Origin of the sequence: Kribbella deserti (assembly GCF_042434725.1) — a bacterium.
GTDB lineage: Bacteria > Actinomycetota > Actinomycetes > Propionibacteriales > Kribbellaceae > Kribbella > Kribbella deserti.
Map to the genome: position 1 here is coordinate 227,596 of NZ_JBHLTC010000039.1, position 51,099 is coordinate 278,694.

At 66.6% G+C, this 51,099-nt stretch carries 49 protein-coding genes (1 of these 49 only partly in view); 16 read left to right on the forward strand and 33 right to left on the reverse strand.

Going from position 1 to position 51,099, the window contains the following annotated elements:
• The 3 genes in view from ACFFGN_RS30955 to ACFFGN_RS30965 are tightly spaced (at most 48 nt apart) and all read right to left on the reverse strand, a layout consistent with a single transcriptional unit that may run on beyond the window.
• Positions 1 to 774: the 5' portion of a cysteine desulfurase family protein gene (locus tag ACFFGN_RS30955; protein WP_380054959.1), read on the reverse strand. It extends 432 nt beyond the left edge of the window; only the first 774 of its 1,206 coding nucleotides appear in the window; the start codon lies at positions 772 to 774; its stop codon lies beyond the left edge, outside the window.
• A gap of 48 nt (positions 775 to 822) precedes the next feature.
• Positions 823 to 1,479, reverse strand: coding sequence for a nucleotidyltransferase domain-containing protein (locus ACFFGN_RS30960; RefSeq protein WP_380054962.1), 657 nt, complete (start codon positions 1,477 to 1,479; stop codon positions 823 to 825).
• A gap of 9 nt (positions 1,480 to 1,488) precedes the next feature.
• Entirely contained in the window at positions 1,489 to 2,349 is an 861-nt protein-coding gene (locus tag ACFFGN_RS30965; protein WP_380054965.1) for an alpha/beta fold hydrolase, read from the reverse strand.
• Between the two features lie 108 nt (positions 2,350 to 2,457).
• On the opposite strand from ACFFGN_RS30965, the gene ACFFGN_RS30970 reads away from it, so the two are divergent.
• Positions 2,458 to 3,408 (forward strand): LysR family transcriptional regulator, encoded by a 951-nt coding sequence (locus ACFFGN_RS30970; RefSeq protein ID WP_380054968.1) that lies wholly within the window; start codon positions 2,458 to 2,460, stop codon positions 3,406 to 3,408.
• A 76-nt stretch (positions 3,409 to 3,484) separates the two neighbouring features.
• Positions 3,485 to 4,168 (forward strand): alpha/beta hydrolase, encoded by a 684-nt coding sequence (locus tag ACFFGN_RS30975; protein ID WP_380054971.1) that lies wholly within the window; start codon positions 3,485 to 3,487, stop codon positions 4,166 to 4,168.
• A 56-nt stretch (positions 4,169 to 4,224) separates the two neighbouring features.
• On the opposite strand, the gene ACFFGN_RS30980 is transcribed toward ACFFGN_RS30975, so the two are convergent.
• The gene (locus tag ACFFGN_RS30980) at positions 4,225 to 5,172 is read right to left on the reverse strand and encodes an electron transfer flavoprotein subunit alpha/FixB family protein (RefSeq protein WP_380054974.1); all 948 of its coding nucleotides are present in this window, start codon (positions 5,170 to 5,172) and stop codon (positions 4,225 to 4,227) included.
• A 14-nt stretch (positions 5,173 to 5,186) separates the two neighbouring features.
• Positions 5,187 to 5,978, reverse strand: a complete 792-nt coding sequence (locus tag ACFFGN_RS30985; RefSeq protein ID WP_380054977.1) for an electron transfer flavoprotein subunit beta/FixA family protein — start codon at positions 5,976 to 5,978, stop codon at positions 5,187 to 5,189.
• A 326-nt stretch (positions 5,979 to 6,304) separates the two neighbouring features.
• On the opposite strand from ACFFGN_RS30985, the gene ACFFGN_RS30990 reads away from it, so the two are divergent.
• Genes ACFFGN_RS30990 through ACFFGN_RS31000 form a run of 3 tightly spaced genes read left to right on the forward strand, consistent with a single transcriptional unit; the run spans position 6,305 to position 6,876 of the window.
• Entirely contained in the window at positions 6,305 to 6,514 is a 210-nt protein-coding gene (locus tag ACFFGN_RS30990; protein WP_380054979.1) for a hypothetical protein, read from the forward strand.
• Positions 6,511 to 6,723 carry a hypothetical protein gene (locus ACFFGN_RS30995; protein ID WP_380054982.1) on the forward strand — a complete coding sequence of 71 codons (213 nt, stop codon included), beginning with the start codon at positions 6,511 to 6,513 and terminating at the stop codon, positions 6,721 to 6,723. The genes ACFFGN_RS30990 and ACFFGN_RS30995 overlap by 4 nt, the downstream gene beginning before the upstream one ends.
• A 27-nt stretch (positions 6,724 to 6,750) precedes the next feature.
• Positions 6,751 to 6,876 carry a hypothetical protein gene (locus ACFFGN_RS31000; RefSeq protein WP_380054985.1) on the forward strand — a complete coding sequence of 42 codons (126 nt, stop codon included), beginning with the start codon at positions 6,751 to 6,753 and terminating at the stop codon, positions 6,874 to 6,876.
• Positions 6,877 to 6,976: 100 nt separating this feature from the next.
• Here the strand turns inward: ACFFGN_RS31000 and ACFFGN_RS31005 are convergent, their stop codons facing one another.
• The 17 genes from ACFFGN_RS31005 to ACFFGN_RS31085 form a co-directional block, all read right to left on the reverse strand.
• Entirely contained in the window at positions 6,977 to 7,234 is a 258-nt protein-coding gene (locus ACFFGN_RS31005; RefSeq protein ID WP_380054987.1) for a hypothetical protein, read from the reverse strand.
• Positions 7,234 to 7,722 carry a hypothetical protein gene (locus ACFFGN_RS31010; protein ID WP_380054990.1) on the reverse strand — a complete coding sequence of 163 codons (489 nt, stop codon included), beginning with the start codon at positions 7,720 to 7,722 and terminating at the stop codon, positions 7,234 to 7,236. Before ACFFGN_RS31010 ends, ACFFGN_RS31005 begins: the two co-directional genes overlap by 1 nt.
• 10 nt (positions 7,723 to 7,732) lie before the next feature.
• Positions 7,733 to 10,522 (reverse strand): hypothetical protein, encoded by a 2,790-nt coding sequence (locus tag ACFFGN_RS31015; RefSeq protein WP_380054993.1) that lies wholly within the window; start codon positions 10,520 to 10,522, stop codon positions 7,733 to 7,735.
• Positions 10,519 to 11,790: a phage tail tape measure protein gene (locus ACFFGN_RS31020; RefSeq protein WP_380054995.1), complete on the reverse strand. Its 1,272-nt coding sequence runs from the start codon at positions 11,788 to 11,790 to the stop codon at positions 10,519 to 10,521. The genes ACFFGN_RS31015 and ACFFGN_RS31020 overlap by 4 nt, the downstream gene beginning before the upstream one ends.
• Positions 11,790 to 12,200, reverse strand: coding sequence for an HK97 gp10 family phage protein (locus ACFFGN_RS31025; RefSeq protein ID WP_380054997.1), 411 nt, complete (start codon positions 12,198 to 12,200; stop codon positions 11,790 to 11,792). Before ACFFGN_RS31025 ends, ACFFGN_RS31020 begins: the two co-directional genes overlap by 1 nt.
• A 141-nt stretch (positions 12,201 to 12,341) precedes the next feature.
• Positions 12,342 to 12,701: a hypothetical protein gene (locus ACFFGN_RS31030; protein WP_380054999.1), complete on the reverse strand. Its 360-nt coding sequence runs from the start codon at positions 12,699 to 12,701 to the stop codon at positions 12,342 to 12,344.
• A 2-nt stretch (positions 12,702 to 12,703) separates the two neighbouring features.
• Entirely contained in the window at positions 12,704 to 13,108 is a 405-nt protein-coding gene (locus tag ACFFGN_RS31035) for a hypothetical protein (protein WP_380055002.1), read from the reverse strand.
• Positions 13,108 to 13,533, reverse strand: a complete 426-nt coding sequence (locus tag ACFFGN_RS31040; RefSeq protein ID WP_380055005.1) for a hypothetical protein — start codon at positions 13,531 to 13,533, stop codon at positions 13,108 to 13,110. Before ACFFGN_RS31040 ends, ACFFGN_RS31035 begins: the two co-directional genes overlap by 1 nt.
• Positions 13,518 to 14,072: a head-tail connector protein gene (locus ACFFGN_RS31045; RefSeq protein ID WP_380055008.1), complete on the reverse strand. Its 555-nt coding sequence runs from the start codon at positions 14,070 to 14,072 to the stop codon at positions 13,518 to 13,520. Before ACFFGN_RS31045 ends, ACFFGN_RS31040 begins: the two co-directional genes overlap by 16 nt.
• Before the next feature lie 54 nt (positions 14,073 to 14,126).
• Positions 14,127 to 14,252, reverse strand: a complete 126-nt coding sequence (locus ACFFGN_RS31050; protein WP_380055011.1) for a hypothetical protein — start codon at positions 14,250 to 14,252, stop codon at positions 14,127 to 14,129.
• Between the two features lie 13 nt (positions 14,253 to 14,265).
• On the reverse strand, positions 14,266 to 15,447 hold the full coding sequence (locus ACFFGN_RS31055) for a phage major capsid protein (RefSeq protein WP_380055014.1): 1,182 nt from the start codon (positions 15,445 to 15,447) through the stop codon (positions 14,266 to 14,268).
• 7 nt (positions 15,448 to 15,454) lie between these two features.
• Positions 15,455 to 16,015 (reverse strand): HK97 family phage prohead protease, encoded by a 561-nt coding sequence (locus ACFFGN_RS31060; RefSeq protein ID WP_380055017.1) that lies wholly within the window; start codon positions 16,013 to 16,015, stop codon positions 15,455 to 15,457.
• Positions 16,012 to 17,211 carry a phage portal protein gene (locus tag ACFFGN_RS31065; RefSeq protein WP_380055020.1) on the reverse strand — a complete coding sequence of 400 codons (1,200 nt, stop codon included), beginning with the start codon at positions 17,209 to 17,211 and terminating at the stop codon, positions 16,012 to 16,014. Before ACFFGN_RS31065 ends, ACFFGN_RS31060 begins: the two co-directional genes overlap by 4 nt.
• Before the next feature lie 115 nt (positions 17,212 to 17,326).
• Positions 17,327 to 18,691, reverse strand: a complete 1,365-nt coding sequence (locus ACFFGN_RS31070; RefSeq protein WP_380055023.1) for a terminase large subunit domain-containing protein — start codon at positions 18,689 to 18,691, stop codon at positions 17,327 to 17,329.
• Between the two features lie 1,314 nt (positions 18,692 to 20,005).
• Entirely contained in the window at positions 20,006 to 20,233 is a 228-nt protein-coding gene (locus ACFFGN_RS31075) for a hypothetical protein (protein WP_380055026.1), read from the reverse strand.
• On the reverse strand, positions 20,230 to 20,463 hold the full coding sequence (locus ACFFGN_RS31080) for a hypothetical protein (protein WP_380055029.1): 234 nt from the start codon (positions 20,461 to 20,463) through the stop codon (positions 20,230 to 20,232). The genes ACFFGN_RS31075 and ACFFGN_RS31080 overlap by 4 nt, the downstream gene beginning before the upstream one ends.
• Positions 20,464 to 20,638: 175 nt before the next feature.
• Positions 20,639 to 21,541 (reverse strand): tyrosine-type recombinase/integrase, encoded by a 903-nt coding sequence (locus tag ACFFGN_RS31085; protein WP_380055032.1) that lies wholly within the window; start codon positions 21,539 to 21,541, stop codon positions 20,639 to 20,641.
• Between the two features lie 57 nt (positions 21,542 to 21,598).
• Here ACFFGN_RS31085 and ACFFGN_RS31090 point away from each other — a divergent pair, with 57 nt between their 5' ends.
• Positions 21,599 to 22,336 (forward strand): class I SAM-dependent methyltransferase, encoded by a 738-nt coding sequence (locus ACFFGN_RS31090; RefSeq protein WP_380055035.1) that lies wholly within the window; start codon positions 21,599 to 21,601, stop codon positions 22,334 to 22,336.
• Positions 22,337 to 22,356: 20 nt separating this feature from the next.
• Here the strand turns inward: ACFFGN_RS31090 and ACFFGN_RS31095 are convergent, their stop codons facing one another.
• The 9 genes from ACFFGN_RS31095 to ACFFGN_RS31135 form a co-directional block, all read right to left on the reverse strand.
• Entirely contained in the window at positions 22,357 to 23,259 is a 903-nt protein-coding gene (locus ACFFGN_RS31095) for a hypothetical protein (protein ID WP_380055037.1), read from the reverse strand.
• Positions 23,252 to 24,061, reverse strand: a complete 810-nt coding sequence (locus ACFFGN_RS31100; protein ID WP_380055039.1) for an acyltransferase — start codon at positions 24,059 to 24,061, stop codon at positions 23,252 to 23,254. Before ACFFGN_RS31100 ends, ACFFGN_RS31095 begins: the two co-directional genes overlap by 8 nt.
• Before the next feature lie 45 nt (positions 24,062 to 24,106).
• The gene (locus ACFFGN_RS31105; RefSeq protein ID WP_380055041.1) at positions 24,107 to 25,045 is read right to left on the reverse strand and encodes a class I SAM-dependent methyltransferase; all 939 of its coding nucleotides are present in this window, start codon (positions 25,043 to 25,045) and stop codon (positions 24,107 to 24,109) included.
• On the reverse strand, positions 25,045 to 25,824 hold the full coding sequence (locus tag ACFFGN_RS31110; protein ID WP_380055044.1) for an enoyl-CoA hydratase/isomerase family protein: 780 nt from the start codon (positions 25,822 to 25,824) through the stop codon (positions 25,045 to 25,047). The genes ACFFGN_RS31105 and ACFFGN_RS31110 overlap by 1 nt, the downstream gene beginning before the upstream one ends.
• Positions 25,825 to 25,918: 94 nt before the next feature.
• On the reverse strand, positions 25,919 to 26,926 hold the full coding sequence (locus ACFFGN_RS31115; RefSeq protein WP_380055047.1) for a Gfo/Idh/MocA family protein: 1,008 nt from the start codon (positions 26,924 to 26,926) through the stop codon (positions 25,919 to 25,921).
• Positions 26,923 to 27,927, reverse strand: a complete 1,005-nt coding sequence (locus ACFFGN_RS31120) for a Gfo/Idh/MocA family protein (RefSeq protein ID WP_380055049.1) — start codon at positions 27,925 to 27,927, stop codon at positions 26,923 to 26,925. Before ACFFGN_RS31120 ends, ACFFGN_RS31115 begins: the two co-directional genes overlap by 4 nt.
• Positions 27,928 to 27,942: 15 nt before the next feature.
• Positions 27,943 to 28,761, reverse strand: coding sequence for a carbohydrate ABC transporter permease (locus ACFFGN_RS31125; RefSeq protein ID WP_380055052.1), 819 nt, complete (start codon positions 28,759 to 28,761; stop codon positions 27,943 to 27,945).
• A complete protein-coding gene (locus tag ACFFGN_RS31130) occupies positions 28,754 to 29,626 on the reverse strand; it encodes a carbohydrate ABC transporter permease (protein WP_380055055.1) in 873 nt (290 codons plus the stop codon). The genes ACFFGN_RS31125 and ACFFGN_RS31130 overlap by 8 nt, the downstream gene beginning before the upstream one ends.
• Positions 29,623 to 30,894: an ABC transporter substrate-binding protein gene (locus ACFFGN_RS31135; protein WP_380055059.1), complete on the reverse strand. Its 1,272-nt coding sequence runs from the start codon at positions 30,892 to 30,894 to the stop codon at positions 29,623 to 29,625. Before ACFFGN_RS31135 ends, ACFFGN_RS31130 begins: the two co-directional genes overlap by 4 nt.
• A gap of 216 nt (positions 30,895 to 31,110) precedes the next feature.
• Here ACFFGN_RS31135 and glgX point away from each other — a divergent pair, with 216 nt between their 5' ends.
• From glgX to ACFFGN_RS31150, 3 genes are read left to right on the forward strand one after another with little or no spacing between them, the layout of a single operon-like run.
• Entirely contained in the window at positions 31,111 to 33,201 is a 2,091-nt protein-coding gene (gene glgX / locus ACFFGN_RS31140; protein ID WP_380055062.1) for a glycogen debranching protein GlgX, read from the forward strand.
• Positions 33,202 to 33,234: 33 nt separating this feature from the next.
• Complete coding sequence (locus ACFFGN_RS31145) at positions 33,235 to 34,062, forward strand: MerR family transcriptional regulator (protein ID WP_380055064.1); 828 nt, start codon at positions 33,235 to 33,237, stop codon at positions 34,060 to 34,062.
• A gap of 32 nt (positions 34,063 to 34,094) precedes the next feature.
• On the forward strand, positions 34,095 to 34,955 hold the full coding sequence (locus ACFFGN_RS31150) for a transglutaminase-like domain-containing protein (protein ID WP_380055067.1): 861 nt from the start codon (positions 34,095 to 34,097) through the stop codon (positions 34,953 to 34,955).
• 1,532 nt (positions 34,956 to 36,487) lie between these two features.
• Here the strand turns inward: ACFFGN_RS31150 and glgP are convergent.
• A complete protein-coding gene (glgP, locus tag ACFFGN_RS31155) occupies positions 36,488 to 39,073 on the reverse strand; it encodes an alpha-glucan family phosphorylase (RefSeq protein WP_380055070.1) in 2,586 nt (861 codons plus the stop codon).
• A gap of 170 nt (positions 39,074 to 39,243) precedes the next feature.
• On the opposite strand from glgP, the gene ACFFGN_RS31160 reads away from it, so the two are divergent.
• The 6 genes from ACFFGN_RS31160 (at position 39,244) to ACFFGN_RS31185 (ending at position 45,434) form a co-directional block, all read left to right on the forward strand.
• Positions 39,244 to 41,232, forward strand: coding sequence for an alpha-1,4-glucan--maltose-1-phosphate maltosyltransferase (locus ACFFGN_RS31160; protein WP_380055073.1), 1,989 nt, complete (start codon positions 39,244 to 39,246; stop codon positions 41,230 to 41,232).
• A gap of 283 nt (positions 41,233 to 41,515) precedes the next feature.
• The gene (locus ACFFGN_RS31165; protein WP_380055076.1) at positions 41,516 to 42,037 is read left to right on the forward strand and encodes a hypothetical protein; all 522 of its coding nucleotides are present in this window, start codon (positions 41,516 to 41,518) and stop codon (positions 42,035 to 42,037) included.
• A gap of 9 nt (positions 42,038 to 42,046) precedes the next feature.
• The gene (locus ACFFGN_RS31170) at positions 42,047 to 42,583 is read left to right on the forward strand and encodes a hypothetical protein (protein ID WP_380055078.1); all 537 of its coding nucleotides are present in this window, start codon (positions 42,047 to 42,049) and stop codon (positions 42,581 to 42,583) included.
• Between the two features lie 142 nt (positions 42,584 to 42,725).
• A complete protein-coding gene (locus ACFFGN_RS31175) occupies positions 42,726 to 43,637 on the forward strand; it encodes a hypothetical protein (RefSeq protein ID WP_380055081.1) in 912 nt (303 codons plus the stop codon).
• The gene (locus ACFFGN_RS31180; RefSeq protein WP_380055083.1) at positions 43,634 to 44,257 is read left to right on the forward strand and encodes an ATP-binding cassette domain-containing protein; all 624 of its coding nucleotides are present in this window, start codon (positions 43,634 to 43,636) and stop codon (positions 44,255 to 44,257) included. Before ACFFGN_RS31175 ends, ACFFGN_RS31180 begins: the two co-directional genes overlap by 4 nt.
• Positions 44,235 to 45,434: a hypothetical protein gene (locus ACFFGN_RS31185; RefSeq protein WP_380055086.1), complete on the forward strand. Its 1,200-nt coding sequence runs from the start codon at positions 44,235 to 44,237 to the stop codon at positions 45,432 to 45,434. The genes ACFFGN_RS31180 and ACFFGN_RS31185 overlap by 23 nt, the downstream gene beginning before the upstream one ends.
• 27 nt (positions 45,435 to 45,461) lie before the next feature.
• Here the strand turns inward: ACFFGN_RS31185 and ACFFGN_RS31190 are convergent, their stop codons facing one another.
• Positions 45,462 to 46,007 (reverse strand): winged helix-turn-helix domain-containing protein, encoded by a 546-nt coding sequence (locus tag ACFFGN_RS31190; protein ID WP_380055089.1) that lies wholly within the window; start codon positions 46,005 to 46,007, stop codon positions 45,462 to 45,464.
• Between the two features lie 330 nt (positions 46,008 to 46,337).
• Between ACFFGN_RS31190 and ACFFGN_RS31195 the strand changes: the two genes are divergently transcribed.
• The gene (locus ACFFGN_RS31195; RefSeq protein ID WP_380055092.1) at positions 46,338 to 50,708 is read left to right on the forward strand and encodes a S8 family serine peptidase; all 4,371 of its coding nucleotides are present in this window, start codon (positions 46,338 to 46,340) and stop codon (positions 50,706 to 50,708) included.
• Positions 50,709 to 51,099 lie beyond the last annotated feature (391 nt).

Here is a 51,099-nt window from a genome sequence, read left to right on the forward strand (position 1 = left end):
GAAGGCCGCCGCCGCGGGCGCGTCCAGCGTGCCGGAGCGGACGTCGCGCTCTTGGCCGCCGCCGTGCAGGATCGGCACCAGCTTCGTCTCCCGCCGAACCACCAGCGCGCCGATGCCGAACGGGCCACCCAGCTTGTGCGCGGACACGGTCATCGCGTCCACGCCGAGCTCGGCGAAGTCCACCGGCACCTGGCCGACGGCCTGGACCGCGTCGGTGTGCACCGGAATCCCGTGCGCCGCGGCGAGCGCCGCGACCTGCTGGACCGGCTGCAGCGTGCCGACCTCGTTGTTGGCGGCCATCACCGTGACGAACGAGACACTCGCGGGATCACAATCGATTGCCGCCTGCACCGCCTCGGGCCGGATCCGGCCCAGCTCGTCCACCGGCAGCCACTCGAGCTCGGCGCCCTCGTGCTCGGCCAGCCAGACCGCCGGATCGAGTACGGCGTGGTGCTCGATCCCGCTCAGCAGGATCCGCTTACGCCGGGGGTCCTCCGCGAGCCGGGCCCGCCACAGGCCCTTCAGCGCGAGGTTGTCGGCCTCGGTACCACCGGAGGTGAACACCACCTCGCTCGGCCGGGCGTTCAGCGCGGCCGCGATCGCCTCCCGCGCCTCCTCGATCGTCCGCCGGGCGGCGCGGCCCGAGCCGTGGGAAGAGGAGGGGTTGCCGGTACGGCCGAGCAACGAGGTCATCGCCTCGATGGCGGCCGGCAGCATCGGCGTCGTCGCGGCATGGTCGAGATAGACCGTGCGACGGGCGGCTGGGATGGTCATAACACCTTCAAGGGTAAGTCCGCCCGCCTGATTCCCCGAACCGGTACTTCAGCCCTGGACTATCCGCTCCAGCCACGCATGGCCGGGATGCAAGTGCTCGACCATCCGGCCGAGCCACTCCCGCTTGGCCTTGGGCAGCAGCGGCAGGGTGACGTCCAGGTCCCGCTCGTCCTTCGGCCGCCGTTGCTTGGCCTTGTAGGCCAGCGCCAGCTCCGGATTGAGGTAGCGGATGCCGTCCGGTGCGACCCAAGTCACCTCGTCGAGAGCAAAATCCATCGAGGGGTCCCGCCGGAACACCCACCGCCCGTCGCGATCCGGGTTGATGACGCAGTCGTACTTCCACGGTGCCAGCGCGTGCTCCCGCAACCAGATCTGGTCGGCCGAGTCCGGCAGCCCCGGCCGCTGCTCGGTGATGAGCTGCATTGCGCCGGCGCCGATCGACCAGACGTGGTACCGGTCCTTCACGTGCGCGTAGAAACGCCCGATGTCCTTGCGCCAGAACGACACGTCGAGATCCTCGTGCGGCCTGGGAACGCCCGTGAAGGCCTCGATCGCCCAGCCGCCCGCGATCCACCACTGGCCGTCGTACCCCGCAAGCAGTTCCTTGGCCTCCGCCCGGGTCGCCGGCAACACCGGCCCATACTGCCACTGGAACAGCATCTCCTCCGGATCCAGCCCCTCCGCATACCAATGCCTGGTCTCCACCAACCCAAGTTACCGAACGCCGGTGTGTTCGACGATCGCCCCGATGGCCAAGTCCCAGAGCTCCGGTGGCGGCTGTTGGTGTCCGGCACCCGGGAGTGGCACGAACCGTGCGCCGGCGATCCCGGCGGCGAGGGCTTGGCCATGCTCGATCGGGAACATCGGGTCGGTGGTGCCGTGCAGGACCAAGGTGGGCGCGGTGATCTGTTCGAGCCGGGCATCGGCCGGGGTGTCGTCGGCGAGCACGAAGTGGTTGCTGATCGAGCTGGCCATGTCGCGGGTGCGATTCACCTCGCGGACGGCGAGCTGCCGGTAGCGCGACTCGTCGAACCCGAGGCTGCCCGCATACGGCCGTTCGAGATCGACCCGATAGGCGACCACGGCGTCCCGGTCGTTCCAGTCGGGTTCGGGTTCGGGGTCGGTGAACGTGGCCATCACCTGCTGACTCGGCGGCGGCAGTTCACCTGCCTGGCCGGCGGCGACCACGGGGCTGGTGGAGGCGAGGCTCAGCGTGTGCACTCTCAAGGGGTACTCGATCGCGATGCGCTGTGCGATGCCGCCGCCCATCGACAACCCCACCAGGTGTGCGCGCTCCACCCCCACGGCATCCAGGATTCGCAGCGGGTCGGTGAGCAGATCGCGTCCGGTGTACGACGGCTGTCCGGGCTGTGAGCTGGACGAGCGGCCGGTGTCACGGTGGTCGTACCGGATGACGTGGCGACCGGCCTTGGCGAGCAGGACACAGAACTCGTCCTCCCACCAGACCATCGATTGGGCTCCGCCGGCGATCAACAACACCGTCTCATCGGCTGGGTCGCCGAATGTCTCGAAGCACAGGTCTACTCCGTCGGCGCTCAGGGTCTGCTCGGTCATGGCGGTTGCCTTTCTGGGGTGCTGAGAACACGACCCTAAAAGGGCGGGGATACAAAGAAAAGCGATCATCGTCGATGTTAGTGATCGCCTTTGTCTATCATTGTCTGCATGGGCGACACGGAACTGAGGCACCTCAGGACGCTGGTGGCGATTGCCGAGGAGGGCACCTTCGGCAAGGCCGCGAGCCGGCTTGGTTACACCCAGTCGAGCGTCAGCCAGCACATCGCCGTACTCGAGAAGGCTGTCGGAGGTCCGGTCTTCGATCGGCCTGGCGGCCCGAAGCCGGTGCGACTCACCCCACTGGGGGCGGTCGTGATCGAGCACGGCAGGGAACTGCTGTCGCATGCCGATGCACTGGACGACGCGGTGGACCGGTTCAAGGCCGGCGACGGACGAATCGACATCGGCACCCTGCCGAGCATCTCGAACGTCATCCTTCCCACGGTCGTACGTCGCCTCCAGGACGAGCATCCCAACTGCGAGATACGCCTCTCGGAAGAAGCACCCGGCCAAGAGCAGCTTGGCGAACTGGATCTGCTCTTCTACGACGCGCCGATCGGCGATGACGCGGAACACGTACTGCTGACGGACGACCCCTATCTGGTCGTGGCACGTCCGGGCGACCTGCCCGCTGGCAAGCTGCCCCTGGCGGCGTTGGACGGGAAAGGGGTCGTGGCCTGGCCGGCGGCCTACGGCCAGCCGCGACTCGAGGAAGCCCTCGCGGCAGCGGGAGCCCAGTTGCGAGTCGTGTTCCGAACGCCAGGTAACGACACAATCTTGTCGATGGTGCGAGCGGGCATGGGGTCGGCCGTTCTGCCCTGGCTGGCGATCCGCCATCTCGCCTGTCCCGAATGCGGTGACATTCACGGGTCGGACGGAGGTGCGGATCAACCACTGCGGGTGCATGAGCTCGACCCCTCGCCCAAACGCGAGATCTATCTGCATTGGCCCCGCGGACATACCGCCAGGTCGCCGCTCGCCGCACATGCCATCGAGATCGCGGTCGAGGCAGCTCGCGCGCTGGCACAACCGGCACCACATCGGAAAGCCAGCCACTGAATGATCGCCTGCAACGATCATTTTCATCTTAAAACATCGCTATACCCGATGCCAATCCGCAACTAGCGTACGAGCTATGAGTACCTTCGCGTTGATCCACGGCGCCGGCGTCGGTGGCGGCTGGTTCTGGCACCTGATAGAAGCCGAGCTCCGAGCCCTCGGACACACCACCATCGCTCCCACCCTGTGGACCGGTGACGATACAGACACCTTGTCCGACTACGCGGACGCCGTCGTCAACCTGATCGACACCTCCGATGAACTCTTCGTCGTTGCACATTCCTTCGGCGGATTCACCGCGCCCTTGGTCGCCGAACGCGTTCCGACCGCCGGATTGGTCTACGTCACGGCCATGGTCCCCCGGCCCGGCGAATCGCCGGCCGACTGGTGGGAAAACACCGGATTCCCGGAGGCGGTCCGAAGCCAGGCCGCCAAGGACGGCGGACTCACCGGCGCCTCCGACCCGTACGTCGGCTACTTCCACGACGTACCCAAGCAGCTGGCCGACCAAGTGGAGGGCAAGGAACCCAGCCCGCCCTCGAACACGGCCTACTACGAGCCCTGGCCGCTCGACGCGCATCCCGCCACACCGGCTCGATACATCGTCTGCACCGAGGACCGGCTATTCCCCGCCGCATTCCAGCGCCAGCTGGCCTACGACCGCCTCGGAGTCACTGCCGACGAGCTACGCAGCGGTCACTGCCCCGCTCTCAGCCGCCCCGCAGAGCTCGCGGCAATGCTCAACAGCTACACAAGTTGACGCAAAACTGCTGCCGCGCCCGACACATCCGGGCGCGGCAGCAGGAGGAACAGCGATCAGCTCTTGCGCTTGGTTACTTCTTCGGTGGCGGCCGGCAGGATCTTGTGCAGGTCGCCGACGACGCCGAAGTCGACCAGTTCGAAGATCGGGGCCTCTTCGTCCTTGTTGACGGCCACGATCGTCTTCGAGGTCTGCATACCCGCGCGGTGCTGGATGGCGCCCGAGATACCGGCAGCGACGTACAGCTGCGGGGAGACGGTCTTACCCGTCTGGCCGACCTGGTAGGCGTGCGGGTACCAGCCGGAGTCGACCGCGGCGCGGGAGGCGCCGACGGCCGCGCCGAGCGAGTCCGCGAAGGCCTCGACTCCGGCGAAGTCACCGCCGGTACCGCGGCCACCGGAGACGATGATCGCGGCTTCGGTCAGTTCCGGCCGGCCCGTCGCCGCGCGCGGCTGGGAGTCGGTGATCCGGGCGGTCTTGGCGGCGTCGGAGATCGAGACGTCGAACTCCTCCACCTCCGGCGAGGTCTCGGCGGCCTCGGGCGCGGCCGCGTTGGGCTTGACCGTGATGATCGGCGTGCCCTTGGTGACCTTGGCCTGCACCGAGTAGTTACCGGCGAACACCGACTGGGTGGTGACCGGGCCCTCCTGGACGTCGACCGCGTCGGTGATCAGGCCCGACTCGAGCTTGACCGCCAGGCGGGCGGCGATCTCCTTGCCCTCGGAGCTGGAGGAGATCAGGATCGCGGCCGGCTCGAGCTTGGCCGCGACCTGCTGCAGCGCCTCGGCCTTCGGCGCGACCAGGTACTGGCCGAGCTCGGGGTTGGTCAGCGCGATCACCTTGGTGGCGCCGTACTGGCCGAGCACCGGCAGCGCGTCCTGCACACCGTCGCCGATGAAGACCGCGACCGGCTCGCCGAGGCGGCGGGCGATCGTGAGCAGTTCGGCGGTCGTCTTGCGAACCGTGCCACCGACGTGGTCAACGAGAACGAGAATGTTCGACATGCTCTGGTCGCCCCTCAGAGGAACTTGTTGGTGGACAGGAACTCGACGAGCTGGGTCGCACCCGTGCCGTCGTCGGTGACGATGGTGCCGGCGGTACGCGGCGGGCGCGCGGTCACCTCCGTGACCTCGGACCACGCGGCGGAGGCGCCGACCTGCTCCGGCGCGACGCCCAGGTCGGCCAGCGACCAGGTCTGCACCGGCTTCTTCTTGGCGGCCATGATGCCCTTGAACGACGGGTAGCGCGGCTCGTTGGCCTGGTCGCTGACGCTCAGCACCAGCGGCAGCGTGCCCTCGATGGTGTCGCTCGCGGTGTCACCATCGCGGCGGATCCGCACGGTCTGACCGTCGACGGTGACCTCCGAACCCAGCGTCACCGCGGGCAGTCCGAGGCGCTCGGCGACCATCGCGGCGACAACACCCATCGTGCCGTCGGTGGAGGCCATACCGAACACGACCAGGTCGTGCTCCAGCTTCTCCAGCGCCTTGGCGATCACCAGCGAGGTGGCCAGCGCGTCGGAGCCGTGGATCGCGTCGTCGACGACGTGCACGCCGGCGTCCGCGCCCATCTGCAGGGCCTTCTTGACGGCGTCGGCCGCTTGCTCGGGACCAACCGTGAGCACGGTCACTGCGACACCATCAGCGTCACCGCCACTGTCCTTAATGGCGAGCGCGGCCTCGACCGCGTTCTCGTCCAGCTCGGACAGCAGGCCGTCGACACCGGCCCGGTCCACCGTGTTGTCCTCGGCGCGGAACCGGCGGTCCGCGGTGGCATCCGGCACGAACTTCGCGCAGACGACGATCTTCATAGCTTGTTGGACCCCTTCTGGTTTGCGGTCTCTCCCAGCCTGCCACGGATGTTACTCGCGAGGAACTTATGTTCGCTGCGAGTCCTGTCACACCGTTAGGCTCACCGGGTGACTGAGACGTTACCGCTGACCGGTGAAAGAACAGCGCCGGGGATCTGGCACGAGAACTACTGGTTCTTGACGGCCTAAGCGTTGTGCTCGTCCGCCTGTAGCGCTCGGCCTACCGGAGCGAATCGGCCCAGGTTATCAGGCCATTTTTAGGCGGTCCCGGAGGGTGTTCTCACCACCACCCCGGGACCTAGAACCGAACCCCTGGAGGTTCAGTCATGGGCATCATTCTGTCAGACCACGAGTTCTACGAACTCCCCGACGACAACTCGCTACTGCTCGAAACGACCAACCTGAGTGAGTTGGACCGGGGGGGCGTTGAGGCGTACGTCATTAGCCAGTACCAGGTGATCACGGTCGAGTTCGTCACCGACCCGCAGGCCGGTGAGTGGACCGTATTCAACGTCGAGCCGGGGACCCTGAAGTGATCTCCGCCAGTCCGGTCGAGCAGGTGCGCGAGATCCTGCGCCAGCCCTACAGCGACGGGTACATGGTGCGGGCGATCCGGGACCTGTTGAACGAACCGGTACGGCACACGCCGGGTGAGGTCGAAAGGAACGAACAGGGGTGGCCCGTGCTCCGTCCGGCCCCGCACTCCCATGACTACCAGGACGGTCCCTATGACCCTCGCGACTAGGCGCGCCACGGCAAGCAGGTGGTCCCGGTGAGCACCCATCTCCACATGGCAATCCTCATCGGCACCGGAGTTGGGTCGTTCGTGCTGGTCGCTTGTGTCAACCAGGTGTACGTATTCCTGTTGCGCTGGCGAGACAAGCGCACTCACCACTGAGGCCCCCACCGAGCAAGCAAAGAACCCCCCGGTCATCAGCCGGGGGGTTCTGCTGTGGTCAACCTGGACTTACCTGAATCTAGGTCCAGGTAATAGCCGCTCAGGCGCCGCGCTTGATGTCGGCATCCGCGTGCGCCTGGATGTGGTCGAGCAAGACCTTCTCGGTCCGCTCGCTACGGGACTCGATCCGTGCGAGCGAGTCCTTTACGGTCTGGGCGAAGCCGTTGCCCGTGGGCTTCGCGTACTCCTTGGCGGCCTTCGCTTCGTTCTTGCTGCGGCGGCTTTGCCAGGCGGTGTAGCCACCGAGCGCCAGGAAGGCGAGAGCCTGCCCGAGGGCCTGGAGGTCGTCGGCGTTCATCACGCCGCCTCATAGCTGAAGATGCCGGCGAGCCGGTCGCTGGTAGTCCAAGTGAACGGGGCGAGGTTGGTGACCCGTACGCCGGCTGCGTCAGCCGCGACCAGCGCGGACGTCGAGCCACTGGATTGCAGCACCCGTGAGTGGTTGAGGGTGGCGGATGCGTCGAAGCACTGCACGGTGCCGAAGGCGAACGGGAAGCCCTCAGCGGCGGCGACAGGGAGACCAACGAGCCACGAGCCGGTGCCGTACGTCGTCGTTGAGCCCATCACGAGCTGGAACCGGCCGATAACCAGCTTGCCCGCCCGCATGTACTTGCCGGTGATCGTGCCGTTGCCGATGGCCGGCGCGGTGCCGGTGCTCGTCCAAGTCGGGGCATACGACGTCCACGGGTCACCGATGGCCTTCAGGTTGTCCCGGAGCTGGATGTTCAGCAGGGCTGCTGTCGGGTCCTCACCGGCTAGCCAGGTGCGGGGGTCGGTCCAGCTCATGTCATCTCCCTCATAATGCGAGCCGTGCGCGTCGGGCGAGTCGTACGACGTCGCCGGCTGAGTGTGCTTTCACGACACCATTGACCGATCGGGTCACGGTGAACGACTGCGGGTTGCCGGTCCCGGTGACCGCGGTGAGGCTCATCTCTTCGCCGCCGATCATGATCGGGATCGGCATGTCTGCGGCGTCTGTGGTCCAGCCTTCGACGCCTTCGATGACGTTGCGCTCGACAGACAGGGCTGTCGCTGCGCTGGTGATGTCAGCCGCTAGGTGGTAGTCCTCGCCAGGGCTGAGGCGCGACGTACTGTCGTCCAGCTCCAGCACCTCATACGGGCTGTACGGGACACACACGGCCTGCCAGACATGCTCTACCGGACCGATGTCTTCCTTGTATCCGATCACCAGCAACGACAGGTCGTCGTACAGGTTGGCGGCTGAGGCGTTCGTGACCACGAGCCGGTCACCGACGCTGACCCGCAAGACAGCGGCCTGCTGCTCTTCGGACAGTACGACCATGTTCACGGTGACGGACGGGAACCGCGCCTCATCGATCGTCCCGAGCATCAGCAGCCATCCTGCTAGCTCGGGTAGGGCGTCGTCGCTCTCGACGTTCAGCGGGACTTCGTCCTTGTAGCGGCCGACGCCGCCCGGTGGTTCCAGGATCGACAGCGGACCAGACGACAGGGTCGCCTGATAGGACCCGCCATTGACGCGCTGAGCGAAGATATCGTTGCGGGTGCGCTGGTCGTCGTCCACCGGCTCCAGCGGTGGCGCGAGTTCGCCGGCGGCGTAGTCCAAGGTGACCCGCGGTGCCTGGTTATACAGGTCCTTGCGGGTGCGGTAGGCCAGTCCGAGCATGTCGCGTGGCTCGTACAACAAGCCCATGTCGAGCGCCGCGGCCTCTTCGATAATCGGCAGCAACGCACCTCCGGGCTGTCGGCCCATTGCGTAGGTGTCCGCCAGGTCCCCGTGGGACTGGAGGGTGATGCCGTTGTCGCTGCAAAGCCGTGAGATGCGCTCGCCTGCCGGCTCACCCAGGTACGACGTCACGGCGTACGCCAGATCGACCGCACTGGGGATCGCGGTCCATCCGGAAGGCCAGAAGGCCACGTGTCCCAGGGACAGGGGTGTGTCATCCACGCCATCGGGGATGTAGTTCACGGTGACGCGGGCGGCGTTGCGCAGGTCGTAGCTGGCGCGAGTCCCCGACAAGACGGAGCTGCCGTCCACGTAGACCGCGTAGTCAGTGCCGGTGCCGTTGTCGGTGAGTTGGATGCGGCAGTGATGGACGTTCCCGTCCGTCACCTCCGACAGAGCCGCTGAGTTGGCGAGCGTAACGGTGGTCGGGGAGGCCCCGAGCGTGTCGAGTTCGACAGTGAGTTCAACGTCGTCGTTCGCACCGTCAGCGCGGAAGCGCAGGCGCCACACGTCGTACTCACCGCCAGTGCGGAACGTCCAGAGGCCGACATTCAGCGGCCCCAGCACTTCGGCGCGCCACACGAAGTCGAGCGCCACCGACCCGCCTGCGGTCAGGTCGGGGGTGTGTGAATCTCCGTAGAAGAACCCGTCATTGCCGGGGTGGTCTCCAGTGTTGGTGATGCGCAGCACGTTGGACAGGTCGCTGTTGAGTTCGCCAGAGCCGAACTCTGCGGAGACCAGGTCCACACCCCGAAAGCGGTAGAACGGGTATGCGCCGTACACCGCGCCGGTAGCGGCCGACGATCCATCGGTCAAGGGCCAGTAGGTGTAGGGATTCAGCGAAAGAAGGTACTCAAGCAGTCCGGTCGAGTTCGGGTTGCGGCCCTGGTTCAGGCGCCGCACGATCCCGGAGGCTTCGAGCGGCATCCATGCGTCATTGCCCGACAGCTCCCACTTCGGCGGGAACGATGAGACCTCACCCGCGAATCGCGGGAACTGGTGGAGGGTGTTCGCGAGGGAGGCGTAGAACAGCGAAACCGTCCATGTATTGCCCTGCGCGTCAGTGAACGCTGACGCTCCGGCGGTCTGCGTGGTGAAGTCCGGGCTCGCTACTAGCGCGCCGTCAATGCCGTTGCGGATCTCGGCAGCGAAGGCTGCGCCGAACAGACTGAACAGCCCTGTCACGCCGGGCGTTGCCATACCGATATTGGTTGTCGCGGTGCTGTTGAAGATCGATGTGACGCCGATGTAGCTGACCGGGTTGCCGAGCATCTCCCATGGCCCGTCAATCGTGTCAGCGGTGTAGAACGTGGTGGTGTTAGCGCCTCCGTCGTCCACGTCGAGCGTGACCCTGACAGCCTTGCGGCCGGTGAGCGGACCGGGGATTGCGACGGTACTCAGGGCATCGAATTCGTCGGTGCCGTTCTCTGTCCACACGAAGTGCAGCCGGCCCAGTTCGGTCGTCTGCAAGTACCACGACATGTTGCCCGCTGCGCCCCACTTGCTGGCCAGCGCGATACCGTGCCACGACGACGGCGCGTCTACCGAGACGTCAACGCGGATGTCGATATCGCCGACGACGGACAGTCCAGCGGAATCGGGCGTAGAGGCGTACCCAAGGCCAGTCATCTTCAGTGCGACCGAACTGATCCCAGCTCGGATGCCGGTGTTGCGCCCGATCTTCCCGTAGTACGGCGACAGTGGGTTGCGCGGACTGTACTGGCCATCACGGTTGTTGAGGGTCAGGTTTAGCTGTGCCGGTGCGGCCGACGATCCTTCGTCGCTCTGGCCGTGAGTGATCGTCACGCTGTCTCGGGTGTACACGTCGCTGGTGATGTCGGTCCATGCCCCATCGACGTACATCTCAACCAACAGGCTCATCTGCCCAACACCACCTGAACGTCTCCACCGCGAACCCGGATCGCCTTCTGGAGAATGGCGATCAGCATGTCGTCAACCTTGCTCCCCGAAGAACGCAGCTCCACCACCACCGGCTCCCCACCACCGCGAAGACCGTTGGCCTTGACCCGCTCGCCGGCTTGCAGCAGCGCGAGTCCCTCAGTGCCTGGGGCACCGGGCATCACGCCACCGGTGTGGAAGCGAGGGATGTCCGGCGTACCGATGCTGAACCCACCGACCTTGCCGACACCGGGGATCTTGGTGTCGAAGGCAGGGATGCCGAAGCTGAGGTTGTTCCAGCGGTCGATGACCCAGTTGATTGCACCGCGGAAACCGTCCTTGATGCCGCTCCACATGCCGGACACTCTGCTGGTAATGGCGCCCTTCCAGCCGCCAACCCATCCAGTGAAGCGCCCCCATGCACCAGATACCCCAGACCACGCGGCCCCGAAGGACGCCACCACGGGCGAGAACAGCGAGCCGACCCAACGGGCGATCGAGCCCTTCCATCCACCGACCCAGCCGGTGAACCTTCCCCACGCGCCGGACACGGCGGACCACGCGGCGCCGAAGGCGCCGGTGATCGCGGAGAACAGTGACTTAACCCGGTTCGTCACGGCCGACTTCCAGCCGCCGATCCAGTTGACGAACCGCGTGTAGCCGGCGGATAGTGCTCGCCATGCGTTGCCGAAGCCTTCCACGATCCAGCCGAAGGCCTTCTTGATGCCGCGCATGGCGGTATCGACCACGCGACGGAACGTCTCGGACTTCTTGTAGGCAAGGATGATCCCGCCCACCAGCAGCACGAGCGCGGTCACGATGAGCCCGATGGGGTTCATCCGCATCGCCAGGTTCAGGCCCTTCTGCGCAACCGTCATCACCTTGGTTGCCACGGTCGTAGACATCATTGACGCCCACGTCTTCTTCAGCGCGGGGACCACGAACGACGCGAGACCGCCCGCCAGGTCGGCCGCGCCCGTACCGAGCATCACGAAGCCTTCGAAGAGGTTGCCCTTGGCGATCTCTGCGGCACCGCCCATGACGTCCTTGGTGCCCGTCAGGGTGTCGGAGAAGCCCTGCGCCTTCCCCTCTGCGCCGTCCGCCGCTTCGCCCACCTTGTCGAACCCGGCGCCGGCCTGCCCTACCTCGCGGTCCATGCTGCGTGCGGACGATCCCACCTTGTCGAACGTGGACTCCAGCTTGCTTGAGTCCCCGGCGAACGTCAGTGTCACCTGCGGCTTACTGGCCATCAGTCAACCTCCACCCCGGCTTGGCGAGCGACGTCCAGCAGGGCATCCTCCACAAGCTGCGCGTATCGCTTCTGGTTGTCGAAGTAGGCGTTGTAGATGTAGCGCCCGTGCTTCAAGAACGGCCGGCGCACCGACCCGTTGCGGCCGACCTTGCCGCCGAAGTCGAGCCACGGGTAGTACGGCACGCGCCTGGAACCGCCCACGACGCGAGACGCAGTCGCGGTCGAGCGGGACTTCACCGACGCTTTCGCCTTGCCTGACACCGTCGGGATGTCGCGGCGAGCGTCGTTCACGACGATGTCAGCGCAGCCGTTGAAGGCGACTCGGAGGGCCTTCGGCAGATCAGCATCGAGCTTCTTCAGGTTGCGGGTGAACTCGGTTAGCCCATCGATCTTGATTGCTTCGGTCATGACCCGCCTCCCTTCAGCCGCTCAAGCTCTTCGCGTTGTGCCAGGCGCCCGTAGTAGACCTGCCAGCGCATGAACTCGGCCGCGCTCATCTGCTCGCGCAACTGCCCCACCGTCATGCCCAGCTTCTGTGCTAGGTAGAACTCAAACTCCGCTTGCGGGTTCGTCTCGAATTGCTGGTACGCCGCTTTTGTCGGCATCGTCGTTCAGCCCGGACAGCTCACTGATCACCCTGGTCAGCTCTTCGAGGGCACCAGCCACGGATGCTTCCTGCCAATCCGCTACCTGAATCTCGGTCAGTTGCGGATTGACCATGGCCAGCGAGATCATGCGCCGTTCCCACGCGCCTAGATCCTTGATGCGGCCCGACTCTTTATCGGCCTGCATCCGGAGCACCTCACCGCGGGAGAGGCCACGCACGCGGACCTTGCCACCGGCGACCGGCACGTCTTCCTCGGGGAACTCTCCAGTGGTGAGTTGCCCCGGCGTCAGGTAGTCGGTCATCACTACACCTGCACCGATGACGCGATGTCGTCCGAACACTGCATCTCGCACGACCAGGTCACCATGTCAGCAACCGGAGCCGTCTCGACATAGCCGACGACAACCACGCTGACGGTATCCCGGGGCTTACCGGCGCCGGTGCCTTCAGGCTCGCGGACCAGCGGCACAGTGGAACCGATGAGCGGCTCGATGACTGCCCTGGGCGAGACCGCCGCGGTGTTGTCGTAGACGCCGCCCATGGTGGCCTTGCCGTCGAGCAGGCCACCCACGTAGACGTGGCTGTTCTTGCCGTACGTCGTAACGTCGTGCGAGTCAGCCGTACGGCCTAGCTCGCTGGTGTTGACGTAGGCGGACAGGTCATCGCCATCCAACGTGATGACCGTGTTCTTCCCGTGTACAAAAGCCATCAGACTTCTCCCTGTCCTGCGATGTCGAGTATGAAAGTTGCGCCGAGGTACTCGACCCCGGCGACCGCGATGATGTCGAAGCTGACCGATGCGACCCGAACCGTGTCGAATGCGGTGTAGGTGCCGGACTCGATCACCGCTTTGAGCGATGCCGTGCCGGTGCCGTTGACGTACTGGGCAACCTTGTCCCGCGATGTGCGGTCGGACACCTTGCCGATCAGCACAACCACCGGCAGGTCAGAGATGCGATCCATGCCGCGCCCATAGGTCGCGTCGAACTCGTACTCAGCCGGGTAGGAAACCACCGCTGCCGGCGGATTAACCGTGTCGGGTGGGTAGGCGTACACGCGAAGGTTGTCGATCGTGTCGATCCGGTCCGCTACCGCCTGCATAACCGCGCCAACGTCCATCAGGCTGCGCTCCACCAACGGAGGTAGGGGCCGAGGACAACAGCCACATCAGGGTCGACCTTGGACAACAGGCGCAATTCCGACCCAAGTTCAGGCGAGCCGGCTACGCCGAACGGCGCACCCCGCCGCTTGAATAGCCGCATAGCCTGCAACACCGTGGCCTGCTGAACAGCCACCGGGACAGTCGTCCAGCCATACCGAGCGGTGACGGTGATTCCGTCGCCACGGCAGTTGCCGCCAGAGTTGAGAACGATGTGTGTCCAGGGCACACCATCCTTGTCAGCATTGGTGCGCTTGAGTGTGTAGTCGGTGATCGCCGTACCTTCGTCGTCGGTAATCACCAGACCGGTCGTAGTCATGAAGTCGTCCACATACACCACGTACTTGCGCAGATCGCTGCTCCAGTACGCCGTGTAGGTCCGCTCTTCCGGAGCGGCCACCAACCCGAACTGCCGGTTGCAGTGCCGGTCAACAGCGCGAGAGGCGGCAGTGATGGCGAGTGCGATCTGTGCGTCATCAACCGTGTCGTTGATGTTGCCCAGGTACGCCTTCATGTCTGTGCTTGTGACGTAATCAGGTGCCCATGCCATCTACTGCCGCCTCCCCTTCTACTTCGCCGTGGTCCGCTTGGCCGGCGGCTTCGCCGGCTCCAGAGCCGTCAAGATCTCGGTCAGCTTGGCCACCTCCTGGCGGACCTTGGTTAGCTGCGCGTGCAGTTCCTTAACCGTTGCCATCAGTGCCCGCCAATCAGACCGCGTTGATGAGGACCTTGTAGGCGTTGGTGTCCTGCGGAACACCATCCGCCCGCGCCCACAGCGTGTACTCGACCTGACCTTCGTTGGCCCGGCTGTACGGGTTGACGATCAACGTCAGGTCCTTCACGCGGCGAATGACGTAACCGGCCTGGAGGTCACCGAAGGCGCCCCACTTGGTGGTTCCACCGTCGGTGTAGGTCGGCCACGCCTGGTCGATCACAACCGGGTAGCCGAGCAGGGTCTTGTTCGTCGGTCCACCGGAGATCCCATCGGTGGACATGTTCAGCAGCGGTCGGCCCTGACCATCTACGAGCGTCTCGATCTTCGCGAGCGTCGCGTCGTTGAAAGTCCACTTGGCGTTAAGCCGATACTCCGGGTCAACCTCGTGGACCGCAGCGACCAGTTCGGCGTACGTGATGCCAGCGGACGTGAACGCCGTGCCGCTGGTGCCGGTGTCGATGCCGAACGGCTCAGTGGTGCCGTTGCCGGTCACCCAGTGGGCAGCCTGCGCGCGGGCGATGCGCTCGCCCAGCTTGCGCTGTACGAGACCTTCGATGTCGAAGTTCGAGTCCTGGAGCAGCTCCACCGACACACGCAGCGGCACGTTGCCCGCACCAGGGGCGACGTACTTGAACGCACCAAGGACCTTCTCGCCGAACACCAGATCGGCACCACCGCTGGCGGGAGCGGTGTTCTCCGCGGCGATCACGCCGCTGTTCGCCGTGTCATCCAGGGTCGGCCACCGCAGCGGCTCACCGCTGGTGGTGCTGATCTCTTCGACCGCAGAAGCCAATCCGCCGAACGCCTTCATCCGCTCGGTCAGCTTGTCCCGCATCGAGTCCGGCACGGTGTAGCCACCGGCAGAGTCGGTGCCGACGCTCTGGGCGCGCAGTTCGACAATGTCGGCGTTCTGCTGCCCGGTACGCAGGTAGTGGTTGAACGCGCGCTCCAAGCCGTCATCCGGCTTCGGCGCGGCCCCGGTGTGCAGATGCTGAGCGCCGGCTACCGGCGTCTCGTACGCGGCCTGACGGCTACGGATCTGCACATCCTTCTGCTTCGCGGCCAGATCAATCTCGAGCTTCTCGTAACGCTCGACCTCTTCGTCAGTCAGACTGCGCCCCTCAGCACCATCGATGATGGCCTTGAGCGCAGCAAGAATCTCTTCGATCGTCATTGCTGCTTTACCTTCCGTAGAGGACTCGGGCGCGAGCCCGGACTAGCTGAGACCGGCCGGACGCCTGTCCCAGATCGAGACTGCGCAGCGCCACACCGGCGCCGCTGTACGCGGGGAAGGTCACGGGGGAGACATCCCTCAGGAACTTCAGTGCGTTGATCGTGTGGATCTGCGAACCGTCTTTGGCCCTGGTCCACGTGGACTTGTCCAGGTCGGGAATGAACCCGAAGGACGCTCCGGTGATATCGCCGCGGGCGAGCAGCTTTCGCAGGTCATTCGCGTACGACGTATCCGGCAAGTCGTTCTCGAACGACAGCCCCTCTTCATCGACCTTCAGTCGCAGGGTTCCGGCCGCCTGACGGCCCAAGAGGTACTGCGGATCGTGGTTCCACAGCGACGTGACATCAGAGTCCGCACGCTTCAGAACCTCATCGAAGGCCGAGGGGGATAGCTGCTCATATCCCCCTGGCACCTGAGCCACTTGGCCGAATACGGCTGCGTGGCCAACAAGGGTGTCTCCGTCAAGGCTGGAGCGGCACAGGACGCTGTAACGGGTCAGGGTGCTCACTCTTGGACCTCCTCAATGTTCGGGAGCGCAGAGGGGCTCTCAGAGCCCGCGAGGGTGTCGCCGCCGGGGACGGGTGGGAGATTGCGGATCGCCCTCGCTTCATTCCGGCTGAGCAGTCCACCGCGGACTTGCTCGATCAGAAGCCGGATCTCGTCTTCAGGGTTGGCGCGCTCCAGGCCGGCGAAGTCGAACTCCGCAAACTGGCTCTTCGGCAGCAGCCTGGAGAGCCGCTGCTCCAGCCGCTGCCCCCAAGGGGACAGCACCGTGCGAGCGAGTCCGCGTTGCTGGGACTCGATGCCGGTTCCCCAGCTCGTTTGCTTCTCGGTCTGCATCAGCTCGAACGGCGGAATGCCGTACCAGCGCGCGATCTCTTCGATCTGGAACTGGCGGGACTCCAGGAACTGGGCGTCAGCGTTGCTGGTAGACCACTGCGTGAACCTCAGCTTGCGGTTGATGACCGCGATCTCGCCCGCGTTGTCGACCCCGGAGACCTTCGCCTGAAGGCCGGCCTTGATCGCCTTGGCCTCTTCCTCGGTGACATCCTCCTCAGGCGTCACCATGCCGGCGATCATCGGCCCGTTGCCGAACATCTTGGCTGCGGCCTTGTCGCCAGCGATCGCCGTACTGAGCGACAGTCGGGCGATCGAGATCGGGGACAAGCCCTTTAGCCCGTCGAGCGACAGGCCCATAACCTGTGTCATCTGCGACTGGTCGAAGATCCTGACGGTGCCGTCATCGAGGGAGACCTTGAAGATCTTGCGGCCGGTGGACTTCCCGTCCACCTTCTCCCACTCGGGCGCGACCGCCAGCGGGTGGAAGGGCACGGTGTAGATCAATGCGCCAGCGGCGTTGTAGACGTGCGCAAGGTAGGCGTTCCCGTGAATGACCATGTGGGCGACAACCCGTTCGGTCCACTCGAACGGAGTGGGTCCGTCGATGCCGCCTGGTTCATCCAGCCATGAACTGACTTGCTCACGCACGCCGTTCTTGTCCCGCAGAGTCTTCAGCGGGACGGAAGCGATCGTGCCGGAAATGAGCGACACAGCGCGCCACACGGCCGACAGGCCGAGCACGCTCGATTCACTGATGGAAATACCGGCGATGCCGGACCCCATGCCGAAGAACGCAGCTAGCGCAGGGTCACTGATTGAGTACGACCTCTGCTCTTCTACCTGCCGGCTGAACAGCCGGTCCATAAATCGCACTCGGGTCTCCCTCTGCGGGCATACAAAACCCCGCACCAGGTGGGCACGGGGTGAGTATTAGCTACTACTTATATTGTAGCACAAGGGGGGTATTGTACAGCACGAACTACAGAACCACAACCGGGGAGCGTGGGGGTGCCAGGGTGCGGGCGGAGTGCGCGGCCCAGACTGCCGCCTTGACCGCGTCAGCCCGGACGCTCGAAACCATGCGCGGGCCATCCGCGCCAGGGAGCGTTCTGACGGCTAGAGCTTGTCTGGTGAGATGCTCGCCTCCGTCGTGCCGGAACGCATCCTCAGACAGCAGCCGGTCGAGATCGTGCACAGCAGCACCCGTGCGCCCCTGCCCCTTCTGCGCCTTCATGCCGCTGAACGCAGGGTCCTCAAGCAGACTCGCGCCAATCGTCGCGGTCCCGGCGAACCCCGCCGCCTTCAGCGCCTCGGCGGCCTGCGGCAGGTCGGGATGGTCGGAGATCGATACCACCGCCCGGTCACCCACCTTCCAGGCCAGTGCCAGCGATACCCCTTCGCCGAACCAGGACTCCACCGCTGCCGCGTCTGGGGCGCGAGTGGGGCGGGTGTCGCTCAGCGCCTCCCACTCGTCGCCGTCAACGACACCCTGGCCCCGCTCGATCGTCGTCGCCTTCAGGGTCCAGACATTCAGGTACTGCGCAGTGAAGCCCGCCATGGGGTCCGGGTCATCGGCCTGCGGGTCAACCTCCCCGGCTTGCGCCGTGGCGTACTTGCCGGCGATCATCTGCCGGCGATCCTCCGACCAGTACGGAGACGCCGCGCGCCAGACCTCCGGATCACCGGGGTCAGCGTCGGCCGGAGCTGCCCACAGCAGGAACAGCGTGGACGGGTCGGCCGCGGTGAGTGCCGACTGAATCCGCGAACGCATCAGGGACGTAGCACGGCGGTGCGCCGTGCTGGTCAGGTGGATCTGGGGTGACAGCCGCTCAAGGGTGGCCGGCTCGAGGCCCTCGCTCACGGTGTCGGGCTTGACGTCCCATGCCTCATCCACCACCCCGAAGCCCACGTCGTAGCCGTAGACAGCCGTCTGTGCCCGCACCAGCCATCGATCCCCGGTGGGGGTTTCCATGGCTTCCTTGCCATTGCTACGACTGACGGTCCAGCCCGCATCCTCTTCCGCCCAGCGCCAGGCGCCGCGCTGGATCTCGCGACAGATGGCCACATCGCTACCGGTGTGCAGGACGTTCTGGACCTCCCCGAATACCTCCGGGTGAGCCATCCGCCACAGCGCTACGCCGCGCACCCGGACGGACTTACCGGCCCGGCGGGGTGCCGACTCCAGCACCACCCGGTGACACAGGGACCCATCCTGGCGGTGTTCGAGCTGGCGGGTGATGGCCAGCGCCTGCCACCACCTGAGCGTCTTGCGCTCGACCTTCTCGATCCACTCGATCGCCTCGGGTCCGTACGACCCGACCGCGTCCGCTGGCGGCGGGGACATGTAGAGCGGCGGTGCCGCGTCCTCTGGAACCTCGAGGAATGGGCGTAGCCATTCGTATGCGGCCAGTTGCGCCGGGTTCCATTCAAGTTCGCTGCGAACCGGCAGCGGCTCGGTCTGGCTCGGGGAGAGAAAAAGGACAGGTACAGCGGGTGTCCGGGGGTGGGGGGTGGTGAACTTTCCGGGGTCGGGTTCACCGAGATGCAGGTTGCACGCAGCGCACGCGCTCACCAGCCGAAGTGGTGAGACGATCAGGCCGGCGCTGACGCCATCAAGGTGGTGGACGTGCTCGGCCCTGCCGGTGCACACGTCAGGGATCTGGAGACGGCATTGATAGCCATCTCGGGCAAGTACGGATACGCGAAGCTTGCGCCATGCGCGAGTGCTGCCACCGGCCCATCCTTTACTCACGCACTACCCCTTAAATGACTATGGGCACCCAACGGGGTGCCCTTATCTAATTCTACCATTCCCCCCTTTTTCAGGGGGGTTGCTGTCGGCTGTGGGAATAGAGCACCAGCGAGATTCCCACGTGCATGCTGGCTGGGGATGGCCAGGCCCTTTCGGACCTGGCATCCACATACCGTCAGCAGCGAAATCACGAAGTGAGTTTCGCCTTATAGGAGCGAGCGGCTAGCGAGCGACTGGGGACTGGCTCTCGCTGGCGCTTCGCCAGTCAGCAGGCAGGCGGACGGGGGCTCACTCGCCCGTTCGCCCTTTATATACCCAAAGGTTGCTGTTTCCGCAGGTCAGAGGCCGGTTTGGACTGACCCAACACTTCGATACCCCCTGGGGGTATCTGCTAGCCTCTGCGCAGGGACTGTGAGCAGATAGTGCGCCCGCTCCCGTCTCGGAGCGTCCGGATTGAGCCTTACCACGTACCCCAGCCGGCGCAGATCCACTAATCCGCGCCGGACAATGGCTTCGCCATCCTTGCGGCCTACGGCGTCGATTAACGACCGCTTAGGAATGCAGAGCTGGCATTCTTCGTCAGCCAAGGAGGCAATCGCCTTAGCCGTTAGCAGGGCTTCAAGCTGGAGCCTTTCGTCCGCCAGGGCGATCGGCTCCCAGGTAATCCGCGCGGTTGGCATCAGGCGTCCTTCATGGATTGCGCTCGCCTGACGATGGCGTCATTAGGCCGGCTGCTCATCAGTCGCCGGTAGAACCGGAACTCGGATTCAGCTAACGCTAGCTCTCGCGCATTCGGGTAGTCGTCAGTCCAGACCACCCGGTGGTCGTCACGCGGGCACTTGTCGGGGCTGAGCACTCCCCCGCCAGTGCGGCAGCATCCAGCCTCAAAGCGTCGGGCGTCAGCCATCAGCTCACCAGCCCGGCAGGCTTGCGGGCCGTACGACCGCCAGGGGCGTACCTGGCTCGGTAGGTGCCACCAGCGGTCACTGCTAGCTTGTTGCGGTTGTGCCAGTCCTGGCGGGGCAGCCCTGACCAGCACCAGGCGTGCACCGTGCCATGGTCGTTGTGCCGACTCTTCGGCTCGTGCTCGAGCAGATCGTCAAGGCAGACGCCGCAGTACTCGGGGGTGCTCATGCGGCACGCGCCTTGCGGCTAGCGGCCGACTTCATCGCAAGCTGGAGGAAGTGCGCGCGCCAGCGGTGCTGAGTGCGAACCTCGTCACCGTCGCACTCAGCGAGGAACTTGTTCCACAGGGCGTTGCGTGCCGGCGCGGTGCGCGCCGAGCGATCGGGGGTGTTGGCCCAAGACACGTGGGAGGCCATGCGAGCGCGCACGACGCGCTGCTCAGGGGTCAGTTCAGACAAGAGAGGGACTCCAGGCGTAAGGAATCTCGCCCGCCCTCATCGTTGGCCTTGCGGCCCAACGGTCGACGCTTTAGCGGCTCTTAACGTCGTCTATCTGAGCGCTATGCTACTCGGCGGTAAAGGGCCGAGCAAGCGTAATAGGCCCCTGTCAAGCCCTTCGGGTGCGTGATGCGCGTCACACACGATCCCCTAGGCGCAGACGCCCCGCCGCCTCCCTGGCGCGCTGGTCGGCTGCGGAGCTGCCGTATCGCTCGAGCATGCTGTCACTGCGCCATCCCATCAACCGCTTCAGGTCACGCTCCTGTCCCCCAGACAGTAGCCACTGGTGCGCGGCACCGTGGCGGAACTGGTGTGCGTGGATGTGCTCTAGGCCTGCCTCTTTGGCGCGCTTCTTCAGCGTGTACTCCACGCCATCAGCGCTGTACGCACCCCGGATACCGAGCCATAGCGCGTCCGTGGTGTTCGCGAGCCCGTGGTCACGACGCGCCCGTAGGTAGCGGTCGAGCGCCTTCGCTGTCTTCGCCCCGAACGGCACCGCCCGTTGGATGTCGCCTTTACCCCGGACGTGCACCACGTCATGGTGCTTCAGGTCCACGTCGGACAGGTGCAACCCCGCGCACTCGCTGATCCGCAGTCCGCAGTCAAACAGAACGCGAATGATCGCCTGATCCCGCCTGTCGGTGAAGGCCTTGCCCTCACAGGTGCGCAGTAGCTGGACCACCTCTTCGTCCCGCAGCAGAGGCACTGGCTTGGGCTTAACCGTGGCGGCCTGGATACCCGCCATCGGGTCGCGATCCAACTCCTCCTCCGCAACCAGCCAACGGCAGAACCGATGCAGGCTCTTGTGCCGGATGAGCAACGTAGCCGGCTCCCGGCCCTGATCGGCCAGGTCACCGAGCCACGACGCGATGGCTCGCTTGGTCAGGGACTCCACCGTGGCCGGACGCTCGTTCGCCACGCACCAGTCCCGGAACTGGTTCACCGCGAGCATGTATTGCTTGATCGTTCGCGGCGACTTGTCAGCCGCGCGCAGGTCGCGAACCCATGAGGTGCTCAGGTCGTCTAAAAGTTCTGGCATAAGGTCTAGGTTATCCGGAGAGACAGCGCTATGCTAGCCCCGTGGGAGATACCTAGGATGACGTTTCCGCAGGTCATGCCGCTAACAGGCGAACGAACGGTACCGGGCATTTGGCACGAGAACTACTGGTTCGCCCGGCACGAGGCAGCGTACCGGTGGCTCACTGGTCTGGGCCTGCCTTCCGGACGTCGCGTGCTCGAGGCCGGCTGCGGCGAGGGGTACGGCGCGGGGCTGCTCGCCGCCGCGGGAGCGGCCGCCGTACTGGGCCTGGACTACGACACGGCGGCCATCCGGCATGTGCACAAGCGTTACGCAATCCCTTGTGTGCAAGGAAATCTGGTCCAGACGGGCTTCGCGGACGACAGCTTCGACCTGGTCGTATCGCTGCAGACGATCGAGCATCTGTGGGAGCAACCGAGGTTCGTCACCGAGTGCCGCCGGGTGCTCCGGCCGGACGGAACGCTGGTGGTTTCGACGCCGAACCGGCTCACTTTTCCGAGCGGAAACTGGTATCACACCAGGGAGCTGACCGGGCCGGAACTGGTCGAACTCACCCGCGCCGAATTCGGGAACGTGGAGACTTTCGGGTTGTGGCATGGGCCACGTTTGACCGCGTGGGACGAGGCGAACGGTTCCTGCGTGGACGCCCAGCTCGCCGCCGACGCCGACGAGTGGTCGATCGAGCTGCAGGCACTCGTGCGTTCGGTGCGGCACACGGACTTCACCATCCGCGCATCGCGCGACACCGCCGACCTCGACGGCTCCCTCGACCTGATCGTCCTCGCCCGCGCCTGATCGTGCGGCGCGAACGCTGATCAGGGGCGGATGACGCGTTCCAGGATCTTGCCGGCGATCAGGTAGACGAGCGCCGCGATACCCCAGTTGACCAGCAGGGTGTTCTTGGCGGTCTCGAGCCGGAATACGTCCGCGAACGGGCCGACCAGGTCGTGACCGCGTTCGAGCACCCAGCGCACGATCTCGTTGCTCTGGTTCGCCTGGTCCAGCGCGGTGAACAGCGCGCCGAGTGCCAGCACGGCCGCACACAGCACCGCCGCCAGCCAGACCAGCGAGGCGATCAGGTTCCGGATCCGGGCCACGCCGGAGCCGACGGCCGTCAGCGCCGCCTTGCCCTTCCCGCCCTTGTCCCCGCCCGGGCTCTTGGCCGTCACGGTCTTCACGGTCGCGGTCTTCGTCGCGCCGCTTCCCGCCGGTGCCGACGACGCTGTCGAGCTCGTCGAAGCCGCGGTGGCCGCGGTGGGCTTCGACTCGGCGGCGACCATCGGCTTCAGCTGCGTGGTCCGCGTGTCGTCGTCCGCGGGCCGCTCCGGCTCTGCCACCGGCGCGGTGCCAGCCTTGACCGAGTCAGCTTTGACCGACCCAGGGGTGGCCGGGTCGTCGGCCGCCGTGGTTCCCGGGGTCTGCGATTCGGCGGTCTTGCCCGCCTTGTTGCGTAACGCCACGTTGTCCATCTCCTCAGCCGGTGTCGGTTCCTCGGTCCTCACCCGGTCCGCCTGCACCGGCGGCCTGCCTCGACGGGCACCGGAGATCCGCCCCGGCTCGTCGTCACTCGTCTTCTTCGGCGCCGGGCTGGACGGCCGGCGGCCGGTCGAATTGCGATTGCGCGCGTCCGGATTGGGCAGCGGGCCGCGTTGTTTCGACACGGCCTTGTCCAGACTGGGGACGGCCTCCGCTCCGTCCGCGCCGGTCTGTTCAGCCACCCTGGTTCTCCTCTCCGGCGACGTTGCGGACATAGTGCCCGACCGGTGAGTAACTTGAGAACCCTTCAGCGCCGTCTGCTCGCTCAGCGGGACGGCCCGAATCGGCGCGGGCAAGCGCTTCGGCGTGGCCCGAGTCGGCGCGGGCGAGCGCCTCGGCGTCTTGGCGAGCGACCTTGTCCAGGTACGCGCGGCGGTCGGCCGTCGCGGCGTACACGCTGACGCGGTCCTTCACCACGGTGGCCGGAATCCCGACCGCGATGCTGAATTCGGGGATCCGCCCGCGGGCCACGCTGTTCGCGCCGATCACCGAGCCCTGCCCGATATCGGCACCGCGCAGCACGCTCACCTTGGTCGCGAGCCAGCAGTCCGGGCCGATCCGCACCGGCGATTTCACCAGGCCCTGGTCCTTGATCGGCAGTCCCAGATCGTCGGTCTTGTGATCGAAGTCGCAGATGTAGACCCAGTCCGCGATCAGCGTCGAGGCGCCGATCTCGATGTCCAGGTAGCAGTTCACGGTCACATCGCGGGCGAAAACCACCTTGTCGCCGATGCGCAGCGTGCCCTCGTGCGCCCGCAGCCGGGTGGAGTCGCCCAGGTGCACCCATTTGCCGATCACCAGCCGGCCATGCCCGCGCCGGGCGGTCACCTCGATCCGCTTGCCGAGGAAAACGAATCCCTCCAGTACGACCTGCGGGTGACGGAGGCGGAAGACGGCGTACCGCCAGTACCGCTTGAGGTAGTACGGCGTCCACGCCCGGTGCCGGAGCACCCAGCGCAGATTCGCCACCGTCAGCAACCGCATAAGTCCAGTGTCCCTCTAACGTCCGCGGACCCGGCCCAGGTGGGCTCAGGGCTTGGTCCCGCTGATCGAGACGTTGTAGTAGAGCTCGTCCGGTACGACCTTCGCGAGCACCCGGTCGACCTTCGACAGTTGCTGCCAGGACCGGTAGGCGAACATCCGCCAGCCGAACCCGAGCTTCTGATCCGGTACGGCGGCCTCGAACGTGCGGATCGGCCAGCCGACCCAGGCCGCGAGCAACTCCTCGGTCACGGTCCGTACGTCGATCGCGCCCGCGCGCAGGGCGGTCCGCTTCAGCTCGTCGGGGTCGAACGTGTGCAGATCCACAACGGCCTCGAGCGCGGCCGCGCGGGAGGACTCGTCCAGCTCGGACTGCGGGCGGCGCCAATCCGCCAGGGCCGGCAGCTTCGTCACGTTCGTGGCGGCCCACCAGGTCAGGCGGGACAGGCGGCGCGCCACGAAGTCGCCGTACTTGGTCGGTTCGCCGCAGATGACGAACCGGCCGCCGGGCTTGAGCACCCGCAGCATCTCGCGGAAGGCCAGTTCGACGTCCGGAATGTGGTGGATCACCGCGTGGCCGACGACCAGGTCGAACTCGTTGTCGTCGTACGGCAGCTTCTCCGCGTCCGCGACCCGGCCCTCGATCGCGAACCCGAGGGTCTCCGCGTTGCGCTTGGCCGCCTCGACCATGCCCGGCGAGAGGTCCGTGACGTGCGCCTCGGCCATCACCCCGGCCAGCTTGAGGTTCAGCGTGAAGAAGCCGGTGCCGGCGCCGATCTCGAGCGACTTGCCGTACGGCCAGCCGTCGGAGCCGGCCACGTCGGTGAACCGTTCGCGGGCGTACGCGACGCAGCGCTCGTCGTACGAGATCGACCACTTCTCGTCATACGTGGACGCCTCCCAGTCGTGGTAGAGCACCTGGGCGAGCTTGTTGTCGCTCCAGGCCGCTTCAACCTCTTCTGCGCTGGCGGAGGGCTTACTGGTCATCACTGTCCCTTGAATTCGGCCTTGCCAGGGCCGTTCGCTACGAATGAGTTCATGCCGATGGAACGGTCCTCGGTGGCGAAGAGGCCCGCGAACTGCTGACGCTCGATCTCCAGGCCCGTGGTCAGGTCGACCCCGAGTCCGCTATCGATCGACTCCTTGGCCGCGCGCAGCGCCAGCGCGGCTCCCTTGCTGAACTGGGACGCCCACGCGACGGCGGCGTCGTACACCTCGGCGGCAGGCACGACCTTGTCCACCAGGCCGAGCTGGAGCGATTCGGCCGCGTCGACGAACCGGCCGGTGTAGATCAGGTCCTTGGCCTTCGACGGGCCGATCAGCCTCGACAGCCGCTGCGTACCGCCCGCGCCGGGAATGATGCCGAGCAGGATCTCGGGCTGGCCGAGCTTGGCGTCGTCGGCGGCGATCCGGTAGTCGGCGCACAGCGCAAGCTCACAGCCACCGCCCAGGGCGTAACCGGTGATGGCGGCGACCGTCGGCTTCGGGATCGACGCGACGGCGCTGAGCGAGGACTGCAGCGGACCGGAGCGCTTGACCATGTCGGCGTACGACATGTCGGCCATCTCCTTGATGTCCGCACCGGCGGCGAAGACCTTCTCGCCACCCCAAATCACCACGGCGCGCACGTCGTCGTTGGTCGCGGCCTCGACGGCGGCGGCCCGGATCTCCTCCTGGACCTGCACGTTCAGCGCGTTCATCTTGGGCCGGTCGAGCCGGATCGTGCCCACTCCGTCGGCCACCGTCAGATTGACGAACTCGCCCATGCCTCAGCTCCTCGGTTGATCCGTGCCAGACCTCGACTGGCCACCCTACTGCTACCCGCCAGTCACTTGCCTGAACGGTATCGGACCACCTCGATCACAGGTCCACAGGCTGTCCGGCGCGCGCCGATCTCCGCGCGGCGTCGACAATACGCAGCGTGCGCAGCCCGACCTGGCCATCTGGCTGGACCGGCGTGTTCGCACGGACCCCGGTGAGGAACTCGGCCAGCATCAGCCCGTCCAGATCGGCGCCAACCGGAATGTGGACCTCACCGGTCGCGTCGGTACCGCCGACTCGCGGAGCGAACGGCGCGATCTCGATGGAGCCGCGCGTCCCGGTCACCTGCAGGGTCAGACCACCCCAGGTCGGCGCGTTGTCCGGCTGGCTCCAGGAACAGTCGATCGTTGCCATCAGCCCGTTCGCGTAGGTGATCGTGACCAGGCCGCCGGTCTCGACCGAAACGCCCTTGTCCGCATGGAGAATGTGGTTCGCGGCGGCGTACACGCGCGTGGCCTCCACTCCGCCGGTCAGGCCGTCGATGAGATCGGCGCAGTGCACGGTGTGATCGACCAGCGCGCCACCCCCGGCCAGCTCGGGATCGGTGAACCACTGCCGCTGGGCGTGCGGGATCTGCCCGTTGTTCGTGCCCAGTACGGCGAACAGATCTCCCACCCGGCCGGCTTCAACCGTGGCTCGCAGCCGCGCGTACGACGGCGCGAACCGGACGGGATAGGCCGTCATCAGGATTACCGCCGCTGCGCGACAAGCCTCGACCATGGCCTCCGCGTCGGCGACCTCGATCGCGAGCGGTTTCTCGCACAGCACGTGCACGCCTTCGGCCGCGGCTCGTTCAACCAGCGGCCGGTGGTACGCGTTCTCGCTGGTGACAACCACCGCGTCCGGGCCCCACGCGAACAACTCGTCATAGGTGTCGACGTACGGCACACCGTGCTCGACCGCGAAGGCCAGACCGCGCGGGCCCGGATCGGGCGCCGCGGCGCCATCCGGGTCGGCCGACAGCACCTCGACGTCGGGGAGGCTCGTCAGGATCCGGGCGTACGACGCCGCGTGGGGGTGGGCGAAGCTCGCCAGGGCCACCTTCATGCGACGGTTCCCTTCCGGAAGGTAGACATCGATACGGCTTGGCCGGTCGACATGGACTCTCGGGCAGCCTCGGCCAGGTAGACCGCAGCCGTACCGTCTTCAGCCGTCACCCGCGGGGGTGGACCACCTCTAAGGGCTTGGGCGAACTCCCGGAGCTGTGTGAGGTACGGGCTCTCGTAGAGGGTTGACGACGGTATGAGCAGGTCACCCGTCTCAGCCTCCTGCAGTTCCTCCTCGATGCCAGTTTCGACTGCGGAGGAGTACTCGAGCTTGCCGTGCTCCCCCGCGATCGAGAAGCCCGAGCGGAACTTGGTACCTGTAGCGCCCCAAGTCGCCCGTAGGTGGCTGATGGCGCCACTAGCGTGGGTAAGCGTCACGTGCGCCGCCACGTTGACCGGGCTGATCCCATCCACGGTCGGCGGGTTCTGAACGGCGTACACAGTCTCTACCTCGCCACACGTCCACCGGGCCTGGTCGAGGTCGTGAACCATCAGGTCCATGATGACGCCGCCAGAGCGGGCCACCTCGCGGTACCAACCTGCGACGGCTGGAGTGCTCGCCACCCGGAAGTACCGGGCTACCGCCACCTTGCCGATCCGGCCTTGCTGCACGGCGGCATGGGCCGACGCGTACGCCGGAAAGTACCGGACCACGTGTGCCGGGTAGATCCGCACCCCGGCCGCGATGGCCTTCGCGGACATCTCGGCGGCGTCCTCCGCTGTGAGCGACAGGGGCTTCTCGCAGATGACGTCGCGCCCAGCACCAATCGCCTGCAGCGCGACCGCCTTGTGCGTCGGTGAAGGCGTCACAATGTCGACGAACTCCACCTCCGCCAGCAACTCGTCGTACGACGTGGCGACCTCCACGCCGTACCGCGCGGCGAACTCGGGCGCACCGGCCGCGGAGTGCACGAGGACCCGGGCGCCGAGGGCCTTCCAGGCGGCGACGTGGACGTGGGCGATATTGCCCGCGCCGATCAGGCCGACGGTCAGATCTGTCAACAAAGCAGAGGTCCTTTACTTGAGTCCGGAGAATGCGATGCCTTCGACCACCCGGCGCTGCAGTACGACGAACAGCACCAGGATCGGCGCCATCGCCATCAGGGCCGCGGCCATCATCACGCCGGGCGAGATGCTGCCCTGGTATCCGCTCAGCGTGGCGAGTCCCACCGACAGCGGCATCTGCTCCGGCGACGAGGTGACCACCAACGGCCAGAGCAGGTCGGCCCATGAGGTGAGCACGGTGATGATGGCGAGCGAGATCAGCCCGGGCCTGGCCACGGGCAACACAACCCGCCAGAACGTCTGCCACGGGTTGCACCCGTCGAGCCGCGCGGCCTCTTCCAGCTCCACCGGGATCGAACGGAAGAACTGCATCATCAGGAAGGTGCCGAACGCGCTGAAGATGCCAGGGGCAACGATGCCCTGGATGGTGTCGAGCCAGCCGAGTCGCTGGATCAACTGGTACTGCGGGATCAGGTACACCTGCGACGGCACCATCAGGATCGACAGGATCAACGCCAGCAGCAGGCCCTTGAGCCGGAACCGCATCCGCGCGAAGGCGTAACCGGCCATCGAGCACAACACCAACTGCCCAACGGTCCGGGCGACGGTGACCGCCACCGAGACCCAGAACTGATCCATGAACGGCAGCCGCTCGAACACCTCGGTGAAGTTGCGCCATTCGAGCCCGCCGGGAATGAGATCCGGCGGTACGGCGGTCGCCTCGGCCTGGGTCGACAGCGACAACTTGAGCTGCCAGAGGAACGGGAACATCATCACCAGGCTGCCGAGAATGAGAACGACGTGCGCCAGGCGGTTACTGCCTTTAGTCATAGCTCACCCACCTGCGCTGGAAGCGGAACTGGAACAACGTCAGCAGGCCGACCACCAGCAGGATCAATACGGCGACGGCCGCGCCGTACCCGCGCTCGTTGCTGTCGAAGGCCGCGCTGTAGAAAAGGAAGACCAGTGACTGCGTCTTCGGCATCACCGGGTTCGTCGGCCCGAGCAGCGCGAACAACAGGTCGAACAACTGGAAGCCGGTGATCGTGGTGATGACCGACAGGAAGAAGATCGACGGCGTCAGCAACGGCACGGTGATCGCCCGGAATTGCTGGAGCCGGTTCGCGCCGTCGAGCGCCGCCGCCTCGTACAGCTCGGACGGAATGCCCTTCAGGCCGGCCGACAACACGATCAGGTTGAAGCCGATCGACATCCACAACCCGACCAGGGCGACCGCGACCAGCGCGAACCACTCGGTGGAGATCCAGCGTGGACCGTTGATACCGATGACCGAGAGGGCCTGGTTGAGAACGCCGTACTCCCCGTTGTAGATGATCCGCCAGACCAGCGAGATGGCCGTCGGCATCGCGACGTACGGCAGGAAGAACAGGGTCCGGTAGACCATCGCGAACCGCAGGCCCGGGCGGTTCAGCAGGTTCGCGAAAACGACCGCCAGCGGGATGCCGAGCAACACGATCACGGTGTAGACGACGGTGTTGACGATCGCCCGGTACACCTCGCCGTCCGCGACCAGCCGGCTGTAGTTCTCGAAACCGACCCAGGTACTGCCACCGAACGGGCCGATTTCGGTGAAGCTGTCGTACAGCGTTTTGCCCAGCGGCCAGAGGTAGAACATCAGCACCCCGGCGAACGTCGGTCCGACAAAAAGCCAGGGCCAACGGCCGTCGGTCCTCACTTCTCCTTGCCCAGCGCCTCGTCCATTTTCGCGGCGACCTCCGCACCGACCTCGGACATGGGCCGGTCGCCACCGAGGGCCGGGAGGATCAGGTCGGTCTCCAGCTTGTTCCACACCGCGGTGTCCTTGCTGACCGGATACGGCTCGGAGTACTGCGCGGCCGCGTCGATGAAGGTCTGCAAGGCGTACGGCGCGGATTTCACGAAATCGGTCTGCGTTCCGTTGTACGCCGGATTGGCGGCGCCGGCCTTCGCCTGGATCAGGGCGGCGTCCTTGCCGGCGAGAAAGGCCAGGAACGCGGCCGAGGCCTCGGGGTTCTTGGTCTTGGCGCTCATCACGTTGCCGATGCCGTGAATGACGGTCTTGCGCTCACCGCTCGGTGCCTTGGGCAACGGCACGATGGCCAGATCGTCCTTGACCGGGGACTTGAGCGCGGCCGAGACCAGCCAGTTGCCGTTCCACATCATCGCGGCCTTACCGGCGAAGAAGCGGTCCCGGCCGCGGATGTCCGCGCTCTGAGCCGCGCTCGGGGTGTACCCCTGCTTGACCATGTCCGACCAGAACTGCAGCGCCTCGACCGCCTTGGGGTCGCCGTACCCGGACTTGCCGTCCTTGATCACGTGGCCGCCGTTGCTGAGGATGGCCGGGTACCAGTTGCCCTGGTTGCCCAGCTCGTCACCGGTGGCAAAGATGCCCTTGGCACCTAGTGCGGCCTTGAGCTTGGTGGCCGTGGCCTTGTAGTCGTCCCACGTCCACTCGGCCGTCGGCGCCGCCACGCCCGCTTGGGCAAACAGCTTTTTGTTGTACCAGAGGGCGATCGTGTCGAAGTCCTTCGGAACACCGAACTGCGTGCCGTCCAGCGAGTACAGGTCGTTGAGCGCCTGCGGGTAGTTCTTGGCCTCCGCCAGGTTGGCAACCGGGGCCAGCTGCTCGTTCGCCGCGAAGAGCTGGAAGTTCGGCCCGTTCATCCAGAACACGTCGGGCAGGTTGTCGGACGAAGCCTGGGTCTTCAGCTTGGTGAAGTACTGATCGAAAGTGGCCAGCGAGATCGAGACCTTCACGTTCGGATAGGTCTGGTTGAAGACCTTGACGATCTCCTGCATGGCCGGCTGCTGGTTGACGTCCCAGATCGCGTAGGTGATATCGCCCTGCACCTGGGCCGGATCGTCCGGGACCTTGACGTCGGCGGCGTCCGGACTGTCCTGCCCGCCGCACGCGGCCAGAAGTGTGAGGGCTGTGAGCGTGACGAGCAGTTTTCGGATCCGCACGAACTGTCTCCCTTGCCGTGAAGCATTGACGTGGAATGCGTATTCCGTGGACAGTTAGTAACCGTCCCTGCGTTTCTATCACTGCCCAAAGCTGCTTGCAATGGGGGTCTCATGGACACAAGTCGCGCCTTTTGATCGGTTTTACCCAGGTTTGACGTGACAAACCGGGCCTTGTGACCCTTCTCCTCTTGGACTGTCGGTGCAGACGGGCAGAATGTGCCGGTGACCGAAGCCACCGCCGCCCCGACCGCCCTCGGTTCGACGACGCCTGGCGCTGTCGTGCACCCGGGTGGTACGACCTTCACGCTTTGGGCCCCGGACGCCGAGCGGGTCGAGCTGACCCTGCTCGCCGACGACGGCAGCCAGCGCAATCTCGATCTCCAGCACATCGGAGATCACTGGTCAGCGGACGTGCCTGGGGTCGGGCACGGCCAGCGGTACGGCTATCGCGTGCACGGTCCGTTCGAGCCGACTCACGGCTTGCGCTTCAACCCGGCGAAGCTGCTGGTCGATCCCTACGCCCGGGCGATCGACGGCTCGCTGGATTTCGCCAGTCCGGTGATCTACGACTCGGCCGAGCTGGACTCCGCCGGGCACGTACCGGTGGGCGTGGTGATCGAGCGGACCGATCCGCCGCCGCCGATCAGCCGCCCGGTCCGTTGGGGCGAGACCGTCATCTACGAACTGCACGCCCGCGGGTTCACGATGACCCATCCGGACGTGCCGCCGCCGCTGAGAGGGACGTACGCGGGTCTCGCGCATCCCTCGGTGATCGGCTATCTGAAGGACCTCGGCATCACCTCGATCGAGCTGCTGCCGATCCACCACTCGGTCACCGAACCGGCCATCGCCGCCCGCGGCCTGCCGAACTACTGGGGTTACAACACCCTCGGCTTCTTCGCTCCGCACGCGGGTTATTCGTCCGCGGGCTCCACCGGCGGCCAGGTGGCCGAGTTCAAGGCGATGGTCGCGGCGTACCACGAGGCCGGGCTCGAGGTGATTCTCGACGTCGTGTTCAACCACACCGCCGAGGGCGGTTTCGACGGCCCCACGCTGAGCCTGCGCGGTATCGACAACCGGGTCTACTACCGCCTCGGCAACGGCGGCTCGATGTACGACGTGACCGGCACGGGCAATTCCGTCGACACCTCGCATCCGCAGGTCCGCCGCCTGATCCTGGACTCGCTGCGCTACTGGGTCACTGAGATGGGCGTGGACGGGTTCCGCCTCGACCTGGCGGTCACGCTGATCCGCAACGAGCGCCACGAGGTGGACCTGCAGCACCCGTTCCTCACCGAGATCGCCGCCGATCCCGTGCTGCGCAAGGTGAAACTGATCTCCGAACCGTGGGACGTCGGCAACTTCGGCTATCAGCTCGGCAAGTTCGGCACGCCCTGGTCCGAGTGGAACGGCCGTTACCGCGACACCGTGCGCGACATCTGGCGCGGCCACTCGCACACGGTGCAGGACCTCGCCTACCGCCTCTCCGGCTCCAGCGACCTGTACGGCGACGACGGCCGCCATCCGTATGCGTCGATCAACTTCGTCACCGCGCACGACGGGTTCACCCTGCGGGATCTGGTCAGCTACAACTCCAAGCACAACGAGGCCAACCGCGAGGACAATCGCGACGGTACCGACGACAACCGGTCCTGGAACTGTGGTGTCGAGGGCGAGACCGACGACCCCGCCATCAACGCGTTGCGCCGGCGGCAGGCGGCCAACCTGATGGCCACGCTGCTGTTGTCGACCGGTATCCCGATGATCACCGCCGGGGACGAGTGCGGCCGGACCCAGCGCGGCAACAACAACGCGTACTGCCAGGACAACGAGATCTCGTGGTTCGACTGGACCCTGCCGACGTCGCGCGAGTGGCGCGCCCAGTTCAAGCTCACCCGGGACGTGCTCGCGCTCCGCGCCAAGCACCCGGCGCTGCGCCAGTGGCACTACTTCAAGGGCCGTCCGGTGGTGGAAGGCGGCCGCAAAGACCTGTCCTGGATCGCGCCACACGGCGGTGAGATGACCGAGGCCGACTGGCACGACCCGTCACTTCGTACTCTCGGCATGTTCCTGGCCGGCGACGCCTTGCGCGGTACCGATGCCGAGGGCAACCGGCTGACCGATCACTCGTTCCTGTTCGCGCTCAACGCGACCGCCGAGACCCGCCGCGTCGTCGTACCGGACGCCTCCTGGGCCCCGGCGTACGAGGTCGTGCTCGACACCAGCCGCTCCGGCATCACCGAAGTGGAGGCCGGCGCGACCGTCAACCTGGAACCCCGCTGCCTGGTCCTGCTCCGCGCCCTTTGACCTTCCCCCAGGGGCAGGGGTCAGACTCCTGCCATGACATCGGGCGAGGCGTTGACGATTGGCGAGTTCGGCCGACGGGCCGGGCTGTCGGCGAAGGCTTTAAGGCTGTACGACGAATCCGGGCTGCTGCCGCCCGATTCGGTGGATCCGTCGAACGGGTATCGCCTGTACTCCCCCGCGCAGCTCGAACGCGCCCGGCGGATCAGCATGCTGCGGCAGCTCGGCATACCGCTCGCCACGGTCACCGACGTACTGGGCGCGCCCAACGAAGAGGCCGCGCACCAGCTTGACCGCTGGTGGCACGAACAGGAAACGACCCTCGCCGAACGCAAGAAGGCGCTCGACTGGCTGCGGGCCCGTTTCACCCGAACCGGTGGCGACTTCGCCGCGCGGCCGGTGACCACCCGCGAGGTACCGGACACCAAGATCGCCTCGATCCGCGCGGCGACGGATCAAGCCGGGCTGCTCGCCGAGATCATCGGCAACACGATGTACATCTGCGACTACCTGGCCCAGGCCGGGGTGGAGATGACCGGTGAGAGCTGGGTGATCTACCACGGCTATGTCGCGCCGGACAGCGCCGGCGATATCGAGATCTGCGTGCCCTTCTCCGGTCCGGCGGATCCGCATGGTCCCATCGCGCTGCGGGTGGAACCGGCCCGGGTCGAAGCCTTTTGCACGATCAGCCGGGACGAGTGTTTCTATCCGCGCATCATGTTCGCGTACGACTTGCTCGAGGACTGGATCGCGGACGCCGCGCTGCCGCGTGCGGGCGCCGTACGGGAGATCTACCTGCCGCAGTTCGCCGCTGGTCCCACCGATCAGCCGAGCGTGCACATCGCCCAACCCATCACCCGCTGATCCCCTTACCTCCTTTATTGCTAGGAGCCACCATGCCCGGCCTTGACGACCACGCATGCCAGTCCGCCTACAGCGATCCCGGCCAGTACACCGGCCTGATCGACGCCTTGCCGTCGGACCTCCCCGGCATCGGCGAAGTCGTGCGCAATCTGCTGATCCACTATCGCGGCGGCGGAATCGAGTTCACCGGCGACCGCCTCGCCGAGATCGACAACCGCTGGATCGACACCCTGATCGGCGTCGACCAGTCGCGCAACGGCGACCCACTCGCCGTACCCCGCGAGCCGTTCAACCGGGTGGTCGGCTGCTGCCGCGACTTCACCCTGCTCACCGTGGCAGCCCTTCGCCACAAGGGCATTCCGGCCCGCAGCCGGATCGGCTTCGCCACCTACTTCGCTGCGGAGTTCAACCACGACCACGTCGTCACCGAATACTGGAACGGCGACCGCTGGGTCTGGGCCGACACCCAGCTCGACCCGGCCGACGGCGGCGTATTCGATCCGCTGGACCTACCGCCCGGAACGATGATCAGCGCGGCACAGGTGTGGACCGACTACCGCAGGGGTCTTGTCGATCCGGAACTCTATGGTGCGACGGATGAGTTCAAGGGCGCTTGGTTCATCCGCGACTACGTCTATCTCGAACTGGCCCACCGCATGCGCGACGAGCTGCTGCTCTGGGATATCTGGGGCGAGATGTCGGCCGACCTCCCCGCCGACCTCACCGCCACGGACGAGCTCGCCGCCCTCCTGCTGGCCGCCGACGCCGGCGACCCCACGGCCGAGTCCGCCCTGACCGACCTCTACACCCCACCCCTCCGCCCCACCACCACCGTGCAAACCCTCTCCCCCACCGGCCACCACCGCCCCACCACCCTCCGCCCGGCCGCCTAACAGTGATGAGCTGAAGTCAGCGAGGATATCCACCCTTGCCGCCCGATCCCGATCCCCTGGGCTGCCCGTCGTTCGCCCCCGGTTCGCCCCGGCCTTTCACCGTAGGTCGCTGGTTCCGGCCCGGTTCGCCTCTTCGCGCTAGCTGGAGTCGTCGGGTGGCCGCTGGTACGGCGCGTGCCCGGCCGGCTACCGGGTTGTGGGGCGACTACCGGGTTGTGGTGGGCCCGCTACCGACTTTTTGCGCGACTACCCGGTTCCAACCAGGTAGTCGCGCAAATACTCGGTAGCCGACCTCGCGACCACCCCGACCACCCCGATCGCCACGTCCACCTCGACCCACCGTCGACCCACCGTCGCCCCCGTCCCGCCACGGGGCCCTTCGCGGAGCATGCGGAACCACCCGAGCCGACCGGCCATACCCCACCCGTCCCCCTGATAGCCCGCTGTCCTTGGGTCGGGTCGGCCCGGGTCAAGGGCGCGCACGCGTCGCCGCAGGCGATTCCAAACCCTTGACGCGGGCCGACCCGGCCCCACAATCCGCGACTCCTCAGGGGGAACGGGTGACCACCAACCACCCTCACTCCACAACCGAACGCGCACTCGCGACCACTTACGCGCATTCGCGACCACTCGCGACGACTTACGCGCCCTCGCGACCACTCGCAACCACTCGCGAGTGAAGACGCATGCCCCGTCACGCGGGCCCTGCCGAACATGCCCGACCACGATCCCGCCGACCGCCGGTCGGCCTCCATAGGAGCATCCCCCGCGCCAACTGGGGTGCTGCGGGAGGCTAGCCATCGCGAAGGTGGGTTACCACCTCGGATTCCCAGGTGGTAACCCACCTTGCCAATGGTTAGCCACCGCCACGACCGGTTCCTCCGGCTGCGGGCGGGCCGGACCGGGCCTGCGGGGCGGTCTGCGGGGGCGGACGGCAGTCCTCCGCTGCCTCGGATCGGGCCTGCGCGGGCGGATGGGCCCGGCAATTCCAAAGGTCGACGTGTGAAATGGGAGGTCGACGCGGCAAGCTTGGAAGGCCAACCCCCGAATTCCCAGGTCGACCTTTGCAATTGCCGGGCGCTCACCCGCGGATGCCGCTCGGGTGGCCGGAGAGGCGACCAAGCCCTCGCCGAACCAGTCGAACCAGCCGAACCAGTCGAGGTGGTCTCGCGGCTGGGTCGGGCCTGCACGGCAGCAACCCGGGTCCACCTGACAGTTCGCGACCACTCAGGGGGACGGGTGAACACGCGATATCCCGGCCCAGGCGAATCACCGCGAAGGCAAGCGACGATTCGTCCGAATTCGCCCGCCTACGTCGGCGACCACAGTGGGCCGCCGTACGGGAGGCGAGCGGATGCAGACGAATCGACGCAACGCCGTGAGGGCCGGTCGGTGCCGAGAGTGGCCGCAGCACCGGGAGCCTGCCGCGACCGCCGGTGCCCCCGTCACTGGATTGCCAGGGCCCGGGCGCCGGCGAGGAACGCCGAAGCCCTCCCGAGCCCGGGGGCTGGGAGGGCTTCGGTGGGGCTGGGTTAGAACTCGGTGCCGGGGGAAACGTCGGCGGGGGTGGAGGGGGCGGTGGCTAGGCCCAGTTCGGCTGAGGTTGCCAGCAGGGGGTGGTTCGGCAGGGCCCGGACGGTGTAGCCGAAGGCGCCGGTGCGGTCGAGTTTGAGGTCTCCCTCGAACCGGTGCCGGTTGTCGTCGTACGACTCCGCCAGGTGCAGCGATACCGCCACCGCGTCGGTGATCTCGTCGGACGAGTCCACCCGGCCGTGCAGCGCCTGGACATCCAGATCCGTCGGCTTCAGGCCGGCCGGCAGGGTGACGAAGGCGCGCACGCCGACCGTCGTACCGAGCTGCGGTACGTCGCCGAGGCCCTGCAGCTCCACGTGATCGACCCGAACCTCGGGCCAGGCCGCGCGGATCCTGGCCTTCCACTGCGCCAGATCGCGGGCGCCGTCGTACGTGTCGTTGAGCTTGTGCGAGGCCTGCGCGGCCGGCACGTACAGCTGCTGGACGTAGTCGCGGACCATCCGGGTGGCGAGCACCTTCGGGCCGAGCTCCTTGATGGTGTGGCGGAGCATCTCGATCCAGCGGGCCGGCGTCTTGCCGTCGTAGAAGCGCGGCGCGACGTGCTTCTCGATCAGGTCGTACAACGCCTTGGCCTCGAGGTCGTCGCGGCGGTCCACGTCGTCGACGCCCTCGGCGGACGGGATCGCCCAGCCGAACTCGTCGTCGTACCACTCGTCCCACCAGCCGTCGCGGATGGACAGGTTGAGGCCACCGTTCAGCGCGGCCTTCATACCCGACGTGCCGCACGCCTCGTACGGACGCAGCGGGTTGTTCAGCCAGACGTCGGTGCCCGGGTACATCGGCTGGGCCAGCGCGATGTCGTAGTCCGGCACGAACACGATGCGGTGCCGGACCTCGGGGTCGTCGGCGAACCGGACCATCTCCTGGATCAGCTTTTTGCCGCCTTCGTCGGCGGGGTGGGCCTTACCGGCGATGACGATCTGGATCGGCCGCTCCGGGTGCAGCAGCATCGCCTTCAGCCGCGCGGGGTCGCGCAGCATCAGGGTGAGGCGCTTGTACGACGGAACGCGGCGGGCGAAGCCCATCGTGAGCACGTCCGGGTCGAGGATCTCGTCCACCCAGCCGAGCTCGGCCTCGCTGGCGCCCCGGTTCACCCAGGACGCGCGCACGCGGGCCCGGGTGTCGTCGATGAAGCGCTGGCGCAGGATCCGCTTGGTGTCCCACAGCTGCTCGTCCGACACCTGGTCCAGCGCGTCGAACATGTTCTCGCTGTCGCCTTCGGAGGCGGCCGCGTTGGTCAGCGCCGAGATCTCCCGGGCCACCCAGGTCGGCGCGTGCACGCCGTTGGTGATCGAGCTGATCGGTACGTCGACCGGGTCGAAGCTCGGCCACAACCCGGCGAACATGCCGCGGCTGACCACGCCGTGCAGCTGGGACACGCCGTTGGCGCGCTGCGCGAGACGAAGGCCCATCACCGCCATGTTGAAGACGGCCGGGTCACCGCCTTCGAAGTCCTCGCAACCGAGCGCGAGGATCCGGTCGACCGGTACGCCCTCGCCGAAGGCCTCCGGCGAGAAGTGCTGCTGGATGAGTTCCTGCGGGAACCGGTCGATACCGGCCGGAACCGGGGTGTGGGTGGTGAAGACCGTGCCGGCCCGCGCCACCTCCAGCGCGGTGTCGAAGTCGAGGCCCTCGTCGACCGACAGCTCGCGGATGCGCTCGATGCCGAGGAAACCGGCGTGGCCCTCGTTGGTGTGGAAGACCTCGGGCGCGGGGGTGCCGGCGATCCGGCAGTACTCGCGGACGGCGCGGACACCACCGACGCCGAGCAGCAGCTCCTGCAGCAGGCGATGCTCGGTGGTACCGCCGTACAGCCGGTCGGTCACCTCGCGCTCGGCGGGCTCGTTGTCCTCGATGTCGGAGTCGAGCATCAGCAGCGGCACGCGGCCGACCTGGGCGACCCAGATCTGCGCGCCGAGCTTGCGGCCACCCGGCAGGGTCACGCTGACCGTGGCGGGCTCGTCGCCGTCACGCAGCTGGGTGATCGGCAGACCATCGGGGTCCACCAACGGATACCGCTCCTGCTGCCAGCCTTCGCGGTTCAGCGACTGACCGAAGTAGCCGTGCCGGTACAGCAGGCCGACACCGATCAGTGGCACGCCGAGATCGCTCGCGGCCTTCAGGTGGTCACCGGCCAGGATGCCGAGACCTCCGGAGTACTGCGGCAGCACGTGGGTGATGCCGAATTCCGGGGAGAAGTAGGCCACCGCACTGACCGGGCTGCCCGCTTCGGTCTGGAACCAGCGCTGCCCCTCGACGTACTCGTTGAGGTCGGCCACGGCCAGCTCCAGCCGGCGCAGGAACGCGCCGTCACCGGCGAGTTGCTCCAGCCGGGCGGCCGAAACCTCACCGAGCAGGCGCACCGGGTCGCCGCCGGTGGCACGCCACAACTGGGCGTCCACCGCCTCGAAGACGTCCTGGGTGTCTGGGTGCCAGGCCCAGCGAAGGTTGTTGACCAGCGTGCCGAGACCGGTCAGGGGCTCGGGCAGGACAGGGCGGACGGAGAATCGTCGTATCGCTCGCACCGGGACACCGTACTAGCCCATCCCCGGCAGGCACACCGGTGGGATGCATCGATTTTGCAACACAAGCAAAATCTTGCAGCGCTTGTCAGACGCGTAAGAGTGGGTACGTGAACCGATAGCGTTACACCTGGTCACACCCTCTACCCCGGAAGCGAAGGTCAGCTCTCGCCATGACAGGCCGCATCCCGATCACCGACGTCAGCCCGACCGTCGACAACGGGGCTTATCCCGCCAAAGCAGCGGTCGGCGAAACGTTCACCGTGGCGGCGACCGTGTTCCGCGAAGGCCACGACGCCGTCAACGCCAACGTCGTTCTCACCTCACCGACCGGTCAGACCCGGCGCATGCTGATGGTCCCGCTCGGTCAGGGTACGGACGACTGGCAGGTCGAGGTGGTTCTCGCCGAGCCGGGCCCGTGGACGTTCGCGATCGAAGGCTGGAGCGATCCGTACGGCACCTGGCGGCACAGCGCCGAGATCAAGGTCCCCGCGGGTATCGACGTGGACCTGGTCTTCGCCGAAGGCGCGGCCTTCTTCGATCGCGCCGCCGCCGGCGTCCCGCCCGCGGTCCGGGCCGATCGCGCCACGCTGAGTGACGCCGCCCAGGCCGTCGCGAACCCGGCCCTGCCGCCGGAGGCCCGGCTCGCCGCCGGAACCTCGCCGCAGGTGGTCGCCGCGCTCAGCCGGTATCCGGTCCGCGAGCTGATCACCTCGTCCGCGTCGTACCCGATCTGGGTCGATCGCAAGCGCGCGCTGTACGGCTCCTGGTACGAGTTCTTCCCCCGCTCCGAAGGTGCGCGGTACGACGACGCGGCCGGCCGCTGGATCTCCGGCTCGTTCAAGACCGCCGCGAAGCGCCTCGACGCGGTGGCGGCGATGGGCTTCGACATCTTGTACCTGCCGCCGATCCACCCGATCGGGCAGTCGTTCCGCAAGGGCCCGAACAACACGCTCGACCCGAAGCCGGGCGATCCCGGTTCACCGTGGGCGATCGGCTCGGCCGAGGGCGGGCACGACGCGATCCACCCCGAACTGGGCACGTTCGACGACTTCGACGCGTTTGTGGCCCGGGCCCGGGAGGTCGGCCTGGAGGTGGCGATCGACCTGGCGCTGCAGGCCTCGCCGGACCACCCGTGGGTCCAGGAGCACCCCAAGTGGTTCAGCGTGCGGGCCGACGGGTCGATCGCGTACGCGGAGAACCCGCCGAAGAAATACCAGGACATCTACCCGATCAACTTCGACAACGATCCCGAAGGCATCTACGCCGAGGTGCTGCGGGTCGTGAAGCTGTGGATCTCGCACGGCGTCACGGTCTTCCGCGTCGACAACCCGCACACCAAGCCCGTGAACTTCTGGGAGTGGTTGCTGGGCGAGGTGCGCAAGACGAACCCGGAGGTGCTCTTCCTGTCGGAGGCCTTCACCCGGCGCCCGATGATGCGGGAGCTGGCGAAGGTCGGGTTCCACCAGTCGTACACGTACTTCACCTGGCGCAATGAGAAGTGGGAGCTCGAGGAGTACCTGCAGGAGCTCACCAAGGAGACCGGCCACTACCTGCGGCCGAACTTCTTCGTGAACACCCCGGACATCCTCACCGCTTATCTGCAGTACGGCGGTCCCGGCGCCTTCAAGATCCGCGCGGCGATCGCGGCGACCTCGTCTCCCACCTGGGGCGTCTATGCCGGCTTCGAGCTGTTCGAGCACGTCGCGTTGCGGCCCGGCTCGGAGGAATACCTCGACACCGAGAAATTCCAGCTCCGCCCGCGCGACTGGGAGGCCGCCGAGGCCGAGGGGCGCACGCTGTCGCCGTACATCACCAAGCTGAACGACATCCGCCGCCGCCACCCGGCCCTGCAGGAGCTGCGCAACCTGACGATCCACAACGTCGAGGACGACGCGATCAGCTGCTGGTCCAAGCGCACCACCGGGCCGGACGGCCACAGCGACATCGTCATCGTCGTGGTCAACACCGATCCGCACGCGGTGCGCGAAACCATGGTCCACCTCGACATGGCCGCTCTCGGAATGCGCCCGGAAGACACTTTCACCGTGTACGACGAAATCACCGGCGGAACCTGGCGCTGGGGTGCGCAGAATTACGTCAAACTCGATCCGAACGGCGAACCGGCCCACATTCTCGCGGTCCGCCGCGGCCAGGCCTGATCCAGCGCGAATTATCTGGACCGGACGGTTCCGCAACCACGGCACCGAAAATTCTTCTGGCGGAACCGTCCCGGTCACTTTCCGATATGCCAAAGCCTCGCTCGAAGCCGCCCGGCATACCGCGTGGAAATCGTTTTCCTAATATCGGATCTGAGACAATCACTTGTTTATGTGACCTGGATCACATTAACTACCCGTAGGTGACCGGCTACTCCCGTGCTTAGGGTTCTGCCTGCCTGAATGAAATTCATTCATTGGCGGAATCATCTGCAGGGGGAATCAAATGCGCAAAATAAAGGCAATTGTTGCGGCCGGTGTCATGATGGCGGCAACAATTGGATTCACCGGCTCAGCGGAGGCGACCAGCCAGGCGAAATCGCTGACCATTCCGGGTAGCCAGGGCACCATTACCTCGAACACCTGGCGCACCACCGGCAACGGCTCGATCTCGGGCAACACCCGGCAGTGGGACTACCAGGTCTCGGCCGTCTACTCCGGCTCCAAGACCGTGCAGCGCATCCGCGCCACCTGGTGGTCCGGCGCCTCGCTGCGCACCAGCGCCTCGATCAGCGTCGGCATCAGCGGCTCCGGAGTTTCGGTCGGCGCCAGCTCGTCGTGGCAGCACACCACCACCAACCCGAAGTACTGGGAGAACACCAACGGCTCGAAGACCTCGAGCTGGCGGAGCAACATCATCGTCGCGCCGCAGCAGCACTACCTGAGCGGAACGATCTTCATGGCCAACACCGCCCTCGTGAAGCTCTCAAGCGACACCCGCACCTTCCAGATCACCGCTAGCGCCTAGGCGGCGGGAGTGACCACCTACAAGGCATTCGCGCTCAAAGCCGCTGTCGCCGCTTCGGTTCTCGCCCTGACCGGCGTCGGCGTCATCAGCCCGGCCGCGGCCACCAGTCAAGCGAAGTCCTATACGATCCCCGGCAGCCAGGGCACCATTACGTCGAACACCTGGCGCACCACCGGCAACGGCTCGATCTCGGGCAACACCCGGCAGTGGGACTACCAGGTCTCGGCCGTCTACTCCGGCTCCAAGACCGTGCAGCGCATCCGGACCACCTGGTGGTCCGGCGCCTCGCTGCGCACCAGCGCCTCGATCAGTGTCAGTGTCGGCGGCTCGGAGGTCTCAGTGAGCGCCGGCTCCGACTGGCAGCACGCCACCACCAACCCGAAGTACTGGGAGAACACCAACGGCTCGAAGACCTCGAGCTGGCGGAGCAACATCGTGGTCGCGCCGCAGCAGTACTACCTGAGTGGCACGATCTTCATGGCCAACACCGCCCTGGTGAAGCTGTCCAGCGACACGCGGACTTTCCAGATCACCGCGAGCGCCTGACACAATCATCGACGAAAGCTACGCCGCCGGTGCGTGGGGCCGTGGGGGCCGCCTCAACCCGTCGGCGTGGCGCGCGACTCGCAGTGGTCCGCGCGCCACAATATGCACTGTCCAGAAACGGGGGAATACCATCAAACGCGCATTGGCCCTGCTTGCCGCCGCGAGCCTCATCCTCACCGGCTGCTCCGGCGAACAGGCCCCGTCGGCCGAACCGGCTCCCCCGGTCATCCGGCTGCCCGAGAATCTGAATGCGGACAGCCTGGTGCTGTACAACCGTTTCACCCAGCGACTGCTTGCCTATGACCAGAAGTCGTTCACGGTCACTCAGGAGAGCAATCAGCAGAACTTCATCCAGTACGCCTTTCCGGTCGTCAGCGAATATTTCACCGCCGGCGACAGCAAAGGTGACGACTTCTCGGTACTGCGGGTGCGGGGCAACCGCATCGAAGAAGTCGTCGAATTGCCGCCGAACAGCGGAATTTTCCCGCTCGCCACGGATGGCAAACAGTGGCTGTACACCAAGAGCGACTACGTCGAGGGCCGCGAGACCCACCGTGTCCTGGTAGCGGTGGATCCGGACGGCAGCCACCGCGAGTACGCGGGCGCCACCGGACTGATCGACTCCGGCGCCATCATCGGCCACACCCTGTACTTCACCACCTTCGACGAGCCCACCGAGAAGTACTCGCTCAGCAGCCTGGACCTGCGCAGCCTCGACGCGAAGCCGAAGCCGTTGTCGAAGGGCCTGCCCGCGGGCGGGCTGTACGTACACAACGGCCTGCTCTACACCTCGACCGCGACGCAGCTCGTCAACGGCAAGGACGCCTTCGACTGCAAGGAATTCTGCTACTTCTACGACCAGGCCGGTGTGCTGCTTCGCATCTTTTTGAACAAGGAGGCGAGCCTGGTCCTCGACGTGATCGACTCGCGGACCAAGAAGGTGATCACCAGCCGCAAGGATCTGGTCGACTTCACCGTCAGCGGCGGCACGCTGGTGGTCTATCGCCGCGACGGCATCGACCGGATCCCGCTGAGCTCGAAGGCGGCGAGTTGACCACCACCGCACCGGCCAAGGTAACCGCGGCCCTGCACGGCGTGACGAAGACCTTCGACGGGCGCAAGGTGCTCGACGACGTGTCGTTCGCGTTCCAGCCGGCCACCCGGTATGTCGTGACCGGCCGAAGCGGCTGTGGCAAGAGCACTTTGCTGAACCTGCTCGCGGGCTATCTCGAACCGGACCTCGGCCGGGTCTCCCCCGCCGTCGCGACCGGCTATCTGTTCCAGGACGAACTGCTGTTCTCCAGCCTGACCGTGCGGCAGAACCTCGGCCTCCGCCTCACCGCGCTCGGCCTCTCCGATCACCAGCGCCGTACGACGGAGGCCCTGGCCAGGGCGGAGGTGGGCGGGCTTATCGACAACCCGGTCTCGCAACTGTCCGGCGGTGAGCGTCAGCGGGTCCAGCTCGCCACCTTGCTGGTGGCATCACCGCAACTGGTGCTGATGGACGAACCCACGTCGAAGCTCGACGCGGAAACCCGCCTCGACGTCGGCGGCGCCGTACTGGAGCTGTTCGCGGACCAGACCGTTGTGGTCGTCAGCCACGAGGAGCGCAGCCCGTTGTCCGATGGCGCGATCCGCCTTCGCTTGCAGGATGGACGACTCGACCATGACTGACCTCGCGCTGGTCACCGGCAAGGCACGCAAGTACCTGCGCACCTCGACCGTATTGTTCCTGCTGTCGCTGCTGCTGGCCGGCTCGTTCCTGATGGTGGTCGAGCGGCAGTACCTGCAGAACCGGGCCGACTTCACCGACAACGTGAATGTGCATCTGATCAAGGTCACCGGCCCCTCGCTGCGGTTCGCGGATCTGGCGAAGCTGCAGGACACGGTGCGCGCCGAGCGGCCCGGGGCGGCGTTCGACGTGGCGATGGAGTACTCACTCGGCTTCGGCATTCCCGATACGGCCGGGACGCCCCGCTTCATCTACGGGATCGACGGCAATGCCGCCAGGCTGCTCGGACTGCCTGCGATGGGCTCGGGGGTCGCCTACTCGATGACGCCGGTGGACAGTCGCCGGATCACCCTGCAGATCCCGATCGTCGAGATCGAGGCCGGCGGCATGTCCAGCGGCCGCACCACGATGAAGACGCTCGCCCTGTCCGGCGGCGTCTCCCGCGACACGCCTCTCGGCGTCCTGGGGCAACCGGATGCGAACGCGCTGTACGTCGACGGCGCCACCTTCCGCTCGATCGTCGAAGCGGCGTACGAGACCACCTGGGCGCGGTTCCAGTCGCAGTACGACAAGGAGAACGTTTTCGGCACCGAGGTGGTGCGCAATGCGTACGTCCACCTGGCGGACCTGGAAGACGTGAAGCCGGTCGCCGAGGCCGTCACCGCCAAGGGCTACGCCACGTCGTACACCTTGAAGGCCTTCGACGACCTGGCGGACTCGCTCAACACCACCTTGCTGATCGGCCTCATCACCGTGTTGATCGCTTGCCTCGGCTGCTTCGCCTACATCGTGCTGTCGTTCAATTCGTACCTGAACGTGTCGCACAAGGACATGGCGATCCTGCGCCACTTCGGCTTCGACGCTCGCCGGCTGGGCCAGATCTACGCCCACCGCGCTCGCAGCCTGCTCCAGCTGATCGCCCTGGTCGCGACGGGCTACCTGGTGGTCGGCGGCCTGCTCTTCCTGCCAACCGATCGGCTGAGGTTCGCCCTGATCAACGTGGCCGTCTGCCTGGCCCTCAGCGTTGCGCTCTACCTGGTGCTGCGACTGATCGTCATCCCCCGCCACGTCCGCCTGAGCGTGCTCACCCTGCTGAAGGCCGACAAAGAATTCGAGTGATCACGGACAGGCCGGACCTGCCGTGGATCAGCCCGTACGGCGGGTGGGGTGCTGGTGGTCGGTCAGCTGGAAGCCGGTGCCGCGGACGGCGTCGATGGTGAGGGTGGTGGAGAGTTCGGCCAGTTTGCGACGGAGGCGCTTCACCAGGGAGTGCACGTCCGCCGTACTGCGTAGGTGGCCGGTTCCCCAGACCGCTTGATGCAGCGCCTCGTAGGTCCACACCTGGAGTGGCTCGGTGGCGAGTTGCGTGAGCAGATCCCGTTCGAGCGGGGTGAGCGCGACTTCCCGATCGCCCCAGCTCGCGACCAGTCGCTCCTGGTCGATCCGCAGTACGTCGGCCGATTGCTCGATCACCGCGGGCGGCGCGGAGTGGTCCTCGCAGCGCGGTTCGAGCAGGCGGCGCAGTTCGTCCAGGCCGGACACCATCAGCAGCGGGCCGACGCCGTCGAGCATGGCGGCCAGCCGCATCCGCTGCTCCGAGTCGGCGCCCACGGCGATCACCAGCGGCAGCGGGGCGTCCTCCGGCCGGGCGGGATCGCCTCTTGACTCCGCTCCCCCATCGAGTTCGTGCACGAAGGCAACGATGTCAACTGCTGCCCGGAATTGCCAACAAACTGACAATGATTGGCAGAAATCGAGGGTTCTGCCTCGACAATTCGTGACAAGTTGCTCACGAGCAGTGCTTGTTGCCGTCACGATGTGACACATAAGGTCCACACCAGGTCACGACTGTCATCCGGTCGGGCTCTGGGCGCTGACGACCGCCAAGCACCGGCCACGACGCCGGCCGGCGGTCATCTGTCCCCTTTCTCCATGGCTCGGGGGAGTTCACGGAGTCGTTCTAGGAGGGGCTGCAGAACCATGTCTACACGCAACCGAAGAAGGGGCATCGCCAGATCACTGGTGAGTGCCATCGCTGCCGCGGCGGTCGTCGCGACGGGGCTAACCGCCACCACCGTGGCCGCACAGGCCGCACCGCAGGCCGATCCGGTGCCCGCGGCCGAGAAGATCAAACCTGAGCTGACGAAGGCCCTGCAGGGCAAGACCGCGACCGACTTCTGGGTCCGGTTCGCCGAGCGGGCCGATCTGTCCCAGGCCGCGAAGATCGCCGACTGGAACCAGCGCGGCACCGCCGTCGCCGCCGCCCTGCGCAAGACCGCGGCGGAGAGCCAGGCGAAGGTCCGCGCGGAACTCGACGGCATGCACCTGAAGTACGAGGCCTTCTGGGGCTCGAACGCCATCAAGGTGTCGGGCGGCTCGGTGGGTCACGTGCAGAAGCTGGCCGCGTTCACCGAGGTCGAGGGCCTGTACGCGCCGGTCCAGTACCAGGCGCCGAAGGTGACCGCCGGGACCAGCGGCCACACGACGATGGCCGTCGAGTGGGGTATCGCCAACATCAACGCCGACGACGTCTGGTCGACGTACGGCGTCAAGGGCGCTGGTATCACCATCGCCAATATCGACACGGGTGTGCAGTACGACCACCCGTCGCTGGTGAACCAGTACCGCGGCAAGAAGGCCGACGGCACGTTCGACCACAACTACAACTGGTTCAACGCGGCCGGCACCTGCGCGGCGGCACCTTGTGACACCAACGGCCACGGCACCCACACGATGGGCACGATGGCCGGTTCCGACGGTGGCGCGAACCAGATCGGCGTGGCTCCCGACGTCAAGTGGATCGCCGCGAACGGGTGCTGCCCGAGCGACGCCGCACTGATCACGTCGGGTCAGTGGATGCTCGAGCCGACCAACCTCGCCGGGCAGAACCCCGACGCGAGCAAGCGGCCGAACATCATCAACAACTCGTGGGGCTCGCAGTCGCCGTCCAACGACCCGTTCATGGAGGACATCGCCCTCGCGTGGGAGGCGTCCGGCATCTTCGGCATGTGGGCCAACGGCAACAGCGGTGCGCTGGGTTGTCAGTCGAGTGGTTCCCCGGGTAGCCGGATCATCAACTACTCGGCCGGTAACTACGACATCAACAACAACATCAGCAACAGCTCGGGCCGTGGCGTCGGCCAGGACGGCGAGATCAAGCCGAACATCTCCGCGCCCGGTACCAACGTCCGCTCGGCCATTCCCGGCAGCGGCTACGCCAACTTCAGCGGTACGTCGATGGCCTCCCCGCACGTCGCGGGCGCGATCGCGCTGCTCTGGTCGGCGGCACCGAGCCTGGTCGGCAACATCCCGGCCACCAAGGCGCTGCTGGACAACACCGCCACCGACAAGGAAAGCAGCCAGTGCGGCGGTACCGCGGACGACAACAACGTCTTCGGTGAAGGCCGTCTCGACGCCCTCGCGCTGCTGAACGCGGCTCCGATCGGCGACACCGGCACCCTGACCGGCAAGGTCACCAACGCGGCCACCGGTGCGGGTATCGCCGGCGCCACCGTGACCGTCACCGGCCCGACCGAGCGTCAGCTCACCACCGGCGCCGACGGCACGTACAGCACCCTGGTCAACGCCGGGGACTACAACCTCGCGGTCTCCGCGTTCGGTTACAAGTCGACCACCGGCACGGCCGCGGTCACCGCGAACGCGACCACCACCAAGGACTTCGCGCTCACCGCCGCTCCGCTGGTCAACGTCGGCGGAACGGTCACGGACGGCTCCGGCCACGGCTGGCCGCTGTACGCGAAGGTGACCGTCGAGGGCCCGGGTGGCGTGTTCGACTACACCACCCCGACCAACGGCCGGTACACCCTCCAGGTGCCGTCCAACGCGTCGTACACGATCAAGGTCGAGTCGCAGATCCCCGGCTACGAGACGGTCAGCAAGCCGCTCGTCGTGGGTGCGGGCAACGCCACCCTGAACGTCGCAGTACCGGTGCGCGGTGACTCCTGCCTGACGGCTCCCGGTTACGTCAACGGTTCGGACGGCGTCTACGAGACGTTCGAGTCCGGCGTGGCTCCGGCCGGCTGGACCGTCGTGGACAACACCGTGCCGGCCAGCGGCCAGGTGTGGACGTTCAACAACCCGGGCAACCGGGCCAACCTGACCGGCGCCGGCGGCAAGTTCGCGATCATCGACAGCGACAAGTACGGCTCGGGCGGCAAGCAGAACAGCTCGCTGGTCAGCCCGAAGGTCGACCTGACCGCCGTCACCGCTCCGGTGATCAAGTTCGCCCAGGACTTCAACTACCTGGGTGGCGAAAAGGCCAATGTGGAGCTGTCGATCGACGGCGGCACCACCTGGGAGACCGTGCTGACGCAGGCCACGGCCGACGTGCGCGGCGTCAAGGAGATCGCGATCCCGCAGGCGGCCGGTAAGGCCGAGGTGCAGGTGCGCTTCCACTACTTCGACGGTTCGTACGACTGGTGGTGGCAGGTCGACAACGTGCTGATCGGCAGCAAAGTGATCTGCCAGCCGGTCAACGGTGGCCTGGTCACCGGTCACGTGACCGACACCAACACCGGTGGCGCGATCAACGGCGCCGTTGTCAGCAGCGGCGACAAGCCGGCCGAGACCGCCACCACGGTTGCGACCCCGGCCGACACCGGTCTGGCCGACGGCTTCTACTGGCTGTTCTCCTCGGTCACGGGACCGCACCCGTTCACCGCGAAGGCCGGCAGCTACACCAGCAAGACCAGCGTGGTCGACGTCGAGGCCGACTGGACCACCCCGGCGAGCTTCGCGCTCGACGCGGGCCGGCTCAGCGTCACCCCGGGCAGCGTGGAGGCCACGCTGCGGATGCCGACCGGTAAGACCACCAAGTCCTTCACCGTGACCAACACGGGCAAGGCGCCGGTGGATGTCGAGTTCGGTGAGGTCGAGGGCGATGTCGAGATCCTCGGCGCCGACGGCAGCCGCAAGACCCGTGAGCAGATCGAGCAGTCGGACGGCGCACCGCTGCAGCGCCTGCAGGTACCGACCTCGTTCGCGAACAAGCTGGCCGGCAAGATGCCGGTACCGGCCGCCAAGCCCGGTATCAGCGCCGACCCGTGGACCGGGATCTCGAACTACCCGGCGACCGTGATGGACAACCGCACCGTCAACCTCGACGGCAAGGTCTACTCCATCGCGGGTGGCAACGGCAGCGCGTCGACGGCCAACAACTACGTCTACGACCCGGCCGCCAAGACCTGGACGGCCATCGCGCCGCTGCCGGGTGCCCGTAACGCCGTCACGGCCGGTGCCGTCGGTGGCAGGATCATCGTCAGCGGTGGCTGGGGCGCCTCCGGTCCGGACGCGGCCACCTGGTCGTACGACCCGGCCGCGAACGCCTGGACCGCGGTGAAGGCCAACCCGGCACCGCGTGCGGCCGCCGGACAGGCCGTGCTCGGCGGCAAGCTGTACTCCATCGGCGGCTGCACCACGGCCGCCTGCACCCCGATGTCGAACACCGTGGTGCGCTACGACCCGGCGTCCGACACCTGGGAGACCCTCGCCAACTACCCGGCCGCGGTGGCGTTCGTCGCCTGTGGCGCGGTCGGCGACGCGGTGGTCTGCACCGGCGGTAACAACGGCACGGCCGGTCAGAAGACGGGTGCCTCCTACGACCCGTCCAGCAACACCTGGACGCCGATCGCCGACGCTCCGGCCGACAACTGGGCCGCTTCCGTGGCGACTGGCGGCGGCAAGCTGCTCGTCGTCGGTGGCGTCCAGGGCGCGGCCGTCACCAACGCCGGCTTCGCGTACGACGCCGCGGCCAACACCTGGTCGAGCCTGCCGAACGCCAACACCCCGCGGTACCGCGGTGGCGCGGCCTGTGGGTTCTACAAGGTCGGTGGCTCCTCGGGTGGCTTCACCGCCACCGCCGACAGCGAAGTGCTGCCGGGCTTCGAGGACTGCGCCGACGCCGCGGCCGACGTCAGCTGGCTGACGATCGACCAGAAGGCGCTGACGCTGGCGCCGGGCGCCAAGGTCGTGGTCAAGGCCACGATGACCGCCGCCGTCGACCAGCCCGGCAAGTACACCGCCGGTATCAGCATCAAGGAGAACACCCCGTACTCGGTCGCGAACGTGGGCGTCACGATGAACGTGAACCCGCCGACCACCTGGGGCAAGCTCCTCGGCACCGTCACCGGCATCAACTGCCAAGGCCTCAGCGTCGCCATTCCGGGCGCCACGGTCCAGGTCGACTCGTGGGCGATGTCGTTCACCTTCACCACCGACGCGGAAGGTGGTTACGCCTACTGGCTGGACCGCCGCAACAACCCGCTGACGATCATCGCGGCAAAGGACGGCTGGAAGCCCCAGGTCCGCCAGAGCTCGGTGAACGTGAACACGCCGACAACCGAGGACTTCGTCCTCAAACCGGTGAAGTGCTAACCCCGTCAGACCCTAACCAGGCCTGACTAACCAGGACCGGTCCCACCCAGTACGCCGGGTGGGACCGGTTCTGCTTTCCCCCAGCCCCTTCACCCGCAGGCTGTTGCACCGGTGCCGGGTTGTAGCGCGGATGCCGGGTTGTAGCGCGGATGCCGGGTTGTAGCGCGGATGCCGGGTTGTAGCGCGGATGCCGGGTTGTAGCGCGGATGCCGGGTTGTAGCGCGGATGCCGGGTTGTAGCGCGGCCGCTGCCGGGTTGTTGGCCCGCTACCCGGTTGCAGAGCCTGTTGCGTTTTGGGTGTGGCGCGGGTTGCTGGGTGGGTTCGGGGTGCTGAAGGATTGGGTGGTGGCGAATTCGTATCGGCCGGTTGATCGTGATCAGGCGTTCTTGT

Coding starts and splice junctions, on each gene's coding strand:
- ACFFGN_RS30965 (WP_380054965.1), bottom strand. CDS start 2,349: ATGACCGAGCAGACCCTGAGCGCCGACGGAGTAGACCTGTGCTTCGAG.
- ACFFGN_RS30970 (WP_380054968.1), top strand. CDS start 2,458: ATGGGCGACACGGAACTGAGGCACCTCAGGACGCTGGTGGCGATTGCC.
- ACFFGN_RS30975 (WP_380054971.1), top strand. CDS start 3,485: ATGAGTACCTTCGCGTTGATCCACGGCGCCGGCGTCGGTGGCGGCTGG.
- ACFFGN_RS30980 (WP_380054974.1), bottom strand. CDS start 5,172: ATGTCGAACATTCTCGTTCTCGTTGACCACGTCGGTGGCACGGTTCGC.
- ACFFGN_RS30985 (WP_380054977.1), bottom strand. CDS start 5,978: ATGAAGATCGTCGTCTGCGCGAAGTTCGTGCCGGATGCCACCGCGGAC.
- ACFFGN_RS30990 (WP_380054979.1), top strand. CDS start 6,305: ATGGGCATCATTCTGTCAGACCACGAGTTCTACGAACTCCCCGACGAC.
- ACFFGN_RS31005 (WP_380054987.1), bottom strand. CDS start 7,234: ATGAACGCCGACGACCTCCAGGCCCTCGGGCAGGCTCTCGCCTTCCTG.
- ACFFGN_RS31010 (WP_380054990.1), bottom strand. CDS start 7,722: ATGAGCTGGACCGACCCCCGCACCTGGCTAGCCGGTGAGGACCCGACA.
- ACFFGN_RS31015 (WP_380054993.1), bottom strand. CDS start 10,522: ATGAGCCTGTTGGTTGAGATGTACGTCGATGGGGCATGGACCGACATC.
- ACFFGN_RS31020 (WP_380054995.1), bottom strand. CDS start 11,790: ATGGCCAGTAAGCCGCAGGTGACACTGACGTTCGCCGGGGACTCAAGC.
- ACFFGN_RS31025 (WP_380054997.1), bottom strand. CDS start 12,200: ATGACCGAAGCAATCAAGATCGATGGGCTAACCGAGTTCACCCGCAAC.
- ACFFGN_RS31030 (WP_380054999.1), bottom strand. CDS start 12,701: ATGACCGACTACCTGACGCCGGGGCAACTCACCACTGGAGAGTTCCCC.
- ACFFGN_RS31035 (WP_380055002.1), bottom strand. CDS start 13,108: ATGGCTTTTGTACACGGGAAGAACACGGTCATCACGTTGGATGGCGAT.
- ACFFGN_RS31045 (WP_380055008.1), bottom strand. CDS start 14,072: ATGAAGGCGTACCTGGGCAACATCAACGACACGGTTGATGACGCACAG.
- ACFFGN_RS31050 (WP_380055011.1), bottom strand. CDS start 14,252: ATGGCAACGGTTAAGGAACTGCACGCGCAGCTAACCAAGGTCCGCCAG.
- ACFFGN_RS31055 (WP_380055014.1), bottom strand. CDS start 15,447: ATGACGATCGAAGAGATTCTTGCTGCGCTCAAGGCCATCATCGATGGT.
- ACFFGN_RS31065 (WP_380055020.1), bottom strand. CDS start 17,211: ATGGACCGGCTGTTCAGCCGGCAGGTAGAAGAGCAGAGGTCGTACTCA.
- ACFFGN_RS31070 (WP_380055023.1), bottom strand. CDS start 18,691: ATGTCCCCGCCGCCAGCGGACGCGGTCGGGTCGTACGGACCCGAGGCG.
- ACFFGN_RS31075 (WP_380055026.1), bottom strand. CDS start 20,233: ATGAGCACCCCCGAGTACTGCGGCGTCTGCCTTGACGATCTGCTCGAG.
- ACFFGN_RS31085 (WP_380055032.1), bottom strand. CDS start 21,541: ATGCCAGAACTTTTAGACGACCTGAGCACCTCATGGGTTCGCGACCTG.
- ACFFGN_RS31090 (WP_380055035.1), top strand. CDS start 21,599: ATGACGTTTCCGCAGGTCATGCCGCTAACAGGCGAACGAACGGTACCG.
- ACFFGN_RS31100 (WP_380055039.1), bottom strand. CDS start 24,061: ATGCGGTTGCTGACGGTGGCGAATCTGCGCTGGGTGCTCCGGCACCGG.
- ACFFGN_RS31105 (WP_380055041.1), bottom strand. CDS start 25,045: ATGACCAGTAAGCCCTCCGCCAGCGCAGAAGAGGTTGAAGCGGCCTGG.
- ACFFGN_RS31110 (WP_380055044.1), bottom strand. CDS start 25,824: ATGGGCGAGTTCGTCAATCTGACGGTGGCCGACGGAGTGGGCACGATC.
- ACFFGN_RS31115 (WP_380055047.1), bottom strand. CDS start 26,926: ATGAAGGTGGCCCTGGCGAGCTTCGCCCACCCCCACGCGGCGTCGTAC.
- ACFFGN_RS31125 (WP_380055052.1), bottom strand. CDS start 28,761: ATGACTAAAGGCAGTAACCGCCTGGCGCACGTCGTTCTCATTCTCGGC.
- ACFFGN_RS31145 (WP_380055064.1), top strand. CDS start 33,235: ATGACATCGGGCGAGGCGTTGACGATTGGCGAGTTCGGCCGACGGGCC.
- ACFFGN_RS31150 (WP_380055067.1), top strand. CDS start 34,095: ATGCCCGGCCTTGACGACCACGCATGCCAGTCCGCCTACAGCGATCCC.
- ACFFGN_RS31160 (WP_380055073.1), top strand. CDS start 39,244: ATGACAGGCCGCATCCCGATCACCGACGTCAGCCCGACCGTCGACAAC.
- ACFFGN_RS31165 (WP_380055076.1), top strand. CDS start 41,516: ATGCGCAAAATAAAGGCAATTGTTGCGGCCGGTGTCATGATGGCGGCA.
- ACFFGN_RS31185 (WP_380055086.1), top strand. CDS start 44,235: ATGGACGACTCGACCATGACTGACCTCGCGCTGGTCACCGGCAAGGCA.